This is a genomic window from Paenibacillus sambharensis (assembly GCF_003233845.1).
Taxonomy (GTDB): domain Bacteria; phylum Bacillota; class Bacilli; order Paenibacillales; family Paenibacillaceae; genus Paenibacillus_I; species Paenibacillus_I sambharensis.
Window position 1 is genome coordinate 1 of sequence record NZ_QKRB01000061.1, and the last position, 54,182, is coordinate 54,182.

Annotated in this window: 7 protein-coding genes; all 7 read right to left on the bottom strand. The window is 59.6% G+C overall.

The annotated features are described in order from the left end of the window. Positions 1-3,236 (bottom strand): non-ribosomal peptide synthetase (locus DNH61_RS25385; RefSeq protein WP_181438882.1); only part of this gene is annotated, 3,236 nt, incomplete at its 3' end. Between the two features lie 17 nt (positions 3,237-3,253). Then, entirely contained in the window at positions 3,254-11,203 is a 7,950-nt protein-coding gene (locus DNH61_RS25390) for a non-ribosomal peptide synthetase (RefSeq protein WP_111149765.1), read from the bottom strand. Between the two features lie 18 nt (positions 11,204-11,221). Then, on the bottom strand, positions 11,222-18,799 hold the full coding sequence (locus DNH61_RS25395; protein WP_111149766.1) for a non-ribosomal peptide synthetase: 7,578 nt from the start codon (positions 18,797-18,799) through the stop codon (positions 11,222-11,224). Between the two features lie 626 nt (positions 18,800-19,425). After that, entirely contained in the window at positions 19,426-24,018 is a 4,593-nt protein-coding gene (locus DNH61_RS25405; RefSeq protein WP_146241166.1) for a non-ribosomal peptide synthetase, read from the bottom strand. A 123-nt stretch (positions 24,019-24,141) separates the two neighbouring features. Next, entirely contained in the window at positions 24,142-36,084 is an 11,943-nt protein-coding gene (locus tag DNH61_RS25410) for a non-ribosomal peptide synthetase (RefSeq protein WP_111149769.1), read from the bottom strand. Positions 36,085-36,102: 18 nt separating this feature from the next. Next, positions 36,103-48,390: a non-ribosomal peptide synthetase gene (locus tag DNH61_RS25415; RefSeq protein WP_111149770.1), complete on the bottom strand. Its 12,288-nt coding sequence runs from the start codon at positions 48,388-48,390 to the stop codon at positions 36,103-36,105. A gap of 10 nt (positions 48,391-48,400) precedes the next feature. Continuing rightward, a partial coding sequence (locus tag DNH61_RS25420; RefSeq protein ID WP_111149771.1) for a non-ribosomal peptide synthetase occupies positions 48,401-54,182 on the bottom strand: 5,782 nt, incomplete at its 5' end.

The following is a 54,182-nucleotide window of genomic DNA, read 5'->3' on the forward strand; positions in this document are numbered from 1 at the left end:
GCCTGGTCGATGTATGCCGCCTGCATGTGCAGCAGCGGACGGGCGAACACCTCCCGCAGCGGCAGCTCTGCGCCCAGCTCCTTGTGGATGCGCGACACCAGCGTCATCGCCTTCAGCGAGTGGCCGCCCGCTTCGAAGAACGACTGCTCCCGGCCTGCTTCCACTACGCCGAGCACTTCCTGCCAAATCGCCGCCAGCTTCCGCTCCGTCTCCGTGCGCGGCGGGCCTCCCGCCATGCCGCCGCCCAAGGCCAGCTCCGGCTTCGGCAGCGCCTTGCGGTCGATCTTGCCGTTTGGCGACAGCGGCAGCTCCGCCAGCACCTGCACCGATGCCGGCACCATATACTCCGGCAGATGCCGCGCCAGGTATGCCTTCAGCTCCGCCGTCTCCGGCGCCGCCTCGCCCGCGGCTGTCACATACGCCGCCAGCTGCTTCACGCCCTGCCCATCCTCCACATCCAGCACGACCGCTTCCTTCACCCCTACATGCTCGACCAGTCGGGCTTCGATCTCGCCCAGCTCGATCCGGAAGCCCCGGATCTTCACCTGATAATCCTTCCGGCCGTAGAATTCGATATTGCCGTCCGGCAGCCACCGTCCGAGGTCTCCCGTCCGGTACATCCGCACGCCCTCCTCTTCCCTGAACGGGTCTTCCAGGAATACCGCCGCTGTCCGCTCGGGGTCGCGCAGGTAGCCGCGTCCCACCCCAATGCCCGAGACGCAGATTTCGCCGATTGTTCCGACCGGACACAGCCGCAGCTGGTCGTCCACGATGTAGATCCGCATATTGCGGATCGGTCTGCCAATCGGCACCGGCTCGCTCTCCGGCGGCTTGTCCATCACATACTGGCTGATGTCATCTGCCGCTTCGGCCGGGCCGTAGGCATTCACCATCCGGATGTCCGGGCACAGCCCGAACCACCGCCGCACCATCGCCGGCTTCACTGTCTCCCCGGTGATCATCAGGTACTTCAGGTCCGGCAGCCGGACGCCGGTGTCTTCCATGTAGTCCATCATGACGCTGAGATAGGAAGGCACGACTTCTAGAATGGCGGTCTTGTCCTTGATCAACCGCTCTATAAACTGCGCCGGCTCCAGGACAAGCTCGTTCGGATAGATCGCCGTCACCCCGCCAACGGTCAGCGCGGCAACAAACTGCCAGACCGAGATGTCGAAGCAGTGGCTGGCGTTCTGTGCCAGTACCGTGCCTTCCGTGATCTCCAGCTCCTCAATCTCAGCCAGAATATGATTGAGCATGCCCGCATGCTCAATCATCGTGCCCTTCGGCGTTCCGGTTGAGCCGGAGGTGTAGATGACGTACGCCAGCTGGTTCGGTTTAACCGGAAGCCGGATATTGTCAGCCGGTTCCTGCGCGATCGTGCCGGCCACCCTGTCGAGCAGGATAAACTTGGGGCCGCGATCCCGGGAACTGGCGCATAAACCGTCAGCTGAACCGTCAGTTGAGCTGCCAGGTGAACCGTCAGGCGGATTAATGGATGCCTCCTCATCCAAAGCACTCACGGATTCGGAATTGCCGATGATGAAACGGACCCCTGACTCGCGGATGATGGTCTGCTGGCGGGCGGCCGGGTAGCCGGGATCAACCGGCACATAGGCGCCGCCGGCTTTCCAGACGGCCAGAATCGCAGCCAGCATGTCCGGCGAGCGGTCCATCAGAATCGCGACCAGCTCCTCCCGGGCCGTCCCCTGTGCCAGCAGATACCGGGCCAGCTGATTAACCCGCGCATTCAGTGCCCCGTAGCTGATCCGCTCGTTCCCGTAGAGGACGGCTGTCTGCTCCGGCATGCGTGCCGCCTGCTCCTCAAACAGCTCATGCACCGTCTTCTGCGGCATTCCCGCGTCTGTCGCGTTGAACGCTGCGGCCAGCCGATTTTTCTCCTCAGCTGAAAGCAGTTCAATGTCACTCACCCGGATATCCGGATCAGCTGCTGCCTGCACCGCGATGTGCTCCACATGTGCTGCAAGCTGTTCAATAAAGGCTGGATCATAGACTACCGCGTTGAAGCTGAACTGGAAGGTAAGGCCCTCTCCCGGAGCAACGGTTATATCAAAATCATAGTTCGTCTGCTCATACGCTTGAAAGCCGCAGATCTGGAATTCCGAGCCTGTTTCCTCGGCTGTATCCTCTAGCTCCTGCTGCACCGGATAGTTCTCGAAGACGAGGATATGATCCAGCAGATGCTGCTTCAGCGGCGTCCTGTTCTGAAGCTCATACAGCGGCACGAAGCTGAAGGACTCCGCCTCGAGCGACGCTTCCTGGACCCGGCGGACAAGGGACGCGAAGCTGCCCCCATCCGACTTGACCCGTACCGGCACCGTGTTGATAAACAGCCCCACCATGTCCTCAATGCCCGGAATGCCCGACGGTCTGCCCGAAACGACCGCACCGAACACGGCATCCTCCGTGCGGTTGTATCTCTGCAGCAGAATGCCCCAGATACACTGGACTACCGTGCTCATCGTAGCCTGGCTGGCAACCGCCAGCCGCTGCAGGGCGGCTGTGGTCTCCTCCGGCAGGCTGCGGCTGACGGTCTGCTGGCGGTAAACGCCTGTCCGTTCCGCTGGCCCGACCCTCGGTACCGATGCAGTCTGCTCGTAGCCGGCAAGGGCACGCTCCCAGTATCCGAGCGCTTCCTCCCTGTCCTGCTCGCCAAGCCAGGCAATGTAGCTGCTGTATGGCGCTGTTTTGCCCTGCGGTACCGAAAGTCCCTGCTGCTTCAGCTGGTAGTACTCCATGAAATGCTTCATGACGATGCTGACGCACCAGCCGTCCATGACAATGTGGTGATGGCTCCACAGCCAGCGGCAGGAAGTCTCTCCCAGCCTGATCACAGCAAGCCGCATCAGCGGGTCGCGGACAAGATCGAAGCCTTTTGCCATATCCGCTGCCTTGAACTGCGCCAGCTTCTCCAGCTGCTCATCCGGTCCGAACGCGCTCCAGTCCTCGTAATGGACCTTGATCGGGCGCTCCTTCAGCACCACCTGCCGGGGCTGTTTGACCTTATCCGTCACGAACAGCGTGCGGAATACATCATGGCGCGCAATCACCGCATTCATGCTCTCTTCCACCAGCTGCACATCAACCCGGCCGGCTATTTCGAATTCGATTTGTTCAAAATAGGCCGTTGATTCGCTATCCAGCATGGCGTGAAACAGGATGCCCTCCTGCATTGGCGACAACGCGTAAATGTCCTGAATCTCCGGCTTTTTGCCCATATCCAAACCACCTAACATTAGAGTGAACTGATGATGTCCTCAATGTCCCCGAGCTCTTCCAGCGACATGTCTTTATCCGTAAAATCAGAAGCCGTCCGCTCCGAGCCGTCCCTTGACGCGCAGTGCTCCATCACGCGAAGCAGCTGCTCCCTGTACAGGTCCATCAGCTGACGGATGGCTGATTCCGTAAATTCCGCCGGGTGATAGTTGAACGACAGTGCCAGCCTGCCGCCGCTTACCATGCCGTTAATATCCAGCGCGAAGGTCCGCTCCATATCCGGGCTGAGCGAATGCCCCATGGACAAAGGCGACACCGACAGGCCGCGGCCCTGAACATCCTGATCGAACTGGCCCAGATAGTTAAAGCTGATCTCCGGCAGCACGCGCTCCCGGCCTGCAGGCAGAACGCCTGCTTCCGACAGATAGGCCAGAATACCGTACCCGATCCCCTTGTTCGGAATCCGCCTCAAGTCGTCCTTCACCCGCTTAATCATGTAGGACAGCTGCTCATCCCCGGACAACGATGCCGGCGCCTGCGTGTCGATCACCACCGGATACATCGTCGTAAACCAGCCCACAGTACGGTTGATATCCATGCCTTGCAAAATCTGCTCGCGTCCGTGACCTTCCAGGTTAATCTTAATCCGCTCCATGCTCTTCCACTGCCTGAAGGCCAGGCCAAGCGCTGTGAGCAGCACATCGTTAATTTCCGTATTGTACGCCCGGTGCACGCGCTTCAGCAGCATGTCCGTCTCGCTTTCCGACAGCTCCATGAAGGCGGTCTCCGCTTCCTTCCTTCTGCCTCTGGCTTTCGCTTCATCCCCGTCAACGAGCGGCGTAATCTCCGCCTGTTCAACCTGCAGCCAGTACTCCCGTTCCTTAAGCGCCTTGCGGCTGCCTGCGTACAGCAAGAGCTGCTCCGCATAATCCTTGTACGAGTGGGTCTTCGGCTGGAAAACGATCTCCTCTCCCCTGGCTGCCTGTCCGAAGCCCTGCTGCAGGTCCTCCAGCAGAATCCGCCAGGACACGCCGTCAACGACCAGATGGTGAAGGGCCATCAGCAGATGGTCGCCGTCCGCTGTCTTGAACCAGCCCAGCTTCAGCAGCGGCCCCTCCTGCAGATTCAGACTCGCTTGAAGCCGGCCTGCAAGCTCTTCAAACTCGTCTTCCGGATTGATCCGGTCGCGCAGGTCATACACATGCAGCTCATACAGCGGCTCCTCGCCGCCGCGGTTGACCTGCTTCATCCCGCATATTCCGGCGGCATCCTGCCTGTAAACCATCCGCAGAGCGTCATGGTGCAGAACCAGCTGCCTGAACACGCTGCGGATTGCCTCTTCATCGAATCCATCCGGATTATGAAGCATGACCGACTGGTTATAATGATGCGCATCCGTAAACTCCTGCTCGAAGAACCAGCGCTGAACCGGTGCCAGCGGCACTTCTCCCTCTACAATGCCCTGGTCAATCTGCTTCACCTGCACGGTTACCCATTCGCTCAGACCCGATATGGTCGGGCAGCGGAACAAGTCCTTCATCTCCATGCTGTAGCCATACGTATGAAGTCTCGCCGAAACCTGTATCGCCTTAATGGAGTCGCCGCCAAGCTCGAAGAAATCATCGTCTATACCGACACGGGCAGCACCCAGCACATCCTGCCAGATTACAGCGAGTGCCTCCTCCACCGGATTTCGCGGCGGCACATACGCTGTGTCCGCCTGTGTATGCGGCTGCGGCTCCGGCAGCGCACTGCGGTTCACCTTGCCATTACTGGTCAGCGGTATGGCTTCTAGCTGGACGAAGTAAGACGGAACCATGTAATCCGGCACCACCGATTTCATGTAGCTCCGCAGCTCAGATGCTCCAGCGGCTTGCAGGGCTCCCGATGCCGCTGATTCACTCGCAGGTTCACCGGCCGACGCCGTGTAATAAGCGCACAGGTACGCCTGCCCGTCTCCGTCATCACGGGCGAGCACGACCGTCTCCTGTACGGCTTCATGCCGCAGCAGTGCCGCCTCCACCTCCGCCAGCTCGATACGGTGGCCGCGGATTTTGACCTGATGATCAATCCGCCCCATGTACGCCAGCTCGCCATCCGGCAGACGCTTCGCCAGGTCGCCTGACTTGTACAGCCGCTCACCCGGCACGAACGGGCTCTCAATGAACCGCTCCGCGGTCAGCTCCGGACGGTTCAGGTAACCGCGGCAGACGCCTTCGCCACCGACGTACAGCTCGCCTGTCACGCCGATTGGCACCGGCTTCAGCTGACCGTCGAGCACATAGGCCGTCAGCGTCGGAATCGGCATCCCGATGCTGTCCGAGTTCGCCTCAATCTCCGCTTCCGTAACCGCCTTGTACGTCACATGCACCGTCGTTTCCGTAATGCCGTACATGTTCACCAGCTGCGTGTCCGGGTAGCGGGCATGGAACGGCTTCAGCAGCAGCGGCTTCAATGCTTCGCCGCCGAAGATCACATACCGCAGCTTCAGCCGCCGCTCATGGCGCGCTTCCTCCTGCAGCAGCTGGTAGAAAGCCGTCGGCGTCTGGTTCAGCACGGTCACCCGCTCTTCGGCGAGCAGCTGCAAGAAGGCCTGCGGATTGACCGCCGTCTCACGCGGCACCACCACCAGCGTGCCGCCGTACAGCAGCGCGCCGTACATTTCCCATACCGAGAAGTCGAAGCAGTACGAGTGGAACATCGTCCACACATCCCGCTCGCCGAACTCGAACAGGTTGCGCTCATTGTGCAGCAGCCGTACCACATTCCGGTGCTCCAGCATTGCGCCCTTCGGCTTGCCCGTCGTACCCGAGGTGTAGATGATGTAGGCCAGATCGGATGGCTCATTGATCGGCTCCGGACCGGCATACAGGCCCTCAGCGTCAGCTGAACCGGCCTGCTGCCACACCTGCATGGAAACCGCGTCCGCATCCGCCATGCCCGGCTTGCCGGAAGCCGCAGCCTGCTTGCTGTCCAGCCTCACCACTTTACCCCTGAACGCTTCCGGCACTTCACCGGAGCCGTCGGTCAGCAGCCATCCCGTTCCGCTGTCCTCCAGCATGAACGCTACCCGTTCCTGCGGATAAGCGGGATCTATCGGGAGATAAGCTCCGCCTGCCTTCAGCACAGCCAGCAGCGCCGTTACCATGCCTGCCGAGCGCTCCATCATGACGGCAACGACTGTCTCCCGGCCCACGCCTTCCGCCCGCAGACGGTGTGCCAGCGCGTTCGCCCGGCTGTTCAGCTCCCGGTAGGTCAGCCGCTGGCCTTCATGCACCAGCGCCGTCCGGTCTGCCCAGACTGCAGCCTGCTTCTCGAACAGGCCATGCAGCGTCTTGTCGCGCGGGTATTCCGCAGCTGTCCGGTTCCACCCGTACAGCAGATTATGCTCCTCGCCCGCAGACAGCATAGCGATATCCTGCAGCCGGATGTCCGGATCCGCTGTTATCTGCTCGAGAATGCGGGTATAGTAGCCGGCAAGCCGCTCCGCCGTCTCCCGCCGGAACAACCGGGTACTGTACTCCAAACTGAAGCCAATTGAGCCATCCTGCCTGTCCTCCACTGCGCTTAAGGTGAGATCAAACTTGGCTACCGGGTGTTCGAAGGCATAAGGCTCAACAGACAAGGCTCCCGGCTTGTCTTCGCCGGGACTCATGTTCTGCAGGACAAACATGGTGTCGAAGAGCGCATTGCGGCTCACATCGCGCTTCAATTCGAGCTTGCCAAGCACATGCTCGAGCGGCAGCTGCTGATGCTCGAAGGCCTGCATCACATGCTCTCTCGCTTCCTCCAGGAAGCCAGTGAAGGTCTTGCCTGCCTGCGGATAGAGACGGAAGGCCAGCGTGTTGACGAACATGCCGATGACCTGTTCCAGATCCGGATGGCTGCGGCCGGCGATTGGGGAGCCGACGATAATGTCCTCCTGGCCTGACAGCCTGGCAAGCAGCACCTGGTAAGCAGACAGCAGCGTCATGAACAGTGTGGCGCCCTTGTCCGCGCTCAGCCGCTGAAGCCTTGCGGACAAAGCCTGGTCCAGCTTGAAGGTCAGCCGGTCGCCCTCGAAGCTGTACTGGGCCGGCCGCGGCTGATCGCAAGGCAGCTCAAGGACCGGAAGCTGTCCGCTGAAGTGCTCCAGCCAGAACCGTTCTGCCTTCTGCATCGCCTCCGACTGCAGCCACTCCTGCTCCCAGACCGCGTAATCCTTGTAGTGCAGTCTTGCCGGAGCAAGCTCCGATCCATCGTAGCACGCGATCAGCTGATCCAGCAGCAGTCCCATCGACATGCCGTCCGTAATGATGTGATGCAGATCGAGCAGCAGCACATGACGGTTGTCCGCAATGGCCAGCAGCTCGGCCCGCATCAGCGGTGCGCTCGTCAAATCAAACGGGCGGATGAACGTCCCGATCCGCTCCCCGATTTCATGCTCCTCTGCGGGATGCACACTCAGCGTAAACGGCACCTCTGCATGAACCTGCTGAACCGGCATCCCTTCGACCAGCGGAAAAGATGTCCGCAGCGCTTCATGATGGGCAATCAGCCTGCGGAAAGCCTGCTCGAGCCGCTCCGTCATTAGCGGACCTTTCAGCTCATAAACGCCCGGCACATTGTAAGCCGCCTGTGCAGATTCCAGCTGCTGCAGCATGAGCATCCGCTTCTGTGCGGAGGATACCGGGTAGTAATCCCTCGTCTGCGCCTGCGGTATCGGCTGGAGCTGCTCAGTGTCCCCCTGAACCAGCAGCCCTGCCATCCGCGACAGGGTCGGCGCTGCGAAAACCTGCTTCAGCGGCAGCCGCACCCCCATTTGCTTCTGAACCAGCTGAATGAGCCGGGTCGCCTTCAGTGAATGACCGCCGAGATCGAAGAAGCTGTCCTCGCGGCCGACGCGGGTGACGCCCAGCACTTCCTGCCAAATCGCTGCAAGCTGCTCCTCCGTTTCACCTGCTGGCGCTTCGCCGGCTATACCGGATTCGGATGGTGCGGGCGGATCAGGCAGAGCGGATTTGTCCACTTTGCCGTTTGCCGTAAGCGGCAGCTGATCCAGCTTTACGAAGGCGCCCGGAATCATATAGTCAGGCAGCCGGTCGCCAAGCCATTCGCGCCACTGTGCCGCTGTCAGTTCCTCTTGTCCGGCATAATAGGCGCACAAGTACTTGCTGCCAGCCGCATTCTGCCCATCCAGTGCATCCCGTTCATCTTGACCAGCCTGCAGAGCCGCTGCTTCCCGCACGATGACCACCGCTTCCTTAACGGCGGCATGCTCCAGCATGCGGACCTCAATCTCTCCGGGCTCAATACGGAAGCCACGGATCTTCACCTGAAGGTCAATCCGTCCCAGATATTCAATCCGTCCATCCGGAAGCCATCTGGCCAGGTCACCGGTCCGGTACATCATCCCGCCTGGCAGGAATGGGTCAGCCGTAAATCTGCTGTTAGTCAGGTCCTCCCGGTTCAGATAGCCTCTGCCGACTCCGTCGCCGCCCACGCAGAGCTCGCCGGGTACGCCGACCGGTACCAGCTGGCCTGCTGTGTCAACGATGTAAGCGGTCGAGTTGGCAATTGGGCGTCCGATCGGAATATTCAGCTTGTAATCGCGGTCCACTCGGCCGCAAACCGAAAAAGTCGTATTTTCAGTCGGTCCGTAGCCGTTAATAATAATCAGCCCAGGGCACTGCCGTCTTACACGATTAATATGAACCGGCGACAGCGCGTCGCCGCCCACCAGCAGCTGCTTCATGCTGCGGAACATGTCCGGCTTCTCCTGCGACAGCTGGTTGAACAGCGGGGAAGTGAGCCACATCGTCGTGACATCATGCTCCCGGATAGCCGCCTCCAGCTTCTCAGCAATCAGCAGGGTGTCCTCATCCGCCAGACAGAGAGTCATCCCGTTCAGCAGCGCGCCCCACACCTCGAAGGTGCTGGCATCGAATACAGCCGCACCCGTTTGCAGCAGCCGGTCACCCGCTCGCAGCTCGGCATAATCGGTGCTGCAGACCAGCCGCACAATATTGCGGTGGGTGATCATGACCCCCTTCGGCTCGCCCGTCGTGCCGGATGTGTACATCATATAGGCGAGCTGCTCCGCGCCTGCCGGCGGGAAAACCGTCCCAGCCGCCATGCCCTCGGAACCTGAAGCCCAGGCAGTTTCCCGCAGTGACAGCAGCTCCCCTTCAAAGGGGAAATCTTCACTGACTGCAGCAAATGCGGTACGGACATTCATGGCATCCGCTGATACAGCTGCAGCCTCCCCCGTATCCACAGCGTTCAGCATCAGGCGAATCCCGCTGTCCCGGAGCATATAGGCAATCCTCTTGGCGGGATAGTTCGGGTCAATCGGCACATAGGCGCAGCCTGCCTTCAAGATACCCAGCATGCCGATCACCGCAGCTGCCGACCGGTCTGCCAGCAGCCCTACCGGCTGCTCCGCTGTCACTCCCCGCTCCAGCAGCGCAGCCGCTGCCCGGCTGCTCGCTTCGTCAAGCTGCCGGTAGGTCATCCGGCCGTCTGCCCAGCGTATGGCCTCATCATCAGGTCTGGCCGCTGCCTGTGCGGCAAACAGCTCAGGAATACTGCGGTCCGCCGGATAATCCCGCTTTGTAGCATTGAACCGAAGCAGAATTTCCTCCTGTTCTGCCTCCGTTGTTACCGGTATCTGCGATACCCTCATACCGGGCTCGGCGACAACAGCCTCCGCTGCCTGACGAAAATGTCCGCCAACCCGCTCCATGAAGGCGCGCTCGTACACCTGCGGATTAAAGCTCAGCTTGACGAACAGGGAAGCCCCTGGGCCAATCGCTACGGTAAGGTCATAGCCCGACTGCTCGAATACATCCACATCCTCAATGACAAAGCCGGTATCCGACCCTTCATTCGACTCTTCAATCTGCTGTGCGATCGGATAATTCTCGAAGGCCACGATATGATTAAGGAGCCTGTGCTTCAGCTGGCTCTCAGCCTGAATATCATACAGCGGATAATAGTGATGGCCTTCCGCAGCCGCAGATGCGGCCTGCACCTCCTGCAGCACGTCAGCGAACGGCCTTCCGCCGCCCTGAATGCGCACCGGCATGGTGTTAATGAACAGGCCCACCATCTGTTCTATGCCGGCAATGTCGGCCGGCCTGCCCGAGACAACCGAGCCAAAGACGACGTCATCCGTCCGGTTGTAATACTGAAGCAGCACGCCCCACAGCGTTTGGACCACCGTGTTCAGCGTGACGCGCTGAGCAGCCGCCAGCTCCCGCAGGCTGCTTGTCAGTTCCTCCGGCAGCCGGAACGAAACCTCCTCCTGTGCTGCAGGTCCTGCTGTTCGAGCCTGCTCCGTCCTTGCAGGCAGCCCGGCAGGCTGCTCATATCCGCTCAGATAGCCGCGCCAGTACTGCTTCGACTGCTCCCGGTCCTGCTTGTCCAGCCATTCCACAAACCGTCTATACGGTACAGGCTTGTCAAGCTCCGCTGAAAGGCCCGCGGCACAAGCTTCATACAGCTGCATCAGCTCCTTCATAATGATGCCGATGCACCAGCCGTCCATCAGAATATGATGATGGCTCCAGATCAGCACGGAACGCCGGTCATCCAGCTTCAGCACCGATATGCGGATCAGCAGGTCGCGCGCGAGATCGAAGCCCCGCTCCTTGTCTCTCTGCTTGAATTCCTCCAGCTTCCACTGCTTCATCTCTTCCCCGTAGCCGGACAAGTCCTCCGTCTGCACACGCAGCTGCCTGTTCTTCAACACGACCTGCTGCGGCGTCTTCGTCTTTCCGTGTATGAAGTTGGTCCGCAAGCTATCATGCCGCTCAATCAGCCCGTTAAAGCTTCGTTCCAGCCATTCAATATTCAGAGTACCGGACAGGTGAAAAGCCGTCTGTTCAAAATAAGCCTGCGATTCCCCGTCAAGCAGCGCGTGAAACAGCATTCCCTCCTGCAGCGGCGTACACGGATAAATATGTTGAACCTCCAGCTTTGCGGACATGCCAGCTACCACCTCTGCCTATAAATTGTTGAAAAAGTCCTCGATATCTTCCACTTCTTCCAGCGACAGCTCTTTGTTGCCGAGATCGCTTGGCGTCAGCTCTGTTTCCTTGCGGCCTGCACAGTGTTCGATTATCGCCTGCAGGCTGTTATGGAAGGAGCGGACCAGCTGCTCCATCTGCTCTTCGGTGTATTCATGACGGTTGTAGCTGATGGCCGCAGCCAGCCGCCCGCCAGTGATCATCGCCGTCACATCCAGTACAGCCGGGCGGCGGAAATCCGGACTGACCGTCGGCCCCATGGAATACGGGGAGGTCTGGATGCCCGCATCCTCGCGGGCTGCGTCAAACTGTCCCAAGTAATTGAAGTTAATCTCCGGAAGAAGCGTCCACTTCAGCGTCTCCGTCTCTTCGCACGGTGCCAGATACTTCAGGATGCCGTAGCCCATACCCTTGCCGGGAATCTGCCGCAGCTTCTCCTTCACCCGCTTGATCCGGTAAGCCAGCCGTTCTTCATCGTTGCCGGAGCCGGCTCCTGCTTCCATATCGAGCACAACCGGATAGGCCGAAGTAAACCAGCCCACCGTCCTGCCAAGCGGCAGCGGCTGCCGGAGCTGCTCTCTGCCATGACCCTCCAGCTGCAGCAGGATGCGGCTGTCTCCGGTCCATTCCTGAAGCGCCATTCCCAGCGCGGCCAGCAGCAGATCATTCATCTCCGTGTTGTAGGCATGATGAACCTGGTTCAGGAGACGAGAGGTCTGCTCCGCATCCAGCGTCATGACCGCCTCCTCGCTGTCCGCAACACGGTTCGTTTCGGACCGCTTTCGGTGTGGAAGCGGGTTGATATCCGCCGTCTCCAGTGCCGTCCAGTAAGCCTTCTCCCTCTGCAGCTCACGGGCTGTGGCATAGTCCTGCAGCTCCTCGGACCAGGCTTTAAAGGATTCGGTCTTGGCTGGAAGCCGGATCTCCTGCCCTTCTAGCGCCTGCTGATAGGCATCCACCATATCCTCCAGCAGAATGCGCCAGGATACCCCGTCCACCACCAGATGGTGCACGATGATAAGCAGATGATCGCCTTCACTGGTCCGGAAGAGAGCAGCCTTGAAGAGCGGCCCTTCCTGAGGGTTCATGCTTGCTTGGAGCATCGCGGCCTGCTGTTCGATATGAGCGCCTGCATTTTCCAGCTTCGTCATGTCATGAACCTCTAGCAGGTACGCACCCGGCTCATCAGCCCCTCGTATCCAGCCGACTGCCTGATCGCCCTTCTTGCGGAAAACAGCGCGCAGCGCATCATGATGCCTGGCGATCTCCGCCATCACACGGTCAAGTGCCGCTTCATCAAAGCCATCCGGCTTCAGCAGCATGACCGATTGGTTAAAATGATGGAGCTGATCCGCATGCTCCTCGAACAGCCATTTCTGAATCGGCGTCAATAAAAATTCGCCTTCAACCGGACCCTGGTCGACCGTTCGCTCGGTTGCCCGAATACAGCAGGCTGCGTCACGGACAGTAGGATTTTGGAACAGGTCGCGGATACTCAGTTCAAAACCCTGCGCCTGTAGGCGGGCTGTCAGCTGAATGGCCTTGATGGAATCACCGCCGAGCTCGAAGAAGTGCGATTCCCTTCCGACCCGGCATCCGAGCACCTCCTGCCAAACCTTCGCAAGTCTGCACTCCATCTCAGTTTGCGGTTCAATCAGGTCACCGTCAGCCGCCTCCTGCATGATGGTTTCCGGTGCCGGAAGGGCTTTGCGGTCGATCTTGTCATTAGGCGTCAGAGGCATCTGCTCTAGCTCAACCATATAAGCCGGTATCATGTAATCCGGCAGGCTGCCGGCCAAGTACTGTCTGATTTCACCGGTCGTCACATCGGCGGCGGCTACATAGTACGCGCACAGGAATGAGTTTCCGTGCCCGTCTGCCCGGTCTACCACCACAGCTTCCGCAAGCTGCGGCATCCTGCTGAGGCATGCCTCAACTTCGCCCGGCTCTATGCGGTAACCGCGGATTTTGACCTGATGGTCGATCCGTCCGATATAGGCCAGGCTGCCATCTGGCAGCCAGCGGGCCAGATCACCCGTCCGGTATAGTCTGCGCGAGCCCTGAAGCTCGGACTGGATAAATTTCTCGTCCGTCAGCTCCTGGCGGTTCAGATAGCCCCGAACCAGTGATTCTCCAGCTGCGCACAGCTCACCCGGCATCCCGGCTGGCTGCAGCTGTCCCTGGTCATCGAGGATGTAGACCTCTGTATTGGCAATCGGCCGGCCGATTGGAACGGTGTAGAGCGGCGAACCGGACTGCTCATAAGGCCAGACGGTCGTGCAGACCGTCGTCTCGGTCGGACCGTATGCATTGTAAAAGCTGACGCGTGCACTCCACTGTTCCGCCAGCTTGGGCGAAATCGAGGAACCCGCGGAGAAGAGCTTCTTGAGAGTCTTGATGCCTTCCGGATCAAGCTGCTGCAGATACGTTGGGGGAAGTGTTGCCACTGTGATCCGCTCGTCATTTAGATAAGCGACAAATTGTGAGGGATTCATGATGAGGTCTTTCGTTGGAATAATCAGACTGGCTCCAGTCAGCAGGGCCATCGTCATTTCCCAGATGGAAGCGTCGAATGAGCTGCTGGCGAACTGGATAACCCGGTCCTCCGGTGTAATGCCAAGCTGCTGAGTAAAGAATGCCATCAGATTGGCCAGTCCCCGGTGCTCCGCCATAACGCCCTTGGGTCTTCCGGTGGAGCCGGATGTATAGATGATATAAGCCAGATCGTCTGCCTGCGGCCAGTCATGGTTTGGATCCTCATCCACGCTGGCTTCCCCTGCGCTGGGCCCATCACCGCATGCTCCCTCGTCCACGGTGGCCCCTGATGCCAGGACAGTAGGGTCACTATCCAGCAGCATGATGTGGATCCCGTCTTCTCCCTGCAGGGCTTCCGTGTGTTCTGGCACACGGGCCACTACAAGCTTCGCTCCACTGTCCCGCAGCATGTGCTCCACACGGTCCTGCGGGTACTCGGGGTCGATCGGAACGAAAGCCGCACCAGCCATCATCACTGACAGCGCACCAATCACCGCCTCGGCGGAGTGTGAGCTCATCAGACCGACAATGTCTCCGCGTCCGATGCCCTTATTCTTCAGCTCAGCAGCCGTGCGGGCCGCCTGTTGATAGAGCTGCCAGTAGGACCACTCCCTGCCGCCCCCGCGCAGCGCGGTGCGGTCAGGCCCTGCTTCAACCTGCTCCAGGAACAGCTTCGGGAAGGAGGCGCCGGAAGGGTATGGGATCCGGGTCGCATTGTACGTGTACAGCAGCTGCTCCCGCTCCTGTACAGGCAGAATGTCCTGCTTGCGGATCGGCATGTCCGGCTTGTCCGCCATCGCCCGCAGAGCTTGGGTAAAGTAGCCTGCCAGCCGTTTCACCTGTCCGCCCGAGAACCGGGAGGGATCATAGATGATGTGGGCGGCAAACTGCTGGAATGTATTCAGAATGGAGAAGTCGAACAGCGTGTTCGTCTTTTCCTGCCCCTGCACAGCCAGCGTCTCATCCATTCGGCTGAAATGCTCCATCTGCTCATAGACGTGGAAATCAACGTAGTTGAACACCGTGTCGAACAGCGGATTGTCGTCTTGGGACGGCTCCCCGGCCGCCTTCAGGATTTCGTACAATGGCAGCCGCCCGTACTGCTTAAGCTCAATGAGCTTGTCGTGGATGCCTCGGACATATTCGTTCCATGTCACTCCGCGCTCCATGCGGATACGAACCGGTACCGTGTTCAGGAAGCAGCCCAGCAGGCGGTCCGAGTCATCGCATACCGGACGGTTGTTTTCGATCAGGCCGACAACGAAGTCGCTGTCATAAGACAGCATGCTCATCATGCTGGCATAGGCTGCAAAGCAGTAGGTTCTTAAGCTGATGCCTTCCTGTCTTCCGGCGGCTGTAAGTTTATGCAGCAGTCCGACATCCAGCGCCAGTGTGTATGTACCCTGCTCTTCACCAGGCTGCAGCTCCGCATCCCCGTATTCCTCCGTCAAGTGCGGCAGGTTAAGACGCTTGTAGCCGTCAAGCTCCTGCTCCCAGAAGGCGTGAACAGACGGGTCAGTCTTAAGCGCCAGCTGCTCGGCCACATAGGCCCGGTAATCACTGCGCAGCGGCTCCGGCCGGAAGGCTGGCTCCTCCTTCAGACGGAAATAAGTGTTCGACAGCTCCGTCATGAACGAGGCATTGCTCCACCCGTCGAGAATGGCGTGATGAAAAATCCAGCACATGCAGAACTGATCAGCCGCAATGCGGAACAGCTTGATCCGCCAGAGCGGTGCTTCATGCACCTGGAACGGCCGGGCAAGATCATCCTTAAGCACCTGGCTTACGTGCTCCTCCTGTTCCCCGCGCCCCATAGCGATGATGTCCGTATACGCGATATCAGGCTGCACCTCGCGTCTTATCATCTGCATCGGTCTGTCAAAATCACTTAGGTTGAAGCTTGCCCGGAAAATGCTGTGCTTGTCCGTCATCAGCCGAACCGCCTGCACGAAGGTGTCCAGCTCAAAGCTGTCATCGGCAAAATGGTAGATGAATTGATCATGATAGACGCCTTCACCAGCGTGAATCATCGCGTAATAAACCATTCCCCGCTCAATATCACTCATGGGATAAATATCCTCGGCATCAATCGGCAGCAGAGCGCGCAGCTTGGGATCACCCATGATCCGTTCCTTAAGCTCGCCCAGCTCCTGCCATGCCCTCACCCCTGCTTCCCTTGCCATCTCTGCAGCCTGTTCCGTTCCTGTACCCTTTACTCCTTGTTCAGTCCCTGCTTCGCTTGCTTCCTCTACTGCCTGTTCCGCTCCTGCTTTCTCTGCCGCACGCTCCTGAATGATCTGGCCAAGCTCGGCAGCTGATTGATGCAGGTACAGGTCCTTGATCTGCAGCTGCACACCGAACTCACGGTTAATCCGGTTAATCAGCGTGATTGCAGAGATGGAATCTCCCCCGAGATGGAAGAAGCTGCTTGTCACGCCCGCCTTCTTGACTCCAGCCGCCTCGGCCCACAGAGCGGACAGCTGCCGTTCCAGCTCCGTGCGCGGCTCGACCAGCTCGTCCGCCGTCTCGACGCCCAGCGGGTCAGGCAGTGCTTTGCGGTCAACCTTGCCGTTAGGCGTCATCGGAATCTCGCTGATCTGAATCAGGTGAGCCGGTATCATATACGACGGCAGCAGTCCTGCCAGATAGTCCCGCAGCTCAGGAGAAGATAACCTGCCTTCCGCCGTGTAATAAGCGCAGATATCGGACTGGCCCCGGTCAGAGCGGGTTAGCACAACCGTCTTGTTCACAGCAGGGTGCTGCAGCAGCCGGTTTTCAATCTCGCCGAGCTCAATGCGGTAGCCGCGGATTTTGACCTGATGATCAAGACGACCCAAATATTCAAGCTCGCCGCTTGGCAGCATTCGTGCCAAATCACCGGAACGGTACAGCCGTTCACCCGGCAGGTGCGGATTGTCTACGAACCGCTCTGAAGTGAGCTCTGGCCTGTTCAAGTACCCTCTGGCAACGCCCAGTCCCCCTACGCACAGCTCGCCGGCAATACCCGCAGGCAGCAGGTTGAGACTGCTGTCCATAATATAAGCGGTTAGCGTGGGAATCGGTCGGCCGATATTGCTGCGGGCAGAGTTCAGCTCGGCAGCCGTCAGCTCCTTGAATGTGACATGGACGGTCGTCTCCGTAATGCCGTACATGTTGACCAGCCGGGTATCCGGATAGATGTCCTGCCAAGGCTGCAGCAGCTGAGGGTTCAATGCTTCCCCGCCGAATACCACATACCGCAGCTTCAGCGCCGGTCTGTCACCAGTTTGGGCGCCAGCCACCGCGTCCACCAGCCTGTAAAAGGCGGACGGAGTCTGGTTCAGCACAGTCACGCCTTCGCGTTCAAGTAGCTTCAGGAAGGCGGACGGATCCTGTGCCTCTTCCTTGTCCACAATCAGAAGCTGTCCCCCGTAGAGCAGCGCTCCGTACATTTCCCACACAGAAAAGTCGAAGCAGAACGAGTGGAACATCGTCCATACATCATGCTCGCTGAAGCTGAACTGGAACCGGTCATTAAACAGCAGCCGCACCACATTGCGATGCTCGATCATGACTCCCTTCGGTCTGCCGGTTGTACCCGAGGTATAGATGACGTAAGCCAAGTCCTCAGGCCTGCTGTTGTCAGCTGGTATTGACTGCTTTGACTGCTGGGGCTGCTCTGTCTGCTGTAAGTGCTTCGGTTGCTCCGACTGATCTGATTGCTGCGAGTGCTCCGAATTCTCTGGCTGCTTTGACTGCTCTGTCTGCACTGGCTGCTCTGATTGCTTTGACTGCGTTGGCTGCTGCGAGTGCTCCGACTGCTTTGAATGCTCGTCAGCAGAAGGCTCACGGCTCAGCTCCGGGTCGTCAGCTTCCACGATCGTATAGCTGCCGTCCGTGAAATTCAGCTGTCCCTTTAACCGGCTCTCCGTAACCAGCACCTCCGCACCCGAATCCTCCAGTGTGTAAGCGATCCGGTCTGCCGGATAATCGGGATCAATGGGCACATATGCGCCGCCTGCCTTCAGTACAGCCAATGCCGTAACCGCCATATGAACGGACCGGTCCAGCACGATGGCAACAAGCTTGTCACGCGAGATGCCAAGGCCTTGCAGCTTCGCAGCAAGCCTGTCCGAACGCCGGTCCAGCTCCTGGTATGTCATTCGCGTGCCGCCCGACTGTACAGCCGTGCGCTGCGGATGACGTGCTGCCTGCTCTCTGAACAGGCTGTGAATGGTAGCCGTGTCCGGATAGGCTGCCTCGCTCTCCCGCCGCTGGCCCAGCATCCGCTCTTTATCCGCTGTTGTAACCAGTTGAATGGTATGAAGCGGCATATCCGGCGCTGCCAGTGCCTGGTCCAGGAACAGCTGCAGCTGGCCGGCTAATCGGTAGATCGTTCCCTCTTCATAGACCGCTCCGTCATAGGAAGCTTCGAGCAGCAGATCATCCGGGCCGGACGAACGGAACCGGGTATGCAGGTCCGTCCGCTCGTTCTCCGGCAGCTCCCGGTGGATGGCGTCAAGCGACACACTTGTATGGAAATAGTGATCCGTGCCCCAGGACAGCTGCTTGTGCGCGGCAACCGCTCCGAACGGCAGGCTTTGGTGGCGGTCGGCATCCATCACAATTTCCTTCACCCGGCCTAACAGGGTCTTCAAGCTCCCCCCTTCCTCAATGGCCAGCCGCAGCGCCAGCATATGGCCGTCGTCTTCCGTTTCTTCATGCCGCAGCGTCGGCATGCCGACGGTCAGGTCATCATTGCCGGTATGCTTATACAGCAGATAAAACACACCTGCTGTCAGAATCATATACAGCCCGGCCTGCGAGCCCCCGCATAATGCATAGATGCGTTGGGTTAGCAGCGGATCAAACCGGTATGGCTCCGCCTTCATCGGAACCGGCCCTGCCGCTTCATGCGTATCGGCCGGAAACCGTCCGAACTGCAGCTCGCCCTCCAGCTGGCCCAGCCAATAATTACGTTCCGCTTCGAACTGCTGGTCGGACAGCATTACGTTGTACGATAGTCGGTCAATAACGCTCATGCCTGCCTCCTTGTCGCTTAGCTTTTCCCAAGCGGATTTCCATCATGGTGCACCTCGTCTGCCTGGCTTCCTTGCCTACGTGGCCCCACCAGTATCCGGATGCTTTTCCCGACTGACAGCCCCTCACCTCCATGGTGCTCTTCGCCCGCCGGTCTCCCTGTCTACTCGGTCCCCCACTATCTGGATGCCTCTCCCGATTGACAGCTTTTTTCACCAGTCCATCTTATCCGCTGTCTTCCTTCCCTACTCGGCTCCCCACTACCTGGATGTTCTTCCCGACTGACAGTTCCTTGTCCGTCAGGCCTTCTTATCCATCGGTCTCCTTGCCTACACGGTTTCCAAGTCACCAGGCTCGTATGGGCCTCCAGTAAGCTAAATTCCTGCAATAGTGCAGCTTTTTTTCTAACTCGAAGCCTTCAGCTTCCGAATTCCTGCAAAAGTGCATCCTTTCCCCCGGTATCCCACCTCCGGAGCCCATTACCGCCCTAATTCCTGCATATTTGCAGGCTTTTTCTATATCCTGAACCCCTTTGCAGAAAAGCCTGCACATTCGCAGGTTTTTCTCAGTTCTCTGTTCAGGTTTCTCCGGCTCAGGTTCTGCCAAGCCTTGATCAACCGCAGCTCTGTCAGAACTGGAACACCACATCATCAGTGAGCGTCCTGCCGACCGGCGCAGCAGGTTTGCTGCCCATAAGCGACAGCTCGCTGAGCTTCATATCCTGACTGGCGCATACCTGCCCCAGTACAGCGGTGAAATCCTCATGCATCGCCGCCACAGTCTGCTCCTTGAACAGGGAAACCGCATACTCCCAGCTGCAGTGCAGCTCACCCTCATGCTGCATCACCTGCAGCGTCAGGTCGAACTTGGAAACACCGGTATCCTGCTCAAGCGGCTCAATGCTCAGACCCTCTACTGACCGGGTTCCCATATCCATGGACTGCAGCACGAACGCCGCATCGAACAGCGGACCCCGGTCTGCACGTCTTGGCAGCTTCAGCCCCTTGACGATTTCCTCGAACGGATAATCTTGATGCTCCAGCGCACCAAGTGTATGCTCTCTCACTTCAGCCAGCAGCTCGCGGAAGGTTCGGTGCCCTGCGGGGCGGCTGCGGATGACGACGGTGTTGACGAACATGCCGACTACACCCTCCAGGTCCTCATGGGTTCTACCAGCTACCGGCGAACCAATGATCATGTCCTCCTGCCCCGTATAGCGGTATAGCAGGCTCTTCAGGCAGGCCAGCAGCACCATGAACAAGGTAGCCCCGTTCTCCGCTGCCGTTCGTTTTGCCGCTTCAGCCAGTGGTGCCGCAACAGCCGCCTCGACCCGTGCGCCGCGAAAATCCTGTACAGGCGGCCGCTTGTAATCGGCCGGCAGCTCCAGCCTCGGAAGCGTTCCCGACAGCATGCCAAGCCAGTAATCCCGCTTGCGGCTGTAGGCCGCCAGCGCAAGCTGCCCCTGCTGCCACTCCGCATAATCCTTATATCCAATCGGCAGCGGCTTCAGCTCCGCCCCTTCATACAGCGCAACCAGCTCATCCATGAAAATCCCCAGCGATGTGCCGTCCGTAATCAGATGATGCATATCGCACATGAAGAGGTAGCCGTCATCCTGATACTGGACAAGCTCCATCCGCAGCAGAGGAGGAACCGCCGTATCAAACGGCCGGATAAAGGAAGCAAAGCGCATGCGCAGCTTGCCCTTCAGCTGACCCGAATTCCCCCACTCTTCCGAGCGGATATCTTCAACCTTCAGCTCCAGGCTCACCTCAGGATGAATACGCTGAACCGGCCCCTGACCGGTAAAATGAAACGATGTACGAAACGCCTCGTGGCGGCTAATCAGCTGCCTCAGCGCCTGCCGGAACTGTTCTACATCCAGATTGCCGTGAAGAAGCAGTGCAATCGGGACATTGTACACATGGCTCTCGCCCATATACTGCTGCAGGGACAGCAGTGAACGCTGTGCGGCGGATACGGAATACTCTTCCTTTAGGGGTGCGGCCGGTATACGGTCCCCGGAGCCTGCGGCTGCCGCCGCTGACGCGATGACGTCCGCCATCTGATACAGCAGCGGACTCGCAAATACCGCCGAAACGGACAGCTCCGCCTGCAGAACCTTCTGCACCTTGGCAATCAGCTGAGTCACCTTGAGCGAATGACCGCCGAGCGCAAAGAAGTCGTCGTTTCTGCCGACTGCCTTCACCCGAAGCAGCTCCTTCCAGATTTCGGCCAGAGCTGCCTCTGTCTCCCCCTGAAGCTCTTCAGCAGCCGATTCCGGCCCGCCCAGCTTCGCAGGCTCCGGCAGCGCTGCACGGTCAACCTTGCCATTGCTCGTCAGCGGCAGCCGCTCCAGCCTTACGAATCCCGAAGGAATCATGTGAGGCGGCAGTGAGCCGCGCAGAAAGACCCGCAGCTCCGATACCGGAAGCTCGTCAGCCGCTGCATAATATGCGACTAATTCATGGTCGCGGTCCTCTGTTATGATGACGGTCACCACGACTTCACGCACGGCCGGGTGCCCAAGCAGATGATGCTCGATCTCCCCGGTTTCGATCCGGTAGCCCCGGATCTTGACCTGCTTATCCATCCGGCCGATATAATCAAGCCGGCCATCAGGCAGCCACCTGACCAGATCGCCTGTCCGGTACATCAGATGACCGGGGCGGAATGGATCCTCCACGAACCGTTCAGCTGTCATTTCCGGGTTGTTCAGGTACCCTCTGGCCACCCCGTCGCCGCCGACACACAGCTCTCCCGGCACGCCCGCCGGCTGCAGCTGCAGGCCTTCGCTCAGGACGTAGGCCGTCGAATGGCTGATCGGGTAACCGATCGGGATGGACGGGCCATCCTCCCGGCGGACCCTGCCGCATACCGAGAAGGTGGTATTTTCCGTGGGACCGTAGCCGTTAATAACCGCCAGACCCGGACAGGCATCCATGACCCTATGGACATGAACCGGCGACAGCGCATCCCCGCCGACGAGCAGCTGCTCCATGCCGCTGAACATCGCCGGATTATAGCGCGACAGCTGATTGAACAGTGGGGAGGTCAGCCACATAGTTGTTATGCCGCAGCTGCGGATCGTCTCCTCCAGTCTGGCAGCATCCAGAATAACGTCCTCGCCGGTTATGTAAAGCGTCATGCCGTTCAGTAGCGCGCCCCATATCTCGAATGTACAGGCGTCAAAAGCAACGGAGCCGGTCTGCAGAATCCGCCCGCCCGGCCTGAATTCCGCATAGTTCGTATTCTTCACCAGCCGGACCACGCTCCGGTGGTTGATCATCACACCCTTGGGCTTGCCCGTGGAGCCCGAGGTGTACATGACATAAGCCAGATCAAGAGGGCTGTTGACCGGTTCAAGCGGAGAGGCTGCAAGGTTCACACGATCAGCATCCAGCACTGGCATAATGTCCACACCAGACCCTTCGCCGCCGTAAGCGGCCTCAAGCCTGTTCCGCTCCATCCCGCTGTGTACCAGCAGCACATGTGCGCCGCTGTCCTCCAGCATGTAGCGGATGCGCTCCTTGGGATAAGCAGGATCAATGGGCAGGTAGGCCCCTCCGGCTTTGAGCACGGCCAGCGAGCCCAGCACCATCTCAGCTGATCGAGGTGCCATAATGCCGACCAGCTGATCCCGTTCTACACCCTTGGCACGCAGCTCCCTGGCAAGGCGGCTGCTCTCTTCCTCAAGCTGGCGGTATGTCCACTTCCTGCTGCCTTCGACGATTGCCAGCCCGTCCGGATCAAGCTCCGCCTGCAGGGCATACAGCTCCTGAACCGTCTTGTCTTTCGGGTAGCCAGCTGACTCAGGATTACAGCTATCTACAAGCTGCCGGGCCTCCTCCTCCGTCACTAGCACCAGCGACTGGACCGGAAGCTCCGGATTAGCGGCGAGCTGGCGTGCAGCCGTCTCCAGATGGCCGCCTATGCGGCGGACAAAACCAGCGTCGTAACACGCCGCGTTATACAGGAATTTAACAGACAGCTCCCTGCCGGGATGAATGATGACGTTAAAATCATAGTTGGTCTGGTAATGAATCTCGAACTCGCCGACCGTGAAATCAACCGTTTTGTCTGACGGGACAGCCTGCACAGAAGACTCACCGCCACTGACCAAGCCCGGCTCCTGCCCGCTGTCAGCTTGGCCGGGGACATTTTCGAACACAACGATATGGTTAATCAGCTCATTCTTAAGCGGCGAGAGCGCCTGAATGTCGGCAAGCGACAGGTAAGCGCGCTCCTGCGCCCGCACCAGATCCTCCTGCAGACGCTGCATGACGGCCGATGCCGGCTCCTCCCCGTCTGCCCGCATGCGGACCGGCACGGTGTTAATGAACAGCCCGATCATGCCTTCGATGCCTGTAACTTCAGGCGGCCTGCCGGATACGACCGAGCCGAACACAACATCGCCGGAGTAATTGTAGCGTTGCAGCAGCAGCCCCCACAGCGATTGCGCGACAGCACTAAGCGTAATGCCCCGCTCCCTTGCCAGCTGCCCCAGGCGGCCGGTAAGCTCCGCATCCAGACGGCATTCATGCTCCCCCTGCTCGTAAACGCTGGATTCGGAGTGCTGCTTCGGTACAAACGATGCTTCATCCGCACCTTCCAGATAGCCGGTCCAATAGGCCCTGGCTTCATCCGCATCCTGCCGCTCCAGCCACTGCACATAAGAGCTGTATGGATAAACCGGGTCAAGCTTCGGCTCCGCGCCGGTCTCGCACTGCCGGTAGAACTGGAGGAAATCCCCGAACAGAATGCCCGAGCACCAGCCATCCATGATGATGTGGTGGTAGCTCCATACGACCCGGAAGCTGTCCGGCCCGGTCTGCAGCACCGCAATCCGCATGGGAATGTCCCGGGTCAGATCGAATCCGGCTAACCGGTCCTGTTTCTTGAAAGCTTCTATATATCCGGCCTGCGCATCCGGTCCCAGCTCCGCAATGGATTCATACCGGATTCGTGCCTTCCGCCCGCGCAGCACAATCTGAATCGGCCGCTCGACCTTGCTGTATTTAAACACCGTCCGCAGCACTTCATGCCGTTCAATCAGCCGGTTGAAGCTCTGTTCCATATAGGCGATATTCAGCAGGCCTCTGGCCTCGAAGACCAGCTGCTCCACGTAAGCACCGCCCGCCTCCTTAATGGCATGGAACAGCATGCCTTCCTGCATCGGTGTCAGCGGGTAAATCTTCTGAATGTCTGCTTTACCTGCCATAACCTTCAGCACCTGCCTCTCTTAAAACCGTGCCGGGAGCCGCTTATACAGCGGCATCCGGCATCGAATTGCCCTAATCTTGCCCAGCAGCGGTCAGCGGCGGTATACAACCCAGCCGAACCCCTAATCGTCCAGCAGATCCGCCAGCTCGGCTGACAGCTCGTCAAACTCTTCAAGCGACAGTGCTTCGTAGCCCACATCCGTCGGAGTCTGTTCTGTTCCGGTCTGCTGCATGCAGTGCCGGATCAGCACCTCAAGCTGATGCAGGTAGGCATCCATAAATCCACGGATCGTCCCTTCCCTGAATTCATGCCTGTTGTACGTCACAGCGACAGCAAGCTGTCCGTTCTCTATTACAGCCGCTATATCGAGCGCATACTCGCTCGTATTGCCGCCGCTCGATTCATAACCGCCCGAATAGGCCGATGGCTCGAACATGCCTGTTGCAAGATCATTGTCGAACTGCCCGAGATAGTTGAATACAATTTCCGGCGCCTGAGGCTCTGCCGCAGCCCCCTCATCCCCGGACAAGGGACGGTAGAGCTGTCTATACCTGCCGTAGCCTGCACCCTTGTTCGGAATCCTCCGGAGCGCTTCCTTCATCCGGCGAATCCGGATGCCCGGCGCTTCCGGTCTTTCCTCCCCTTCTGCTTCCAGCAGGACCGGGAACACCGAGGTGAACCAGCCGACCGTCCGGTTCACATTCATCTCCGGCAGCAGCTCCTCCCGGCCATGCCCTTCCATGGCGATCCGGTGCAGGCTGCAGCCCGTCCAGCGGGTCAGTGCAGCGGCAAGCGCCGTCAGCAGCAGATCATTAATCTCCGTATTGTAGGCGTGGTGGACGGATGTCAGCAGGTCCCGGGTCAGCCAAGCAGGAAGTGTATTCTGCAGCACTGCCGAATCCTGCAGCAGTCTCGGTCCATTCAGCCTGCTGTCACGAGGCAGCGGCGGCACGGCAGTCTGGTCCTGCGCCTGCCAGTAACCGGCTTCCGCCTTCATCGCCTTGTCAGTACCATAGGCCTCCAGCAGCTCTGACCACCTCTGGTAGGACACCGTTTTGTCCGGCAGACGGATTGCCGTTTGCTGCTCCAGCTGGCGCATAGCCAGCTCGAAGTCCTCCAGCAAGATACGCCACGACACGCCGTCCACCACCAAGTGGTGAATAGCCGCCAGCAGATGGTCTCCGCTGTCTGTCCGGAATAGGCCGACCCGTACCAGCGGACCTGTCCATATATCCATACTCCGCTGAATACTGCCAGCGAGCTCATGAACAGCCTCTGCCTCCTGCTCCTTCGTTAAGCCTGAGCCGCGAAGCTCATGAACCGTGAGCTGCAGGAGCGACTGCTCGTCCTCATCAATCCCCCGGTTATAAGCGGTTATGCCATCATTTCCATGCCGGAAAATCATCCGCAGCGCATCGTGATGCTTCACGATCGCGAGCCAAGCCTGCTTCACTGCCTGTTCATCGAAGCCGCCATCCCGGTAGAGCATGACGGATTGATTATAGTGTGAAGGCTCCGCATGCCCCGCCTCGAAGAAGCTCTCCTGAATTGGGGTCAGCCTCACCTCACCCTGCACCGGCCCCTGGCTGGCAGCCGTCTGTGCTGCCTTCACGTACAGGCTTAGCTGCGCGATCTGCGGGTACTGGAACAGATCTCTCATCTCCAGCTTGAGGCCGTGACTGTACAGACGCGAAACGACCTGGATCGCTTTAATGGAATCGCCGCCGATGCTGAAGAAGTGGTCGCGGGTGCCGACGCGCTCCAGCCCCAGTACATCTGCCCAGACAGCGGCCAAAGCTTCCTCGGTACCGCTGCGCGGCGCTTCATAGCCGCCGCTGTCCGCCTGCAGGCCGGAATCAGGAGATGGCAGCGCCTTGCGGTCCACCTTGCCGTTCGGCGACAGCGGCATCCGGTCAAGGAACAGGATGACAGCCGGGATCATATAATCCGGCAGCTGCTGAGCCAAGCTGCTCCGTATTGCTTCCGCCGTAAGGGTCTCGGGCCTTGCCTCCAGCATCTGCGGGTCGATCTCGATGTAAGCACAGAGCGCCTGGTTGCCCTGCTTATCCGTAAAATCCGTAACGACCGCTTCGCGTACACCCGTGTATCCGGTCAGCCTGGCCTCAATCTCGCCTAGCTCGATCCGGAATCCGCGAATCTTCACCTGATAATCCCGGCGGCCATAGAATTCAATCGTTCCATCCGGCAGCCAGCGTCCGAGATCGCCTGTGCGGTATAGACGCACGCCCGGATCTTCTGTAAACGGATCGTCCATGAACACCGCTTCCGTCCGCTGCTTATCGTTCAGATAGCCGCGCCCTACGCCAATGCCCGATACACAGATTTCGCCTACCGCGGCAACCGGACACAGCCGCATCCGTTCGTCCACAACGTAGAGATTCATGTTCGGAATCGGGCGGCCAACCGGTATGTTCGCCGTATCCGGAAGGCTTGTCATCACGTATTGGCTGACATCATCCGACGCCTCCGCCGGCCCGTAAGCATTGATCATCGGAATATCCGGGCACAGCTCGAACCATCTGCCGACCATCGCCGGCTTTACCGTCTCACCGGTTATCATCAGATACCTTAGGTCTTCAAGCCTGTGCCCGCCTGCTTCCATGACATCCATTAAGACCGCAAGATAGGAAGGGACGACCTCCAGAATGCTTACCTTATCCTCCTGCAGCCGGCTGACCAGCTGCTCCGGCTCCATAATGAGCGTATTCGGATAGATGGCTGTTGTGCCGCCGACCAGCAGTGCAGCGAAGAACTGCCAGACCGAGACGTCGAAGCAGTGGCTCGCATTCTGGGCCAGCACGGTTCCGCCGCTGATGCCAAGCTCATCAATCTCCGCCAGCATATGATTGAGCATGCCCGCATGCTCGATCATCGTGCCCTTCGGTGTGCCCGTGGAGCCTGATGTATAGATAACGTAGGCCAAATCTTCGCCGGACACCTCCAGCTCCAGATTATCCGGCGACTCAGCGCCGATCTGGGCCCCCAGCTTATCCATGCACAGCATATTCACGCCCGTAAGACCGACAGCCAGCTGCAGCTTGTCCGCATACGCTGCCTTCGTCATGACATAGCGCGCGCCTGATTCCCGAAGGATCGTGAGCTGCCTTTCAACCGGATAGTCCGGGTCAACCGGCACATAGGCGCCGCCCGCCTTCCAGATCGCCAGATAAGCTTCAAGCATCTGCGGGGAGCGTTCGAGCAGGACCGCGACCAGCTCTTCCTTTTGAGCTCCCGCCTTGCGCAGGTAATGCGCCATTCTGTTCGCGCTCTCGTTCACCGACCCGTAGCTGACTTTCTCATCGCCGAAAATAACAGCGGTCTGCTCCGGATGAAGGGCAGCCTGCGCTTCGATCAGCCGGTAAGCCGGCACGTCGAGCGGATAGTCGGCCCGCCTGCCTCTCGAAAGCTGCAGAAGCCCGGCTTGCCCGGATTCGCCCGGCACCTGAATTTCACCAATTCGAACCTCCGGATCTGCCGTTACCTGGCCCGCAAGCTCAAGCAGGTAAGAAGCTGCCTGTTCGATAAGACGAGGGTCATATACGGCTGCGTTATACGTAAATTTGATCTGGAGCGTCTCCTCTGGAATGACCGTCAGATCCAGGTCGTAGTTCGTCTGCTCGAAGATCTCGACATCCGTAATGGACAGCGCGAGCCCGTCTTCCCCGCCCGCCTGCTCCATCTGCTGGCCGACCGGATAATTCTCATAGACCATGATCATGTCCACCAGATCCTGCTTCAGGGCTGATGCACTCTGAATCTCTGCCAGCGGCATAAACTCATGTGCTCTCGAAGCAATGGACGCCTCCTGAACCTTCTCCAGCAGACCGCTGAACCGCTGCTCATCCTCTGACTGAATCCGGACAGGAACTGTATTAATGAAAAGGCCGACCATCGTTTCAATGCCGCTGATTTCCGGCGGCCTGCCGGATACAACCGAGCCGAATACCACATCATCCGTTCCGTTGTACCGCTGCAGAATAAGTCCCCACAGCGTCTGAAGAACGGTATACATGGTCACACGCTGCTGTCTGGCCAGCCGCTCCAGCTGCCGTGTCAGCACTTTGCCAAATTCAAGCGTGTACTCCCGCTTGATGTAGCAGCCTTCGCCCTTGCGCGTACGCGGCAGTGAAGCTTGGCGGCTGTAGCCCTGCAGGGCATTCCGCCAATACGCCAGCCCATCTTCCTTGTCCACGCCCTCCAGCCACCTGATATAGTCGGCGTAAGGCTTCGCAGGCTCCAGTCTCAGCTCCGTGCCCTCAACAAGCGCGCGGTAAGCTTCGAGCAGATCACCGGTAACCGTCTCCATGCACCAGCCGTCCATCACGATATGATGGTGGCTCCACAGCACTTGGTAAGCATCGTCCTCAATCTGCAGCAGCGTCATGCGCATCAGGACGCCTTCCGCCAGATCGAAGCCCTGCTCCCGGTCCAGCCGCTTGGCAAGCTCCACCTGCTCCTGCTGCTGAGACTTACTCATTTGCCGGAGATCCCTTAGCTCTATAGAGACATCGCGATGCCTGCGGACAACCTGCTGCGGAACCGCAACGCCCTCATACACGAATGCCGTCCGGAAAATATCATGCCTGCGCAGCAGCTCATTGAAGCTCAGCTCAAACTTTGCAAAATCCAGCTTCCCCTTCAGCACAAAGGCAAACTGTTCAAAATAAGCCTCCGATCCAGCATTCATCAGTGAGTGGAACAGCAGTCCCGATTGCATAGGCGAGAGCGGGTACACCTGCTCCATGTCCGGATAGCGCCGTTCAATCCGCTCGAGCTCGGCGATGGACAAGGTCCGGCTGCCGTAATCACTTGGTGTCCGCTCGGGCGACTCCTTACTGGCACAATGCTCAATGAGCTGCTCCAGCCGCTTCCTGTAGCCCTCCGCAAACTGCCGGATTGTCGCTTCCCTGTATGCGTCCCCGTTGTAATGAACCGTCATCTCCAGGCTTCCGCCCGTAATGATGCCGGTCAGGTCCAGCTTGCTGCGCCTGATGGCATGCGGATGCACCGGGCTCCCCATAGGCAGCGGAGAGACGCCGAACACGCCGGTCTCCACTTCCTGGTCGAACTGTCCCAGGTAATTAAAGCTGATCTCCGGCTCCGGCAGCGCCGGTACGGAGGCAGCCCCTTCATCCCGTTGAGCCATATATTTCAGCAGGCCATAACCAAGCCCTTTGTCCGGAATTTGCCGCAGCTGCTCCTTCACACGCTTCACATAGGCGGACAGCCCGCTGTGCGCGGCATCCCGGTCATCCAGCCCCTGCAGCTCCAGCGCAACCGGATATACGGCGGTGAACCAGCCGACCGTGCGGCTGATATTCACGTCCCGCCTAATGTCCTCGCGTCCGTGGCCCTCAAGCTCCACCAGCAGCCGGTCCATCCCGCACCAGTCCCTGCAGGCCAGCCCCAGAGCAGCAAGCAGCAGATCATTCGTATCGGTTCCGTATGCATGGTGGGCACGTCTTAGCAGCTTGACGGTCAATTCCTCCGTCAGACGGACGGAGTACGAACGCGCCCGGTGCACGCTGTTATCTGCAGGCTCTAGATCTGTCGGCAGCGTCCCATACTGACGTTCTGCAATCGCCCGCCAGTATGCCGCCTGTTTGTGAAAATCACTGCTTCGGCTGTAAGCCGCAAGCTCCTCCGCCCAATACTGGAAGGAATCGGTCTTGCCCGGCAGCTCCAGCGGCTCGCCGCTTGCTGCCTGACCATGGAGCGTCAGAATATCCTCGAACAGAATCCGCCACGAGACACCATCGACTGCCAAGTGATGAATCGCAATGAGCAGGTGATCTCCCTCAGTGGTTTGGAACAAGCCCAGCTGTACCAGCGGCCCCTCCTCTAGCGAGATGCTGCCCTGCAGCATATCCGCTTCCTTGGCAACCAGCTCCGCCGGATCGGCAACATGGCGGAAATTGCGTACAATCAGCTTGCAGCTGGTGTGTTCCGGTCCCTTGTTGTACAACCGCAAGCGGTCTTCACCACCGGTCTGCGCGCGGGACAATACCAAACGCAGCGCGTCATGATGCCGGGTCAGCTTGTCAAAAATCCTGCGGACAGTATCCGCGGCAATGCCTTCACGGAAGTGAAGCATGACCGACTGGTTATAGTGATGCCTGACTTCCGCCGGCTGCTCCATAAACCGGTGAATGATAGGCGTGAATGTAACCTCTCCCTCGACCGGCCCTTGGCTGATCACCCGGTTAGCCGCGGTAATATGCTTGCTCATTCCGGCAATTGTCGGATGCTTCATCACATTCTTCAGTTCGATCCGCAGCCCCTGTGCATGCAGGCGGGAGGATACCTGGATCGCCTTGATTGAATCGCCGCCAAGCTCGAAGAAATGATCATGGATGCCAGGACTCACAACCCCAAGCACCTGCTCCCAGATCTGCGCAAGCGTCTTCTCCAGCGCACTGCCCGGCGGTGTATAGCCGCCTTCAGCTGCTGCGCCGCTGCCTGGTGCAGGCAGCCCCTTACGGTCCAGCTTGCCGTTAGCGGTAAGCGGCATACGCTCCAGCTGCGTGAAGCTCGACGGGATCATATAATCCGGCAGCGTCTCGGCCAGCCAGCTCCGCAGCTGCGATACAGACAGCTTGCCGTGTGCGGTCAGATATGCGGCAAGGCTGGTCCGGCCTTCGCGGTCCGGATAAGGGACAACCGCCGCTTCCGCAACCGCTTCATGGGCAAGCAGCTTGGCCTCGATGCCGCCCGGCTCCACACGGTAGCCGCGGATTTTGGCCTGGCCGTCGGCCCGGCCTTGGAAGGCGATCATGCCTTCCCCGGTGCAGCAGCCGAGGTCCCCCGTCCGGTACAGCCGCTGCAGCCGGCCGAGCACCTCCGCCGTAACGAATCTCTCCGCCGTCAGCTCCGGCATGCCCAGATAGCCCTCAGCCAGTCCTTCGCCGGCGACATACAGCTCGCCGGTTACACCCGGACGAAGCGGCTGCAGCTGGTTATCCAGCACATAGATGCGTGTATGATCGATGGCTCTGCCGAGCACAGGCTGTCGCTTGAAGGCTGCCCATTGTTCTTGGTCAGAAGGGATCATTCCAGCCGCACAGCCGATTGTGGTCTCGGAAGGCCCGTAATGATTCATGAATGCCGTGTTCGGGAACTGCTGGCGGAACCGCTCCACATCACCCGGGTGCAGCGCTTCGCCGCCAAGCACAACCAGCCTTAGCGCATCCAGGCGGCTGTGCGCCAGCTTGTAGCTCTGCACCAGCGTCCCGAAGAGGGACGGCGTCATTTTTACCATCGTAATCCGCTGTTCCTCCAGGTAAGCCAGCAGCTGTCCCGGATCGCTGTACACATCCTTGACCGGAAGATGCAGCCCGCTTCCAGCGCACAGCGCAGGGAATACGGCCGTATAGCCCAGGTCGAAGCTGTAGGAGGACAGCAGCGCCGTGCTGTCTTCGCTGCCCAGCCGCACGCTGCGGATGAACCAGCTGACGTAGTTGGCCAAGCCCCGGTGCTTGATGACCACTCCTTTGGGCGTGCCCGTTGTTCCCGAGGTATAGATGATATAAGCGGGTTCGTCCAGCTGCGGTGCCTCCGGATTCTCCATCCCTGAACTCTCCAGCTCGCCGCCTTCTGCGCACAGCTTGCCGAAATCCAGTACCTCACAGCCTGCAGGCTGTACGCCCGCAAGCGTGCCGTCTGCTGTCAGCACCGCCTTGCTGCGGCTGTCCTCCAGCACAAACGCTGTGCGCTCCGCCGGATTAGCAGGGTCGACCGGCACATAAGCCGCACCGGACTTCAGAACCGCAAGCATGGCTGCCGCCATCCGCACGCCGGGCTCGAATACGAGCGCCACCCGGTCGCCACGGCCAATGCCGCGCGCCGTCAAGGCGCGTGCCGCCTTGTCCGCCGCATCGCTAAGCTCCGAATAGGTCAGCTTCTGCCCTCCGCTGACGGCAGCTGTCTGCATCGGCTGAAGCCGTGCCTGCTCTTCGACCATCGCCGTAACCGTCCGTGCACTAATCGTCTCCGGCTGCGGGCCTGCAGCCGCTTCCCGAAGCCACTCAAGCTCTTCCTCTGCCAACAGCATTTCCTTACGGAAAGGAGCCGCCTCCTCCCGGACTGCCAGTTCCGCGCCGCGCACGTAGCTGTCGGCCAGGTTCATTACGTCCCGCTGTGTGAATACACGCGTGCTGTACATGAAGCTGAGCTTGATCTCCCCTTCGTGGTGAACAACAGTGAAGTCCAGCAGAATATCGTTGCGCACGAAGCCCTCCACCTGGATGCCATTCCCGCTCTGCGCGCCTGCCCGGGGGTCAAGGTCGTTATAGACATGGAAATCGATATAGTTGAAAAAGGTATCAAAGAGCGGCTGCCCGTCACCGGATGCAGCGCCTGCCGTCTTCATCACTTCCGCGAGCGGCAGGCGGCCGTAGTGCTTCAGCTCCTTCAGCTTGGCATCCGTCCGGACCAGCAGATCCCGCCATGTATCGCCGGCTTCAATCCGCTGCCGGACAGGCACCGTATTCAGGAAGCAGCCCAGCAGCCGGTCCGCATCCTCGGCGGCAGGACGGTTGTGCTCCACCATGCCTGTCAGGAGGTCGTTATCCCTGCTCATCAGGCTCATGACAGCGGTATACAGGGCAAAGCAGACATGCTTCAGGCTGGTCTGGTGGCGGTTTGCCAGCTTGGCCAGCTCCCGGCTTATTTCGCCGCTTAATGGATGCTCGTAAAATGCCGTCTGTCCCGGCTCTTCGGTATTCCGTACCGGCAGCTCCAGTCGCTTGTATTCATCCAGCTCCCGCGACCAGTATGCCTTCATGTCCGCATCCCTGCGGATGGCACGCTGCTCGGTTACAAAGGTCTTATATGAGCTTTGCAGCGGCTGGAACGAAGCTGCCGGTCCGCCGCCAGTCTTCAAGGCATAATAAGCGTTCGTTAGCTCGGTTACGAAGGCCGCCACACTCCAGCCGTCCAGGATAGCATGGTGGCAGATGAACAGCAGAATATATCTGCTGCGGTCAAGCTGGAATATGCATGTCCGCCAGAGCGGCTGTCCCAGCTCAAAGCCCCGCTGCCTGTCTGTCTCCATATAAGCGTCGATGCGTTTCTGCTGGTCAGCCGGCTGAAGCCCGGTAAGATCAACCGTCTCCATCTCCGGCTCATAGGCCGACAGCACGATCTGCACCGGCTCCCGGAAGGACTGCAGGTCGAATACCGTACGGAGGATGCCGTGCTTGCGGGCCATTCCCGCAAGGGCAGCCTTAAGCATTGTCCCGTCATAAGACTCATCCTCCAGCGGAAAAGGCATCTGGTCGTGATAATGCGCTTCTTCCGGATTCTTCAGGTTGTCATAGATCATCCCCGCCTGAATATCGCTCATCGGGAACAGATCTTCCCAGCCTGCGGGCAGGAGAGCTGATAATGCGTCATCGCCGCAGATTTCCTGCTTGAGATGCGCAAGCTCTTCTGCCGCTTCCTGCAGGTGAGGGCCCGTCCCTTCCCCGCCTGCAGCCTCCAGGTGCGCGGCCAAATCCCGAATCACAGGATGCATATACAGGTCCTTGATCTGCAGCTGCACGCCTGTTGTGTCGCTAATGCTGCCGATCAGCCGCAGCGCACGGATCGAGTCGCCTCCGAGTCCGAAGAAGCTGTCCTCCGCGCCAACCCGCTCCAGGCCGAACAGCTCCTGGTAAAGCCCGCACAGCCTCGCTTCCATGCTGGTGGCTGGCGCTGTATAGCTTGCCTCTTCGCCCGCCCGGCTGAATGGGTCCGGCAGCCGGCGGCGGTCAACCTTGCCGTTGCCGGTAAGAGGGATATTTTCAAGTTGAATAACCGAGGACGGCACCATATAGTCCGGCAGATAGCCGAATGCGTATTGCCGCATGTCCGAGCTGGCAAGCGGCTCGTCGGAAGCGTAGTAGACGCAGATATGCGTCTGCCCGCCCGCGTCATCGGCCGCGATTGCGATTGCTTCCTTCACAGAAGGGTGGCGCATGAAGACCGACTCCACCTCGCCGAGCTCAATGCGGTGTCCTCTAATCTTCACCTGATGGTCAATTCGCCCGTAATATTCCATGTCGCCGTCCAGGCGGATTTTGGCTAGGTCTCCTGTCCGGTAGAGACGTTCCCCCGGCTTGTGGGGATGGTCGATGAAGCGCTCCGCTGTCAGCTCCTGACGGTTCAGGTAGCCCCGTCCCACGCCCGCTCCGCCGACATACAGCTCGCCGACCACGCCGGCGGGCACCAGTCTGCCGCTGCCGTCCATGATATAGGCTGCAAGCGTAGGAATCGGTTTGCCGATGTTGCTGGCATTTACGTCAATATCCCGGCTCGTCAGCTCCTTATAAGTGACATGCACGGTCGTTTCCGTTATCCCGTACATATTCACGAGCTTCGTATCCGGACAGAGCTGCCGGAACGGCGCGAGCATAGCCGGCTTCAGCGCTTCCCCGCCGAATATGACATAGCGGAGCGCGAGACCATGCGCGGCTTCGGCACCTGAACGCCTGAGCTCCTCGACCACGTAGTAAAACGCCGTCGGAGTCTGGTTCAGCACGGTCACCTGCTCCTGCCGGAGCAGCTCCGTAAACTGCCTCGGGTCTCTGGCCGTTTCCTTCGGTACCACAACAACCCTTCCGCCGTACAGCAGCGCGCCGTACATCTCCCAAACCGAGAAATCGAAGCAGATGGAGTGGAACAGCGTCCACACATCATCGCTGCCGAAGTCAAAGGCGAAGGAGTCGTTGAATAGCAGGCGGATTACATTACGATGCTCGATCATGACGCCCTTCGGTCTTCCCGTCGTACCCGATGTATAGATGATGTAGCACAAGTGATCCGGCGCATTCACAGAGGGCGGGTTGCTGCAGCGGGCATCCAGCCGGTCTGTGTCCGAGAGGTCAATGACTGTGCCTGTAAAATCAAAACCCGCCGCTCCCGCAGACCCGCTGCCGCTTGTGACCAGATAAGCCGCGCCGCTGTCGTCCAAAGTGTAAGCAATCCGGTCAGCCGGATAGTCCGGGTCAACCGGGACATAAGCGCCGCCTGCTTTCAGAATCCCCAGCATGGCAATTAGCATATCCTCGGACCGGTCCATCATGACCGCAACAAGCGCTTCAGGAGCGAGTCCCCCCGCACGCAGCGTCCAGGCCAGCCGATTCGCCCGTTCGTTCAGCTCCCGGTATGTCAGAGCGCGCCCTTCACAGGTTACGGCCAGGTGGTCCGGATGCTTCGCCGCCACCCATTCAAACCGTCCGTGCAGCGTCAGCTCCTCGGGATAGGAGGCAGTCAGATGGCTGCTGCCGTGCAACAGCCGCTGTCTCTCTTCCTCACCGATCACTTCGATTTGGCCGATCGCCGCCCCCGGGTCGGCAAGCGCCGCTTCGTAGAAGCGGAACAGATGCCCGGCCAGCTGTGCCACGTATGCTTCACTGTACAGTTCTGTGTTGTAGCTGAGACGCAGGGAGATGCCGCCGTCGCCGTAGTAAAAGCCAAATATCAGGTCGGAATGGATGGCGGCAAGATGCTCAGGCTGATGAACGCCGTCCATATAGACAGCCGTTGTCCACTCCGGCAGACTGTCCGCCCCGGCATGGCCGAGGAGCGTCAACAGCTCCGCAAACGGGATGCTTTTGTGCTCATCCGCCTCCATGACCAGACTGCGGTTCTTCATCAGCCATTCCCTGTAGGTCAGCTGGCCCTCCACCATTATGCGAAGAGGAAGACATGCCGCTTCCATCCCTGCAGAGGCATCCGAACGCCTGTGAAAGCCCGGCATCGCCACCATTACGTCTTCCGTCCCGCCATAATAGGCAAGCAGCCACGTTACACCGGACAGAAGGATCATATACATTCCGGCTTCGGAGTGTTTGGCCGCGGCGATGATTCTGGCCGCGACCTCAGGCGGAATCCGCTCCGCCATACCTTCCATCGCCTGCCCGGCTTCCCGGGAACGAGGCTGATCCCCCGGGATGGAGCTGAACAGCGGTCCGTCTTCCAGCCGCTCCTGCCAATAGGCCAGCTCCTTGCGGATCCGATCCCGCGTTACAGCTGTCCGGGATGGAATTTGCGTTTCATTCATGAAGGCTCCTCCTCAACTTTACAGCTCGAACACAATGTCTCCATCTATCGCCCGATCCTCAACCGCAGGGGTCTCCGACAGCCGGATATCATCCAGCCTGATCATCGGGTCTACCGCAACCGTCTGCAGGATGCGGCAATAATCGTCCGTCATCTGCCGGATGGTCTCCTGCCGGAACAATGCCGTGCAGTACTCCATGCTGAAGCTGAGCCTGCCGTCTTCCTCCACGGCCATTAGCGTCACGTCAAACTTCGCGGTCTTGTTCTCCACCGGATAAGGACGCAGTTTTACGGATCCAAGATCCACTTCCGGCTCATCCAAATTCTGAATCACCAGTACGGCATCAAACAGCGGGCTTCTGCCCGGATCCGCCGCCATCTGCAGCATCGGCACCAGCTCATCCATCGGATAATCCTGATTCTCGTATGCGCCCAGCGCCATTTCCTTCGCCTGCTCCAGCAGCTCGCCGAACGTCCACTCTCCGCTGCTGCGGATGCGAAGCGGCAGCGTATTGACGAACATGCCGCATACCTGCTCAAGGCCGGCATAATGCCTGCCTGCTACCGGCGAGCCGACGATGATGTCCTGCTGTCCCGAATACTTCGACAGCAGCACATGGAAGGCAGCCAGCAGGTACATATACAAGGTCGTTCCTGTCTCTGCAAGCCTTGCCTGGATGGCGCTCGCAAGCCGCTCATCCGTTCCAAACTCCATGCGGTCCCCGGCATAGCTCTTGTAGGATGGGCGCACATAATCCGTTGGCAGCTGCAGCACAGGCAGCTCGCCTGCCAGCTGCTCCAGCCAGTACCGCTCCTGCCTGCTGAACAGCTCATCCTGCATCTGTTCCTGCTGCCACACGGCAAAATCCTTATAATGAACCGCTGGCAGCGGCAGAGCCTCGCCGCGGTAAAAAGCTGCAAACTCAGCTGCGAGCAGACCGGATGTGACACCGTCCGAGACGATATGATGCACATCCAGCATCAGTAGCGTCTGCTCCTCCGACAGCCGGATGAAGCCTGCCCGCATCAGAGGGGCCTTGCCAAGGTCAAACGGCCGGACGAACGCATCGATAATGGACTGTACAGCCTCGTCCACAGCCGGCTCCTCTACATCTCCGCCCAGCCGGTACACCTCAAGCTCAAGCCTGGCATCATCGTGAATCCGCTGAACCGGCTCTCCGCCAGCAAGCGTGAAGGATGTCCGCAGCGCTTCATGTCTGTGGACCAGCTCCTCCAGCGCCTGCCGCAGCCGTTCCTCATCCAGCCGTCCTTCCATCAGCGTAAACTGCGGGATATTATAGCTGAGCTCGGCTCCCGGCATCTGGCTTGCGATGAACATACGCTTCTGGGCGGAGGAGACCGGATAACTGCCGCGCTTCTGAGCCGGCTTAATAATGCCGGTACGGTTCGATTGTCTGCCTTCCAGCAGAGCGGCCTGCTCCATCAGCACCGGGCTTGCGAAGATATCACGGATTGTCAGCTCCGCCCCTAACTGTCCCCGAACCTGGGCGACAAGCGCCATGGCTTTCAAGGAATGGCCGCCGAGCTCGAAGAAGGAATGCGCTCTGCTTATCTGCCCGGCGCCGACTCCCAGAATCTGCGACCAGATCTGCGCCAGCCCCTGCTCCATTTCGGTGCGAGTCCCGGCTTCCGCCGAAGCCTGGTTCCATCCGTCAGCCTGCAGCCGGTCCGGCTGCGGCAGCGCCCTGCGGTCGATTTTCCCGTTAGGTGACAGCGGCATCTCATCCAGCATCAGGAACACGGAAGGCACCATATAGTCAGGCAGCAGTTCTGCCGCATGCTTCCGCAGCTCAGCTGCGCTGATCTCTCCCCCGGTGCTTACGATATAGGCACACAGGTAACGGCCGCCCTGGCTGTCTGCCGCATCCAGCACCACCGCCTCGCGAACCTGTGCATGCTCGACCAGCTTCGCCTCAATCTCGCCAAGCTCCACGCGGTAGCCGCGTATCTTCACCTGGTTGTCCCTGCGTCCATAGAACGCTACTGTGCCGTCCGGCAGCCATCTGCCCAGGTCACCGGTTCTGTACATCCGCAGCCCTTTCTCTGCGGCATAAGGGTCCTCCATGAACACGGCCTTCGTCCGCTCCTCATCGTTCAGGTACCCCCGTCCGACACCGATACCGGATACGCAGATTTCACCCACCGCGCCCACTGGCAGCAGCCGCAGCTGCCGGTCCACGATGTACAGGTTCATGTTGCGGACCGGCCCTCCAATCGGCACCGGATCAAGCTCGGGCGCCCGCTCCATCACATATTGGCTGATGTCGTCGGCTGCTTCAGCAGGTCCATACGCATTCACCATGCGAATATCCGGGCACAGCTCAAACCACTGCTTCACCATGGCGGGCTTGACCGTTTCGCCTGTAATCATCAAATACTGCAGGGCCAGACCGTGCCCCTGTCTCACGCGGATTTCATCCATCAAGAGCGCCAGATAGGAAGGGACCACCTCAAGCACCGTAACCTCGTCTGCGGCAATCCGCTCCAGGAACCGCTGCGGCTCCAAAATTACATCATTGGCAGCAATCGCCGTCGTACCGCCGATTGTCAGCGCCGCGAACATCTGCCAGACCGAGATGTCGAAGCAGTGATTGGCGTTCTGCGCAATGACAGAATGACTGCCAAGCGACAGCTCCTCGATTTCGGCGGCAATGTGATTCAGCATGCCCGCATGCTCGATCATGGCTCCCTTCGGCTTGCCTGTAGAGCCCGATGTATAGATGACGTAGGCCAGGCTGTCCCCTGCGGCCAGCGGTACCAGATTATCCGAAGACCGGGAAACAATCGCCTCTTCCTCCTGATCCAGCAGAATGCAGTCTATTTCGGAAAGGGCCTCCTCTGGCAGGTCTGATAGATAATCCGAAGCCGAAACCATATACCGCACACCGGATTCCTGCAGGATCGCAAGCTTCCTTGAAACCGGATAATCCGGATCAACCGGGATATAAGCACCGCCCGCCTTCCAGATTCCGAGAATAGTCTCGATCATACGCGGTGAACGCTCCATCAGGACGGCCACGAGTGTTTCGTGCCCCGCTCCCCTGCTGCTCAGCTCATGCGCCAGCTGATTGGCATGCCGGTTAACCGCTTCATAGCTGTGCTTCTCTTCCCCAAATACAACCGCTGTCCGGTCCGGCACTGCTGCCGCCTGCTGCTCGAACAGCAGCGGTACTGTCTCCTGCATGTCGACCGGTGCCTTCCGCGCGTTGAAGCCTGCTGTCAGCAGATGCTTGTCCGCCTCAGTCAGCAGCTCGAGATCTTCCGCAGGATGCTCGGGCCTGGCAGCGGCCTGCTCCGCGATCTGCCGGAAGTGACCGGCGAGCTGGCGGATGATCGCTTCATCATAGACGCGGGTGTTATAGCTGAACTTGAAGAACAGCTCCTCACCCGGGCCTACCGTTATGTCAAAGTCGTAGCTCGTCTGCTCATACACTTCGGTGTCAGCCACTGTAAAGCCCAGTCTGCTTCGGTCATTCCGCGAATCCCCGTCCTGATGGGCAGGCGTATTCTCGAACACTAGAATGTGATCGAACAGATGCTGCTTCAGCGGGCTGACAGCCTGAATGTCCGCCAGGGACAGGTAATCATGCTGCATGGCCTCAAGCGCAGATTGTTTGGCATCCTGCAGCAGCTTGCCGAAGCTCTGCCCCGTGAACCGGAAACGAACCGGGATCGTGTTAATGAAGAGGCCGATCATCTCCTCGATGCCTGCCACCTCTGGCGGCCGGCCCGATACAACCGAGCCGAATACAACCTCGTCCGTATCGTTGTACCGCTGGAGCACCACCGCCCATACAGCCTGCACGACGGTGTTCAGCGTTACTTCATGCAAGCTGGCCAGCCGGTTCAGCTCCGATGTAAGGCCGCGGTCAAGCGTAAAGCTGACGCCCCCCTGCTCGTAGCCTTCTCTGCGGCCTGCAGCCGACTTCGGAAGGGTCGCCGGCTCTTCATAACCGGCCAGATAAGCCCGCCAGTACGCTGCGGCCTCCTCACGCTCACGCTCCTGCAGCCAGCCGATGTAGGCCCGGTAAGGCGCACGGGCGGCCGGTTCGGGCGTTCTGCCCTCGAGAACAGCCTCATAGCAGGTGAACAGGTCCTCGAACAGCAGGCCAAGGCACCAGCCATCCATCAGAATATGGTGGTGAGTCCATACCAGACGCCATTGTTCCCCGCCGAGTTTCATGACCGTCAGCCGGACAAGAGGGTCACGCGTCAGATCAAACCCTCTGGCCAGATCTTCCTGCTTAAACCGGGACAGCAGCTCATCCTGCTCCCCTGCCGCTCTGCCTGACCAATCCGCCAGACGGATAACGGGTTCCATCCGGTCCAGCACAACCTGGTAAGGCCTGTTCAAGCCTTCATACACGAACATCGTCCTGAGCACAGGATGACAGTCGAACAGGACAGCAAGGCTGCTCCGTAAAGCCGCCTCGTCCAGCTCTCCTTCCAGCTGCAGAGACATCTGCTCGACATAGGCGGATGAATCCGCATCCTTCAGAGCATGGAACAGCATCCCCTCCTGCATCGGGGTGAGCGGATACAGGTCGGCAATTCCCGCACGGCGTTCTGCAGCCAGCGACTGAATCCCCGCCCATTCCTGCAAGCTCAGGTTATGACAGCCGTAGTCGCTTGGCGTGCGCACCGTCTCCGTCAGCTGCGCGCAGTGGTTGATGATCTCCTCCAGGTGATGGCGGAAAAGTCCGATCAGCCGTCCGGCTGTGCCATCCTCGTATTGGAGCGTGTTGTAGGTCAGGGAGAAGGTCAGTCTACCTTCCACCACCATACCGTTGAACTCCAGTTCGGCCTGCCGCTCCATGTACGGACTGATCAGCTCGCCCATGGAGAGTCTGGACAGCTCGAACAGCTCGCTTGCGATATCCTGGTCGAACTGCCCCAGGTAATTGAAGCTGATCGCAGGCTGAATCCCGCTTCCCGTGTCAGCCTCTGCCTGTTCTGCTGAGCGCCTGCCGAGTTCCTTCAGAATGCCGTAGCCAATGCCGCGTTTCGGGATTCGACGCATACTCTCCTTCATGCTCTGGATGCAGTCAGCCAGTGTCCGGCTTCCCGCCAAATCCAGCCGTACCGGGAAGGTGCTGGTGAACCAGCCGACCGTCCGGGAGATGTTCAAATCATCTCTGATTTTCTCCCTGCCATGTCCCTCCAGCGTCACAAGCGCCTGCCCCAGTCCGCTCCAGTCACGAACAGCCAGCCCCAATGCGGTTAAGAGCAGCTCGTTCACTTCCGTTCCGTAAGCCTGGGGTGCCTGCCGGAGCAGCCTGCTGGTATCTGCCTCGCTGAGCGATGCCGTTAAGCTCCTGCTGGTCTGGTACGTATTCTTATCCGCGTGGCGGTCCGCCGGGAATGCTCCCGGGCCCTGCTCCACAGCCGCGGCCGTTATATCCTCCCAATAAGCCGCTTCCCGCTGCAGCCGGCTGGTATCCGCATACTCCTGAAGAGCAAGGGCCCAGTCCTTGTAGGAGAAGGTTTTCTCCTGCAGCGTGAGCGGTGTTCCCTCCAATGCCTGCCGGTACAGAAGATTGAAATCCTCCAGCATAATCCGCCAGGATACGCCATCCACTACGAGATGGTGTACTGTAAGCAGCAGATGGTCGCCCTCCGGCGCCTGCATCAGAACCGCCTTGACGAGCGGCCCATCGTGCAGATCAAAGCTCTGCTGCGTCCGTTCAATAAGCTGCTCCATCTGGTACGCAGGGTTCGGCTCAGCCCGCATATCCGTTACCTGGAAGTCGAACGTCTCGCCATCCAGTCCACGTATGATCTGAACAGGCTCCTGCCCAGCTCCACTGCTGTGGAAAACGGCGCGCAGAGCATCATGATGCTGCGTCAGCTTGTCTAAGACCGCATACAGCTTCGCCGGCTCGAACCGATCCCTGCGGAGAAGCACGACCGACTGGTTGAAATGATGCGCATCCGTAAACCGCCGGCCGAAGAACCAGCGCTGGATTGGCGTCAGCGGCACCTCTCCGGTTACAGGCCCCTGCTCCGCCCTCTTCAAGGCCTTGGAGAGTGTAGCTGCAAAGCGCTTCAGCACCGGCTCCTGAAACAGCTCCTTCATCTCCATGGCATAACCCGCTTTATATAAACGGGATGAAACCTGAATCGCTTTAATCGAATCGCCGCCAAGCTGGAAGAAGCTGTCCTCGCGTCCGATCCGGCTGATTCCGAGCACCTCCTGCCAGATGCCGGCAAGAAGCTGCTCTGCTTCTCCCTGCGGAGCTGCAAACCGCCTGCCGCTGCCAGTCTCGGCAGCTGGCTCGGGCAGCGCCTGCCGGTCCGCCTTGCCGCTTGGCGCAAGCGGAATGCTGTCCAGCTGCATGAAGCGGGTCGGTATCATATAATGCGGCAGCTTCCCGGATAGAGAAGCCTGCAGCTCACCGGTCTGCAGCGGGCCGTTCCACTCCTGCTGTGCCACGACATACGCACAGAGGTAAGCAGCCCCGTCTTCACCTGTCCGGTCGATCACGACGGCTTCCCGTACGCCTGGACAAGCGAGCAGTGCCTCCTCGATTTCCCCGAGCTCAATGCGATAGCCGCGGATTTTCACCTGATGATCAATCCGCCCAAGGTACTCAATCCGGCCATCCGGACGGAACCTGGCAAGGTCGCCGGTACGGTACAGCCGCTCACCCTTCCGGTAGGGGTGGTCTACAAATTTCTCCGCCGTCAGCTCGGGCCTGTTCAAGTAGCCTCTGGCGAGACCCGCCCCGCTGACACACAGCTCGCCTGGGACGCCGATCGGAAGCAGGCGCTGCCGTTCATCGAGAATGAACGCCTGCATATTGCCGTTCGGCCCTCCGATAGTAATGTCGCTCTCCCCGCCCGCCAGAACAAGATGCGTCGAGGTGACGCTGTTCTCGGTCGGACCGTATTCATTCACGAGCACGGTTTCGGGGCAGTGATGCCAGTGGGCCTGTACAACGGCTGCGGTCAGCCGCTCCCCGCCCAGCGCCGCAATACGCAGAGTCTTCAGCTGTCCCGGTTCAGAGCAGCCAAGAATGCCCGCATACAAGGACGGTATGCACATCAGGTGCGTAGCCTGCTCGGAGACAACCTTGTCCCTGATGCCTGCCGGGTCTCTGGCTTCCCGCTCATCCAGCATGACGACCGCCGCTCCGCCAAACAGAGGCGACAGGCAGCCGATGATGAAGCCGTCGAAGGCGTACGGATAAATGGCTAGTGCCGTGTCACGGCCATCAAAGCGGTATACGGTCTGGCGCCATTGAAGTGTGGCTGCAATGCTGCGGTGCTCAATCATAACGCCCTTCGGCAGACCGGTAGAGCCTGAGGTGTAGATGACGTAAGCCAGATCCCCGGACTGTGCGGTACGCGGCAGATTGGCGCCCTCATACTGCTCAAGCAAAGCCTGGTCCCTCATATCAATCACACGGCCGCCGTCAGCCGGCAGCAGGCCCGCTGCAGCATCGTGATTCGTCACAATCAGCCGTACTCCGCTGTCCTCTGCAAAATAACGAAGCCTCTCCGCCGGATAGCTCGGGTCCAGCGGCAGGTATGCCGCTCCCGCCTTTAGAATCGCGAGCATCGCCGTTACGACATCGACGGAACGGTCCGTCGATACCCCGACAATCTGTCCCGGTGCGGCTCCCTCGCTGCGCAGCAGCCTGGCCAGCCGGTTCGCACGGTCATTCAGCTCGCCGAAGGTCAGTCTCCGGCTGCTGTCAGCCAGTGCGGGATGATCCGGCGTGCGGGCCGCCTGCTCTTCAAACAGCTCATGCAGCAGCTTGTCCTCCACCAGCAGCTCCGTGCGGTTGAATGCATGCAGCAGCAGCTCCTTCTCCTGCTCCGGCAGGCAGCTCACATCCGCAAGAGCCGTATCCGCCTCCCTGGCAATCAGATGCAGCAGTTCCTGGTAGTGCGCGGCCCAGCGCTCGATCGTAGCAGGGTGGAACAAGTCGGTGCTGTACTCCAGCTCAAAGCTCAAACCGCCGCCGTGCTGCGATCCGATCAAGGTCAAATCATATTTGGCCATATCGGCCTGTACAGCCAGCGGCGTTACATGCAGTCCGCTCAGCTTCATCTCTTCCTCATCCATGTTCTGCAGCGCAAACATCGTATCAAACAGCGGATTTCGCCCGGTATCCCGCTCGGGGGCAAGACGGTGAACCAGCTCCTCGAACGGGTAATCCTGATGCTCTAGCGACTGCAGGACCAGCTCCCTGATCCCAAGCAGCAGCTCGCGCACCGTCTGATCCGGCCGGGAGACCGTACGCAGCGGCAGCGTGTTCACGAACATGCCCAGCATCCGGTGCATGTCGGCATGCGTCCGGCCGGATACCGGCGTGCCGATCACGATGTCCCGCTGGCCGGAGTGGCCCGCAAGCAGCAGATGATAAGCGGCAAGCAGCACCATATACAGCGTGGAACCGGTGTCTGCCGCAAGCTGCTCAAGCCGCGCCGCAGCCGCAGGGTCTACGGTAAACACCGTACGGTTGCCAGCAAACCGGCGCACCGCTGGCCGGGTATAATCGGCTGGCAGCTGCAGCACCGGAATGCCATCTGCGAAGGTGTTCAGCCAGTACTTCCCGTCTTCTTCGCTTTCCCCCGCCGCAAGCCGTTCATGCTGCCAGACCGCATAATCCTTGTAATGCAGCTCAAGCGGGGCCAGCGTCTCTTCGTTATACAGCTCTATAAAATCACGGACGAACAGCGCCGTGCTTGTACCATCGGTAATCAGGTGATGCATATCATACAGCAGGACATGCCTGTCCGCTCCCAGCTTCAGCAGCTCCATCCGCATCAGCGGCGCATGGTCCAGCTCGAACGGCCGGACAAATTGAGTCTCCATGTAAGACTGGATATAACGGGCCAGCCCCTCCCCCTCTCCATGCTCCGCTGGAGGGTGCAGTTCATGAACCGGCAGCCGGAACGGTGACGGCGGCATAATCTGCTGCACCGGCTCGCCATCCGCCATAATGAACCGGGTACGCAGCGCTTCATGCCTGTCCAGCATACGTTCCACCGTCTGCTCCAGCTTCTCCCTGGACAAGGAACCCTCCAGCAGCAGAGCGCCAGGCAGGTGATAGCTCGTGCCGACACCCTCCATCTGGCTGAGCACATAGAGCCGGCGCTGGGCTGAGGAGAGCGGGTAGTACGGACGCACTCCCGCCGCCGGAATGCCTTCCGGACCACCGGCAGGCGCAACATGCCCGCGCCTGCGCTCTTCCAGCAGCTCCGCCAGCTCCCGGACCGTCGGGCAGGCGAAGATGTCGCGGATTTGCACCGGCACATCGATGCTCTGCTGCATTTCCGTCACCAGCATAACCGCCTTCAGGGAGTGGCCGCCCATCTCGAAGAAGTGATCCTGCCGCCCCACCCGCGGCAGTCCTAGCACCCTGCCCCACAGCCCGGCAAGGTGATTTTCCAGCTCGCCCGATGGCGCTTCATAACCGGAGACCATAGGAACAGCCGGCTTCGGCAGCGCCTTGCGGTCGATTTTTCCGTTCACATTAACCGGAATCCGCTCCAGCTCCATGAACACAGCCGGAACCATGTAATCCGGCAGAAGCCCCTCAAGCTGCTTCCGCAGCTGCTTCGTATCTGCCATGTCTTCCTGCTGCGGGACAAAATAAGCGCAAAGGTAAGCCTGATCGTTATCATCCTTCAGCGGTACAACTACACAGTCCCTAACGGCTGCCAGCTGCATCAGCTGGGTCTCAATCTCGCCGATCTCAATACGGTGGCCGCGAATCTTCACCTGCTGGTCAATCCGGCCGAGATACTGGATATTGCCGTCCGGCATCCAGACCGCGAGGTCGCCCGTCCGGTACATTCGCTCGCCAGGTTCATACGGGTTGACTGTAAACTTCTCGTCCGTCAGGTCCGGCTTGTTCCAGTAGCCTCTAGCAAGCCCGCTTCCGGAAACACACAGCTCGCCCGGTACGCCTGCCGGTACCTGCTTCCCGCCCTTATCCAGCACATAGACACGGTGGTTGTGGACCGGAATGCCAATCGGAATATTGTCCTGCTGCCGGTCTACATAATAGAAGGTTGTGATGACCGCATTTTCCGTCGGACCATAGTTATTGACCAGCTTGTAGGTCTGCGGCACGTACTGCTTCAGCTTGTCACCGGCTGTCAGAAGCACCCGGAGCGAGCGGTTCTGCACCTTCATGAACTGCTCGGCAAACTGGGTCGGCAGGTATGTAATCGTAATGCTGTTGGTCTCAAAATAGCGGTTCAGCCGCCCGATATCGAGCCGGATGTCCTTGTGCAGCATATGAATAGAGGCTCCGCAAATCAGGTAGGGGAAGATTTCCCACACCGAACAGTCAAAGCTGAAGCCCGCATATTTGGCCGTCCGGTCCTCCGGTGTGACGCCGTACTCGCTGTTATGCCAGAAGCACAGATTGACGAGTGCGCTGTGTTCGATCATGACGCCCTTCGGCTGGCCCGTCGAGCCGGACGTATAGATAACATAAGCCAGGTCATCCGGCCTGCCGATGAGCGGCAGACGGCCCTCCGGGAACGGGACATCCACGTTATACAGCTGTTCATCCTCCAGGTTAAGGCATTCGCCCGCGAAGGAAATGGTGCCTATAAAACGGGTTTGCGTAAGCAGAATTTCCGCCCCGCTGTCCGTGAGAAAATACTGCACTCGCTCCTGCGGATAACCGGGGTCAATCGGCAGGAATGCTCCCCCTGCCTTCAGTACCGCCAGCACGCCGACGATCATCTCAAGCGACGGCTCCACCATGATGCCGACGATGCTTTCCCGGCTTACACCTCTTCCGCGCAGACGTGCCGCGAGCCTGTCTACCCGGCAGTCGAGCTCGCCGTAGGTCAGTAAGGCATCCTCGAAGACCAGCGCCGTGCGCTCCCGGTGCAGCTCTACCGCCTCGGCGAACAGCTCCATGTAAGGCTTGTGCAGCGGGTATTCTCTTGCCGTATCGTTAAACGAAGCCAGCTGCTCAGCTTCTGCCTCCGTTATGATTTCAATGGTATGCAGCGGGACGGCAGGATCGCCGGCAGCCGCTTCGGCAAGCTTCAGCAGGTGACCGCCGATAGCCGCGACAAAACTGCTGTCATACACAGCTTCGTTATAATTAAAAGCCAGCTTGAGCTGTGCCCCGGGAACCACCATCAGGTTAAAATCATAGCTCGTCTGCTCGAAGACGCGGACGTCCTCAATCGCAAAGCCAAGTCCCGGATAGCGGCTGTCCAGCGCCTCATCGATCGGGTAGTTCTCGAATACGACAAGGTGCTGGATAAGCCCGCTGCGCAGTACGGAATCCGCCTGAATCTCGGCAAGCGGGAAGAAGGCGTTGTCGTTTGACCGGAGTGACTGCTGCTGAACAGCCTGCAGCAGCTCCGTGAAGGTTTGTCCATGCGTGCTCTGCACACGGACCGGAATCGTATTAATGAACAGCCCAACCATCTGCTCTACGCCAGTTAACGAGGATGGACGGCCTGATACGACCGTGCCGTAAACCACGTCGTCGCTGTAATTGTATTTGTGCAGCAGCACGCCCCAGAGCGCCTGCAGCACAGTGCTTAATGTAACGCCCTGAGCCTTCGCAAGCTGTTCCAGCTTCTGTGTCAGCGCCTCGGGAAACCGGAATTCATACTCGGAACCGCGGTAAGCACGGTCCTTCTGATCCTGGCGCATACCCGGCACCACAGCCTGCTGCTCGTAGCCTGCTAAGCATTCCTGCCAGTAGGCTCTTGCCCCGTCCTTATCCTGCTGCAGCAGCCATTCCATATAATCACTGTATGGATAGACCGCTTTCTCCAATACTGGTAAACCGCCTGCGAGCGCTTCGTAGGCCTGAAAGAAATCGTCCAGAATAATGCCAAGGCACCAGCCGTCCATAATGATATGGTGAAAGCTCCAGACCATTGCACAGCTGTCTGCTCCGGTGACCAGCACGGACACCCGCATGAGCAGGTCGCTGGTCAGGTCAAAGCCCTGCCTGCGGTCCTCCTCCTCATAGCGGCGGATGAAGGCCCGCTGCTCTTCCTCCGGAAGAGCAGCGATATCCTCCTGAATCAACGTGAGCGTCCGCTCCTGCAGCACAACCTGCAGCGGCTGCTCAACATTTTCAACCAGAAACACCGTCCGCAGCACATCATATCTGGCGATCAGCGCGTTCATGGATTGTTCGATATAGTCAAGGTTAATTGTGCCTTTAAGCGTCAAGGTCATCTGCTGGTGATAGGCGGGATGATCCTGATCCAGCAAGGAATGAAACAGCATGCCTTCCTGCATCGGTGTCAGCGGGTAAAGATTTTTGATCTGTACGCCATCCACTTCGTTTCACCTACTTTAGTTTTTTGTTGAGCAGCTGGCTGATCTGGCTGAGCTTGTCAATCGACAGCTTGTTGTACACCAGGTCCGAAGGGCTGACCTCCGTGCCGGTCCTGCCCATGCAGTGGCTTATAATCGCCTGCAGCTGCTCCTTGTAAAGGCCGGTCAGCTCTGCTATCGCAGCATCCTCATACTCGCTGCGGCTGTAGCTGACTGTCATCCGCAGCCTGCCGTCTGCCACCATGCCTGTCCATTCCATCGCATACAGCTTGCGGGCATTCGGGCTGATATTCGTGCCGCTGCCGAGCTTCGACAGCGTGAATGCCCCGGTGTCCAGCGCCTGATCCGACTGGCCCAGGTAGTTAAAGCTGATCTCCGGCCGCAGTCCGAACTGCAGCCCCTGCCGCTGCTCCTGTGGTGTTATATATTCCAGCACGCCGTAGCCGATGCCGTGGTTCGGAATCCGGCGCAGACTGTCCTTGACCGACTTCAGCATGTAGCCCATGTCGCCGGGACGGCTGGCTTCCAGAACGACCGGGTATTGGGCTGTAAACCAGCCTATTGTCCGGGAAATGTTGTACGCCTTATCGAGCCGCTCTCTGCCGTGGCCTTCCAGATGAATCAGCGCCTTCTGCCGCCCCGACCACTGCCTGAGCGCGAGCGCCAAAGCCGTAAGCAGCACGTCATTAATCTCCGTATTGTAGGTCCGGTGCACCTGCTTCAGCAGCTGTTCGGTCTGCTCCTCTGTGCATTCCATGACTGCCTCGGCCTGCTCATCCGGCCGCCGCTGCCCTGCAGTCCGGCCCGCCTGGAGCGGCCCCGGATTATTCTGCTCCACCGCCTGCCAGAACGGAATCTCCTTCAGCAGCTCACTATGGCCTGCGTACTGCCAGACCTTGTGCGCCCACTCACGTACTGACAGTGTCTTCGCTGGAAGCCGTACCGCTTCCCCGCGCTCAGCCTTGTCATAGGCTTCAGCCAGGTCCTCCAGCAAAATGCGCCAGGATACCCCGTCCACCACCAGATGATGGATCACAATATGCAGGTGGTCGCCATCCGTGGTCCGCAGCAGCGTGAAGCGGTACAGCGGTCCCTGCTCGATATCCAGGCTTCTCTGCGCTGCTTCCACCTGCCGGGAAATGTAAGCCAGCCGCTCACCCTCCGGCATGCTGCCTGTCTCGACGATATGCAGCGCGACCGGACCAGTCTCCTCTGCGCTGAGGTTCCGTACGGTCCAGTACCCATCCACCTGTCTGAACACCATTCGGAGCGCATCATGATGAACGATCATAGCCGATAAAGCCTGCTTGAGAGCATCCGTGTCAAAACCGCTGCTCCGGTGCAGCATAACCGCCTGGTTAAAATGATGCTGCTCTTCAAAGCCCTGGCTGAAGAACCAGTGCTGAATGGCCGTCAGCGGCACATCCCCGGTCACTTCATCCTGGCTGATTGTTTCCTCATCTTCCTTAATATACGGCGCCAGCTGCATAAGCACCGGATGCTGGAACAGATGCTTCATCTCCAGCACCAGACCCTGCTGGTGCAGGCGGGATGAAACCTGGATGGCCTTGATTGAATCGCCGCCGAGATTGAAGAAATGGTCATGGATGCCGACTCGCTCAGCACCAAGCACCTGCTGCCAGATTTCGGCGAGCCTGCTCTCCATCTCCGTACGCGGCGCCTCATAGGCTTCGGAAACCCCGCTGCTTCGCTCCGGCGCAGGCAGCGCCTTCTTGTCGAGCTTGCCGTTAGGACTGAGCGGCAGACGCTCCAGATGGACAAAGTATGCGGGAATCATATAATCCGGCAGTGCCTCCGCCAGGAAGGTCCGGTACCCTGCTGCCTGCCTGGCTGTGACGGTATAAGACGGGCCCGGTCTTCCGCTGCTGGCGGTTAAGGCTCCGCTATTGCTGTCTGCCCTGGCTGTACTGTTCTGGGCGTGATCAGCGATGTGGCCATCGTCATCGCCGGCCGTCTCTGCTCCCGGAATAATATAGGCGCACAGATAAGGCTGCCCATGCTCGTCCCTGCGGTCAGACACAACCGCTTCCGCGACATCCGGGTGCAGACGCAGGCGGGAAGCGATCTCCTCCAGCTCGATCCGGAAGCCGCGGATCTTGACCTGCTCATCGAGCCTGCCCAGAAACTCAATCGTGCCGTCTTCCAGCCACCGCGCCATGTCACCTGTCCGGTACATGCGGCGGCCGGTTTCCGGATGCGAAGTAAATTTCTCAGCCGTCAGTTCAGGCTTCTTCCAATAGCCGCGTGCTAGACCGGGACCCGCCGCGCACAGCTCACCCGGAACGCCAACCGGTACCGGCTGTCCAGACCGGTCTATAATATATATTTCATGGTTGCCGACAGGTCTGCCGATGACCGCCGTCCGGCCCGGTTCAATGCCGATCTGGGCCGTCGTCGCGATCGTGTTCTCTGTCGGTCCATATTCGTTAATCAGCAGCGTCTTCGGCAGCATGCGCAGGCTTCTGGCCACCAGTTCTTCTGATGGGCGTTCCGCCGCAAGCACGACGGTCTTCAGCTGGCCGAGTCCGCCGCCCGCTTCCGCAAAGTCCAGCAGCGCCTGATACATCGAAGGGATCGCGCTGAACGAAGTGACACCATGGCGGGAGGCGAGCTCGCTGATTACCTTGTAGTCCTTGCTCTCTTCATCCCCCACAACGACCAGGCTGCCGCCTGTGAGCAGCGCAGAGTAAAGGCTTGCCCCGTACCCGTCGAAGGAGAACGATATCAGCTGCAGCGACCGGTCATCCGCTCCAATGCCGTATGCCTGCGTCCGCCAGGCCGCATAGTTGACAACGCCCTGATGCGTAATGGCGACGCCCTTGGGCAGCCCGGTCGAGCCAGATGTATAGATGATGTATGCCAGATCACTCGGCTGAATATCCAGGCATGGATTATCCTGGTTCGCCGCTTGATTGTTCTCTTCAGCTGAAGCCCCGTGCTTTTGGCCCAGAGAGAGCACCTTAACGCTTCCGGGCAGCAGCTGCGGCGCCTCGGCCAGATCCGTTAAGACGAGCTGCATACCGCTGTCCTCTGCCATGTGGGCAATCCGCTCGCGCGGATAGGAAGGATCAATCGGCACATAGGCCAGGCCCGCCTTCAGAACAGCGAGTACAGCGGCAATCCGGTCAACCGGATGCTTCGTCATAATACCGACCAGCAGGCCATTCTCCTGACCGCGCTGGCGTTCATGCGCCGCGCGAACGCCCGGATGACTGGCCCGGATGGACCGCGCCAGCAGGTTCGCTCTTGCGTTCAGCTCCGCATAGGTAATCGTATCGTTGTTATACAGCACTGCCGGGTGCTGCGGCCGCTTCTTAACCTGCTCCTCGAACCGCTGGTGAATGGTCGCCGGTCCGGTTAATTCGCATGGATTGACGGCAAATTCAGCCGTAACCCTTGCCCGCTCCTCGTGCGACAGCAGGCTGAGCTCTGACAGCCGTATCTGCCCTCCGCATTCCGCCAGGCTGCCGAGCAGCTGCAGATAGTGAGCAGCCATGCGCTCTACCGTCTCCTGCCGGAACAGCTGGCCGCTGTACTCGAAGCCGGCGCTGATGCCGTCCTGCTCTTCAGCAGCAAACAGTGTCAGATCAAACTTGGCTGTGCGGTGCAGGTAATCATAGGGTTCGATGCTGACCTGATCCATTACCAGGCTGCCGCGGTCCACATTTTGCAGGATGAACAGGACATCGAACAGCGGATTCCTGCTCGCATCCCGCTGCAGCCCAAGCTTGTCCACCAGCTGTTCGAACGGATAATCCTGATGCTCAAAGGCGCGCATCACGCGCTCCTTCAATTGATCGAGCAGGCCGTTAAAGGTCAAGTCCTGTCTCGGCTGGCTGCGCACCACCACGGTGTTGACGAACATTCCCACGACCTGCTCCAGATCCGGATGGGTTCTGCCGGCGACCGGCGAGCCGATCAGGATATCCTCCTGGGCCGTGTACTTGGATAACAGCACGCTGAAGGCAGCGAGCATGACGGTATACAGGGTTGTTCCCGAAGCATCTGCCATTGACCGGAGGCTTGCGGTCAGCTCCGCATTCATCCGGAAACGAACATGGCCGCCTTCGAAGCTGCGTGCCGCTGGCCGCGGATAGTCCGTCACCAGATCGAGAACCGGAAGCTCGCCCGAAAGCTCATTCAGCCAATAGGCTTCATGTTCCTGCTGGGCCTGCTGATACGGCTCCTGCAGCTGCCAGCAGGTATAGTCTTTATAATGAAGCGGAACCGGCTGGAGCGATTGTCCCTCATAGAGCGCACACAGCTCCTGCATCAGGAGCGGAACCGACATCCCATCCGCTATTGTGTGATGAATATCAATCAGGAACAGGCTGCGGTCAGCCGCGAGAGGCAGCAGACCGGCCCTGATCAGCGGACCGTTCTTCAGGTCGAACGGCTTGAAGAAGGCTGCCGCCTGCCGCATAACGGCAGAGCTCTCTTCCTCACCTGATTCCGCTGCTAACCCGGGCAGCTGCTCAATGTCCGCATCCGCCTGCGGAACGATCCGCTGCATCAGCTCACCATCCACGTAGGCGAACGAGGTGCGGAGCGCCTCATGCCGCTCCACCACCCGCCGCCAAGCGTTCTGCAGCCGATCTGTATCGAGCGCTCCCGTCAGAGTGTAGGTCATCGTAATGTTATAGCTCATGCCCGCCCCGTCCATCTGGCTCAGGGCAAACAAGCGCTTTTGCACCGGCGAAGCCGGATAGAATGGCTGCTCCGGTGCCTGCGGGATACGGGTGTACGCTCCTCCCTGTCCCTGCCCTGCGGCCTGGTCGATGTATGCCGCCTGCATGTGCAGCAGCGGACGGGCGAACACCTCCCGCAGCGGCAGCTCTGCGCCCAGCTCCTTGTGGATGCGCGACACCAGCGTCATCGCCTTCAGCGAGTGGCCGCCCGCTTCGAAGAACGACTGCTCCCGGCCTGCTTCCACTACGCCGAGCACTTCCTGCCAAATCGCCGCCAGCTTCCGCTCCGTCTCCGTGCGCGGCGGGCCTCCCGCCATGCCGCCGCCCAAGGCCAGCTCCGGCTTCGGCAGCGCCTTGCGGTCGATCTTGCCGTTTGGCGACAGCGGCAGCTCCGCCAGCACCTGCACCGATGCCGGCACCATATACTCCGGCAGATGCCGCGCCAGGTATGCCTTCAGCTCCGCCGTCTCCGGCGCCGCCTCGCCCGCGGCTGTCACATACGCCGCCAGCTGCTTCACGCCCTGCCCATCCTCCACATCCAGCACGACCGCTTCCTTCACCCCTACATGCTCGACCAGTCGGGCTTCGATCTCGCCCAGCTCGATCCGGAAGCCCCGGATCTTCACCTGATAATCCTTCCGGCCGTAGAATTCGATATTGCCGTCCGGCAGCCACCGTCCGAGGTCTCCCGTCCGGTACATCCGCACGCCCTCCTCTTCCCTGAACGGGTCTTCCAGGAATACCGCCGCTGTCCGCTCGGGGTCGCGCAGGTAGCCGCGTCCCACCCCAATGCCCGAGACGCAGATTTCGCCGATTGTTCCGACCGGACACAGCCGCAGCTGGTCGTCCACGATGTAGATCCGCATATTGCGGATCGGTCTGCCAATCGGCACCGGCTCGCTCTCCGGCGGCTTGTCCATCACATACTGGCTGATGTCATCTGCCGCTTCGGCCGGGCCGTAGGCATTCACCATCCGGATGTCCGGGCACAGCCCGAACCACCGCCGCACCATCGCCGGCTTCACTGTCTCCCCGGTGATCATCAGGTACTTCAGGTCCGGCAGCCGGACGCCGGTGTCTTCCATG

Excerpts from the sequence above, each read along its gene's own strand:
- DNH61_RS25390 (WP_111149765.1), bottom strand. The coding sequence starts at position 11,203 with ATGTCCGCAAAGCTGGAGGTTCAACATATTTATCCGTGTACGCCGCTG.
- DNH61_RS25395 (WP_111149766.1), bottom strand. The coding sequence starts at position 18,799 with ATGAGCGTTATTGACCGACTATCGTACAACGTAATGCTGTCCGACCAG.
- DNH61_RS25405 (WP_146241166.1), bottom strand. The coding sequence starts at position 24,018 with ATGGCAGGTAAAGCAGACATTCAGAAGATTTACCCGCTGACACCGATG.
- DNH61_RS25410 (WP_111149769.1), bottom strand. The coding sequence starts at position 36,084 with ATGAATGAAACGCAAATTCCATCCCGGACAGCTGTAACGCGGGATCGG.